38 protein-coding genes (2 of these 38 only partly in view) are annotated in these 57,671 nt (G+C 68.2%); 24 read left to right on the top strand and 14 right to left on the bottom strand.

The window, feature by feature from the left end; translation table 11 throughout:
- From OXU32_07110 to OXU32_07100, 3 genes are all read left to right on the top strand, one after another.
- A protein-coding gene (locus tag OXU32_07110; GenBank protein MDE0073736.1) for an ABC transporter ATP-binding protein crosses the window boundary here: on the top strand, positions 1 to 735 show its 3' portion. It extends 1,023 nt beyond the left edge of the window; 735 of the gene's 1,758 nt are visible here — the last part of the coding sequence; the start codon falls outside the window, past its left edge; the stop codon is at positions 733 to 735.
- Positions 736 to 987: 252 nt separating this feature from the next.
- Positions 988 to 3,927, top strand: coding sequence for a TonB-dependent receptor (locus OXU32_07105; protein ID MDE0073735.1), 2,940 nt, complete (start codon positions 988 to 990; stop codon positions 3,925 to 3,927).
- Between the two features lie 89 nt (positions 3,928 to 4,016).
- A complete protein-coding gene (locus OXU32_07100) occupies positions 4,017 to 5,108 on the top strand; it encodes an amidohydrolase family protein (protein MDE0073734.1) in 1,092 nt (363 codons plus the stop codon).
- Between the two features lie 40 nt (positions 5,109 to 5,148).
- Here the strand turns inward: OXU32_07100 and OXU32_07095 are convergent, their stop codons facing one another.
- The 3 genes from OXU32_07095 to OXU32_07085 all read right to left on the bottom strand — a co-directional run bounded on the left by OXU32_07095 (position 5,149) and on the right by OXU32_07085 (position 7,198).
- Positions 5,149 to 5,943, bottom strand: a complete 795-nt coding sequence (locus tag OXU32_07095; GenBank protein MDE0073733.1) for a tryptophan 2,3-dioxygenase family protein — start codon at positions 5,941 to 5,943, stop codon at positions 5,149 to 5,151.
- Positions 5,940 to 6,158, bottom strand: coding sequence for a hypothetical protein (locus OXU32_07090; GenBank protein ID MDE0073732.1), 219 nt, complete (start codon positions 6,156 to 6,158; stop codon positions 5,940 to 5,942). The genes OXU32_07095 and OXU32_07090 overlap by 4 nt, the downstream gene beginning before the upstream one ends.
- 140 nt (positions 6,159 to 6,298) lie before the next feature.
- On the bottom strand, positions 6,299 to 7,198 hold the full coding sequence (locus OXU32_07085) for a flap endonuclease (GenBank protein MDE0073731.1): 900 nt from the start codon (positions 7,196 to 7,198) through the stop codon (positions 6,299 to 6,301).
- A gap of 223 nt (positions 7,199 to 7,421) precedes the next feature.
- Here OXU32_07085 and OXU32_07080 point away from each other — a divergent pair, with 223 nt between their 5' ends.
- Together OXU32_07080 and OXU32_07075 are read left to right on the top strand one after the other, a co-directional pair.
- Positions 7,422 to 8,756 carry an amidohydrolase family protein gene (locus tag OXU32_07080; GenBank protein ID MDE0073730.1) on the top strand — a complete coding sequence of 445 codons (1,335 nt, stop codon included), beginning with the start codon at positions 7,422 to 7,424 and terminating at the stop codon, positions 8,754 to 8,756.
- An 85-nt stretch (positions 8,757 to 8,841) separates the two neighbouring features.
- Positions 8,842 to 9,963: a serine hydrolase gene (locus OXU32_07075; protein MDE0073729.1), complete on the top strand. Its 1,122-nt coding sequence runs from the start codon at positions 8,842 to 8,844 to the stop codon at positions 9,961 to 9,963.
- 1 nt (position 9,964) lies between these two features.
- Here the strand turns inward: OXU32_07075 and OXU32_07070 are convergent, their stop codons facing one another.
- Complete coding sequence (locus tag OXU32_07070; GenBank protein ID MDE0073728.1) at positions 9,965 to 11,026, bottom strand: PA0069 family radical SAM protein; 1,062 nt, start codon at positions 11,024 to 11,026, stop codon at positions 9,965 to 9,967.
- A gap of 243 nt (positions 11,027 to 11,269) precedes the next feature.
- Here OXU32_07070 and OXU32_07065 point away from each other — a divergent pair, with 243 nt between their 5' ends.
- The 10 genes from OXU32_07065 (at position 11,270) to OXU32_07020 (ending at position 28,795) form a co-directional block, all read left to right on the top strand.
- Positions 11,270 to 12,610 (top strand): amidohydrolase family protein, encoded by a 1,341-nt coding sequence (locus OXU32_07065; protein MDE0073727.1) that lies wholly within the window; start codon positions 11,270 to 11,272, stop codon positions 12,608 to 12,610.
- A 62-nt stretch (positions 12,611 to 12,672) separates the two neighbouring features.
- A complete protein-coding gene (locus tag OXU32_07060) occupies positions 12,673 to 14,100 on the top strand; it encodes an amidohydrolase family protein (protein MDE0073726.1) in 1,428 nt (475 codons plus the stop codon).
- Between the two features lie 60 nt (positions 14,101 to 14,160).
- Entirely contained in the window at positions 14,161 to 15,300 is a 1,140-nt protein-coding gene (locus OXU32_07055; GenBank protein ID MDE0073725.1) for an NAD-dependent epimerase/dehydratase family protein, read from the top strand.
- Positions 15,301 to 15,496: 196 nt separating this feature from the next.
- Positions 15,497 to 16,372 carry a creatininase family protein gene (locus OXU32_07050; protein MDE0073724.1) on the top strand — a complete coding sequence of 292 codons (876 nt, stop codon included), beginning with the start codon at positions 15,497 to 15,499 and terminating at the stop codon, positions 16,370 to 16,372.
- Positions 16,373 to 16,490: 118 nt separating this feature from the next.
- Positions 16,491 to 18,275: a CocE/NonD family hydrolase gene (locus OXU32_07045; GenBank protein MDE0073723.1), complete on the top strand. Its 1,785-nt coding sequence runs from the start codon at positions 16,491 to 16,493 to the stop codon at positions 18,273 to 18,275.
- 170 nt (positions 18,276 to 18,445) lie between these two features.
- The gene (locus OXU32_07040; protein ID MDE0073722.1) at positions 18,446 to 20,926 is read left to right on the top strand and encodes a DUF1592 domain-containing protein; all 2,481 of its coding nucleotides are present in this window, start codon (positions 18,446 to 18,448) and stop codon (positions 20,924 to 20,926) included.
- 66 nt (positions 20,927 to 20,992) lie between these two features.
- Entirely contained in the window at positions 20,993 to 22,435 is a 1,443-nt protein-coding gene (locus tag OXU32_07035) for a DUF1552 domain-containing protein (GenBank protein MDE0073721.1), read from the top strand.
- Between the two features lie 4 nt (positions 22,436 to 22,439).
- Complete coding sequence (locus OXU32_07030) at positions 22,440 to 24,251, top strand: ankyrin repeat domain-containing protein (GenBank protein MDE0073720.1); 1,812 nt, start codon at positions 22,440 to 22,442, stop codon at positions 24,249 to 24,251.
- Positions 24,252 to 24,356: 105 nt separating this feature from the next.
- The gene (locus OXU32_07025) at positions 24,357 to 27,479 is read left to right on the top strand and encodes a TonB-dependent receptor (GenBank protein ID MDE0073719.1); all 3,123 of its coding nucleotides are present in this window, start codon (positions 24,357 to 24,359) and stop codon (positions 27,477 to 27,479) included.
- Between the two features lie 104 nt (positions 27,480 to 27,583).
- Positions 27,584 to 28,795 carry a RagB/SusD family nutrient uptake outer membrane protein gene (locus OXU32_07020; protein ID MDE0073718.1) on the top strand — a complete coding sequence of 404 codons (1,212 nt, stop codon included), beginning with the start codon at positions 27,584 to 27,586 and terminating at the stop codon, positions 28,793 to 28,795.
- A gap of 69 nt (positions 28,796 to 28,864) precedes the next feature.
- Here OXU32_07020 and OXU32_07015 read toward each other — a convergent pair whose 3' ends face one another.
- From OXU32_07015 to OXU32_07005, 3 genes are all read right to left on the bottom strand, one after another.
- On the bottom strand, positions 28,865 to 29,338 hold the full coding sequence (locus OXU32_07015; GenBank protein MDE0073717.1) for a hypothetical protein: 474 nt from the start codon (positions 29,336 to 29,338) through the stop codon (positions 28,865 to 28,867).
- A 12-nt stretch (positions 29,339 to 29,350) separates the two neighbouring features.
- On the bottom strand, positions 29,351 to 29,824 hold the full coding sequence (locus OXU32_07010; GenBank protein ID MDE0073716.1) for a hypothetical protein: 474 nt from the start codon (positions 29,822 to 29,824) through the stop codon (positions 29,351 to 29,353).
- Between the two features lie 182 nt (positions 29,825 to 30,006).
- Positions 30,007 to 30,954 (bottom strand): MBL fold metallo-hydrolase, encoded by a 948-nt coding sequence (locus OXU32_07005; GenBank protein ID MDE0073715.1) that lies wholly within the window; start codon positions 30,952 to 30,954, stop codon positions 30,007 to 30,009.
- Positions 30,955 to 31,179: 225 nt separating this feature from the next.
- Here OXU32_07005 and OXU32_07000 point away from each other — a divergent pair, with 225 nt between their 5' ends.
- The 4 genes from OXU32_07000 (at position 31,180) to feoB (ending at position 36,325) form a co-directional block, all read left to right on the top strand.
- Entirely contained in the window at positions 31,180 to 32,088 is a 909-nt protein-coding gene (locus OXU32_07000) for a formamidopyrimidine-DNA glycosylase (GenBank protein ID MDE0073714.1), read from the top strand.
- A 37-nt stretch (positions 32,089 to 32,125) separates the two neighbouring features.
- Positions 32,126 to 32,929: an AAA family ATPase gene (locus OXU32_06995; protein MDE0073713.1), complete on the top strand. Its 804-nt coding sequence runs from the start codon at positions 32,126 to 32,128 to the stop codon at positions 32,927 to 32,929.
- A gap of 148 nt (positions 32,930 to 33,077) precedes the next feature.
- Positions 33,078 to 34,133 (top strand): FeoA domain-containing protein, encoded by a 1,056-nt coding sequence (locus OXU32_06990; protein ID MDE0073712.1) that lies wholly within the window; start codon positions 33,078 to 33,080, stop codon positions 34,131 to 34,133.
- Positions 34,130 to 36,325, top strand: a complete 2,196-nt coding sequence (gene feoB, locus OXU32_06985) for a ferrous iron transport protein B (protein MDE0073711.1) — start codon at positions 34,130 to 34,132, stop codon at positions 36,323 to 36,325. The genes OXU32_06990 and feoB overlap by 4 nt, the downstream gene beginning before the upstream one ends.
- Before the next feature lie 24 nt (positions 36,326 to 36,349).
- On the opposite strand, the gene xth is transcribed toward feoB, so the two are convergent.
- Positions 36,350 to 37,132 (bottom strand): exodeoxyribonuclease III, encoded by a 783-nt coding sequence (xth, locus tag OXU32_06980; GenBank protein MDE0073710.1) that lies wholly within the window; start codon positions 37,130 to 37,132, stop codon positions 36,350 to 36,352.
- On the bottom strand, positions 37,129 to 37,971 hold the full coding sequence (locus OXU32_06975; GenBank protein MDE0073709.1) for a bifunctional helix-turn-helix domain-containing protein/methylated-DNA--[protein]-cysteine S-methyltransferase: 843 nt from the start codon (positions 37,969 to 37,971) through the stop codon (positions 37,129 to 37,131). The genes xth and OXU32_06975 overlap by 4 nt, the downstream gene beginning before the upstream one ends.
- 241 nt (positions 37,972 to 38,212) lie before the next feature.
- Between OXU32_06975 and OXU32_06970 the strand changes: the two genes are divergently transcribed.
- On the top strand, positions 38,213 to 41,032 hold the full coding sequence (locus tag OXU32_06970; protein MDE0073708.1) for an insulinase family protein: 2,820 nt from the start codon (positions 38,213 to 38,215) through the stop codon (positions 41,030 to 41,032).
- Positions 41,033 to 41,036: 4 nt separating this feature from the next.
- Here OXU32_06970 and OXU32_06965 read toward each other — a convergent pair whose 3' ends face one another.
- The gene (locus OXU32_06965; protein MDE0073707.1) at positions 41,037 to 41,615 is read right to left on the bottom strand and encodes a hypothetical protein; all 579 of its coding nucleotides are present in this window, start codon (positions 41,613 to 41,615) and stop codon (positions 41,037 to 41,039) included.
- A gap of 108 nt (positions 41,616 to 41,723) precedes the next feature.
- Between OXU32_06965 and OXU32_06960 the strand changes: the two genes are divergently transcribed.
- Positions 41,724 to 42,224, top strand: coding sequence for a phosphatase PAP2 family protein (locus OXU32_06960; GenBank protein ID MDE0073706.1), 501 nt, complete (start codon positions 41,724 to 41,726; stop codon positions 42,222 to 42,224).
- Between the two features lie 51 nt (positions 42,225 to 42,275).
- Here the strand turns inward: OXU32_06960 and OXU32_06955 are convergent, their stop codons facing one another.
- The gene (locus OXU32_06955) at positions 42,276 to 44,243 is read right to left on the bottom strand and encodes a response regulator (GenBank protein ID MDE0073705.1); all 1,968 of its coding nucleotides are present in this window, start codon (positions 44,241 to 44,243) and stop codon (positions 42,276 to 42,278) included.
- Between the two features lie 304 nt (positions 44,244 to 44,547).
- On the opposite strand from OXU32_06955, the gene OXU32_06950 reads away from it, so the two are divergent.
- Positions 44,548 to 45,699, top strand: coding sequence for a helix-turn-helix transcriptional regulator (locus OXU32_06950; protein ID MDE0073704.1), 1,152 nt, complete (start codon positions 44,548 to 44,550; stop codon positions 45,697 to 45,699).
- A gap of 89 nt (positions 45,700 to 45,788) precedes the next feature.
- Here the strand turns inward: OXU32_06950 and OXU32_06945 are convergent, their stop codons facing one another.
- Together OXU32_06945 and OXU32_06940 are read right to left on the bottom strand one after the other, a co-directional pair.
- Positions 45,789 to 46,829 carry a transposase gene (locus tag OXU32_06945; GenBank protein MDE0073703.1) on the bottom strand — a complete coding sequence of 347 codons (1,041 nt, stop codon included), beginning with the start codon at positions 46,827 to 46,829 and terminating at the stop codon, positions 45,789 to 45,791.
- A 2-nt stretch (positions 46,830 to 46,831) separates the two neighbouring features.
- Positions 46,832 to 47,368 carry a hypothetical protein gene (locus OXU32_06940; GenBank protein ID MDE0073702.1) on the bottom strand — a complete coding sequence of 179 codons (537 nt, stop codon included), beginning with the start codon at positions 47,366 to 47,368 and terminating at the stop codon, positions 46,832 to 46,834.
- Between the two features lie 414 nt (positions 47,369 to 47,782).
- Here OXU32_06940 and OXU32_06935 point away from each other — a divergent pair, with 414 nt between their 5' ends.
- Together OXU32_06935 and OXU32_06930 are read left to right on the top strand one after the other, a co-directional pair.
- Complete coding sequence (locus OXU32_06935) at positions 47,783 to 52,306, top strand: carboxypeptidase regulatory-like domain-containing protein (protein MDE0073701.1); 4,524 nt, start codon at positions 47,783 to 47,785, stop codon at positions 52,304 to 52,306.
- Between the two features lie 408 nt (positions 52,307 to 52,714).
- Positions 52,715 to 56,854 carry a fibronectin type III domain-containing protein gene (locus OXU32_06930; protein MDE0073700.1) on the top strand — a complete coding sequence of 1,380 codons (4,140 nt, stop codon included), beginning with the start codon at positions 52,715 to 52,717 and terminating at the stop codon, positions 56,852 to 56,854.
- Positions 56,855 to 56,881: 27 nt separating this feature from the next.
- On the opposite strand, the gene OXU32_06925 is transcribed toward OXU32_06930, so the two are convergent.
- Positions 56,882 to 57,671, bottom strand: partial view of a response regulator gene (locus OXU32_06925; GenBank protein MDE0073699.1) — the 3' portion only. It continues 1,541 nt past the right edge of the window; the window shows 790 of its 2,331 coding nt (coding positions 1,542-2,331); its start codon lies off the right edge, out of view; its stop codon occupies positions 56,882 to 56,884.

The following is a 57,671-nucleotide window of genomic DNA, read 5'->3' as shown; positions in this document are numbered from 1 at the left end:
TCCATCCGGGGCCGGCTGCGCTTCGAGGATGTCCACTTCCGGTATGAGGAAGACAAGCCCGTGCTGCGGGGCATCAGCTTCGACGTCGAACCCGGCACCGTGGTGGCGCTGGTGGGCAGTTCGGGATCCGGCAAGTCGACCATGGCCAGCCTGGCCGCTTCCTTCCTGACGCCCGACGAAGGCCGCGTGCTGGTTGACGATGTCGACCTGAGCGAGGTGCGGCTGGCCAGCTACCGCAACCAGTTGGGGCTGGTGCTCCAGGACGACTTCCTCTTCGACGGCACCATCAGCGAAAACCTGCTCTTCGCGCGCCCGGACGCGAGTGGGGATGAGGTGCGGCACGCCGCCGGGCAGGCGTTCGTCACCGAGTTCAGCGACCGCTTCCCGGACGGGCTCGACACCGTGATCGGCGAACGCGGGGTCAAGCTGTCGGGCGGCCAGCGCCAGCGGGTCACCATCGCCCGGGCGATTCTCGCCAACCCGCGTCTCCTTTTTCTCGACGAGGCGACCTCCAGCCTGGACACCGAGAGCGAGGCCCTCATCCAGGCTTCCCTCGCCCAGCTTCTGCGGGGACGCACCACTCTGGTGATCGCGCACCGGCTGTCGACCATTCGGCGCGCCGACCTCATCCTGGTGCTGGAGGAAGGCCGCATCGTCGAGCGTGGCCGACACGAAGATCTCATCTCGCGCCGGGGACGCTACCACGAACTCTACACGGTCCAGGCGAGGATTTGAGAGCGGTATGAGACTTGCGTTTCCGGTGCATTGCCTGAAAACTGATGTTAGCCCCGACGGGTGTCCGAAGCATGTGGCCGGAGGCATTATGTCGCTTCCAGAAGGCGTTTTGTCGTTTTCCCGGGAACCTGTCCGTAACTCCTGGGTGTGCAATCCAAACATCGCGACCCGAAGTTGCCGTCTTGCGGCAGGTCGGAGTCGCTGAGTCGCATTGATTACGTCCCGTTTTCATTCATCAGGAGGGTCTTCCGAATGAGCTTGCCCGCAAGTAACTCGAATCGATTCCTCAAGCTGACCGCGTTCATGCTCCTGTTCGCGGCGCTACCCGCAGCGGCGCACGCCCAGGGCTCCCTCGAGGGCACGGTGCGCGATGCCGCGACCAACCAGGGAGTCGTCGGCGCGCAGGTGTTCATCTCCGCGCTGAACATCGGCAGCCTGACCGACAACGACGGTTCCTTCAGCATCGGCGGCGTTCCCGCCGGGTCGCACATCGTCGAGATCCAGCTGATCGGCTACGCCGCCGAGCGGCAGGAAGTGACCATCACGGCCGGGCAGGCGACGCAACTGGACGTGATCCTGAGCGAGGAGGCCATCACGCTCGGGGGCATCGTCGCCATCGGAACGCGGGCGCGGCCGCGCACGGTGACCGAGTCCGCGGTGCCCATCGACGTGATCCCGAACGCGGAGATCGTCAACCAGGGCGACAACGACTTCGCCAACCTGCTCCGCAACGTGGTGCCGTCGTTCAACGTGAACATCCAGCCCATCAGCGACGCGGCCACTTTCGCCCGTCCGGCGAACCTGCGCGGCCTCGCGCCCGACCACACGCTGATTCTGTTGAACGGCAAGCGGCGCCACCGCACGGCGGTCATCACCTGGTACGGCAACGGCCTCGCCGACGGATCGCAGGGCCCGGACCTCGCGATGATTCCGGGGTTGGCGCTGGAGCAGGCCGAGGTGTTGCGCGACGGCGCGGCGGCCCAGTACGGCTCCGACGCCATCGCGGGGGTGATGAACTTCATCCTCAAGAACGACCGGTCCGGCGGCGCCATCGAGATCAAGACGGGCGGAAACATGATGTCGCGGACCGGGGCGCGCTTCGAGGACGGCACGATCCCCGGCGACGGTGAGATGTACAGCATCGCGGGCAACTTCGGCCTGCCGCTCGGGGAGAACGGCTTCCTCAACCTGACCGGCGAATACGGCAACGCCAATCCCACCGACCGCAGCACGCAGCGCCGGGACGCGGTAGGGTTGGTCGTCCACGAGGGCAACACGAGCGTGCGCACGCCCGCGCAGATCTGGGGCTCCCCCCAGGTCAGCGACGAACTCAAGATCTGGGCGAACACCGGCTACCTGTTCAGCGACGCCCTCTCGTTCTACGGACACGCCAACTACGTGAGCAAGCAGGTTGAGGGCGGGTTCTACTTCCGGAACCCCGGCACCCGCAGCGGCGTGTTCGCCACCTCCGGCTGCCCGCGCTATTTCGGCGACCAGCCATGCGATCCGGAATGGGAGCGGTCCATCCTTCTGGTCGGAGACCTGCTCGAGGCCCAGGGCGGCATGATGGGCGCGGCCGGTTGCCCCAGGGTGCTGGTCGACCCCGCGAGCGGGACCATCAGGGACCGTGAGGCGTTCAACCAGGTCATGGCCAACCCCAACTGCTTCACCTTCCGGAAGATCTTCCCCGGAGGCTTCACGCCTCAGTTCGGCGCCTACGTGCTCGACGGCTCCGCAGTGGCGGGCCTCAGGGGCACCAGCGGGCGCCTGGACTGGGACGGCAGCGTGGCCTGGGGCAAGTCCAACATGGACTTCTACATGTACAACACGGTCAACGCCTCCCTCGGGCCGGACCAGCCCTGCAGCGCCGAGGGCACCTCGGTCGCGGTTCCCGACCAGCCCTGCACGCCGTACTTCAACCCGGGCATCTACGACCAGCAGGAAGTCAACCTGAACTTCGACGTCTCCTACGCGGTGAACGAGCGCGTGAACCTCGCGGGCGGCGCCGAATGGAGGAACGAGCGTTTCGAGATCGTCCCGGGCGACCAGGCTTCCTGGACCGAGGGACCGCTCGCCAGCCAGGGCTTCACTCCGGGGTCGAACGGATTCACCGGCTTCGGTCCGCTGACCGAGGGTGTGTGGAACCGGAGCAACGTGGCGACCTACGGCGACCTGGAGATCCGGGAGCCGGAAGGTGCGTGGACCTTCGGCCTGGCGGCCCGCTACGAGAACTTCTCGGACTTCGGCAGCACGCTGAACGGCAAGATCTCCGCCCGCACCAGGGTCTCTGAGGGCTTCGCCCTTCGCGCTAGCGCGAGCACGGGGTTCCGCGCCCCCACGCCGGGGCAGTCCAACGCGTTCAACATCTCCACGATCTACGACCCGGTCATCATGGACCTGACCAACAACGGCACCATCCCCTCCACCTCCGATCTGGCCGTGGAGTACGGGGGCGAACCGCTGGTGCCGGAGACCTCGGTCAACCTGGCCGTGGGCGCCGTGGTCGAGAGCGGCAACTTCAACATGTCGTTCGACGCCTATCAGATCAGCATGTCCGACCGGCTGACCTTCACGCAGGACTTCAGCCTCAGTCCCATGGACATCGACCGCCTGCTCGCCGAAGGCATCATCCGCCCGGGCGGCGTGCTCGCCAGATTCCGCTTCTTCATCAACGACTTCTCGACGCGCAGCCAGGGCATCGACTGGGTGGCCGCGTACCGGGTGGCGGGCGGCGACGGTTCCGGCACCACCTTCAGCACCGCCTGGAACGTCAACCGCACCACCGTGACCGAGTTCAATCCGCAGACGCTGAGCTCGGGCCGAATCCGCATTCTGGAGGAGGGACTGCCGAATCTGCGCGCCAACGTCTCGGTGAACCACAACTTCGCCAGCGGCATGCGCCTCCTGGTGCGGGCCAGCCACTGGGGCGGCTACTACGATGGCGAGCAGCCCTACTACGAGAGCGACTCCAGCAACACGATCGACTACCCGTCCCGCGTCCTCTTCGACGTGGAGGGGGCCTATTCCCTCAGCGACAACTGGATGCTGACTGTGGGATCCCAGAACGTCCTCAACACGAAGCCTCAGGAATACCCGGGCGCGGCGGACGGCGTCGGCAACCGGTTCGGCCAGTTCACGCCCTTCGGCTTCAACGGGGCCTTCGTCTACACCAAGCTGGGGTACACGTGGTAACGCGCAGCTGATCCGCCATCGGCGGAAGCAGCATCACAAGGCCCCGGAAGGTTGCACGGCGACCTTCCGGGGCCGTTCTTTGGAGAGTGATGTCTCTGTCCAGGCCCATCCCCCGCCTCCTGGCCTTCGCGCTGCCGGTCGCCACCGGCTGCGTTTCGTCTTCGGCGCTCGAGCTGTATCGGACCGGCGAAGCCGCCTGCTACGATCGTTCCGCCGAGCCCCAGACCGCCGTCGTCGATTCCCACCTTCACTTCCGTCCCTTCGGGGGTCCGGAGATCCCCTTCGAGGAACTCGTCGGGTACCTGGAGGAGACGGGCGTGCTGTTCGCCAACGTCTACGGGATCGGCCAGACGCTTCCGGACTTCTCGTCCTGCACCTACTACCTGGACTGTCCCGGCACACCGTTGACTCCGTCGCCGCAAAACGATGTCGCCAACGCCGCCGGGTACCTGGCAAGCCCGTTCGCGCGCGTCCATCTGACGATGTCGATGACGTTCCCCGATCTGGCGCGCCCCGCCACCATCCTCCCTGAAATGCATCGCCTGGAGGAGGAATATCCGGGCGTCTTCTCGTGGATGGGCGAGGTCAACCTGGCGAAGCAGGCCGTGTTCGCGAACGGCCGCGGGGCGGTTCCGCGCGAAGTGCTCGACGACTGGGCGCCGTTCATGGCCGCGCTCCGGGACCGGGACATGCCGCTTGCGATCCACTCCGACCTGGGCAACGACGAAGATCCGACCCTCTATCTTCCGCTGATGGACGAGGCGCTCGCCCTGTATCCGGACAACGACATCGTGTGGGTGCACATGGGCCTGTCGCGGGAGCTGACGCGGATGCCCCCGGCCGAGCACATCGCGATCGTGGAGTCGATGCTGGACCGCCATCCCCGCCTGATGCTCGATATCTCCTGGCGGGTGCTGGACGACGCCTATTTCTCGGATCCCGAGGCGAGGGCACCCTACGTGCGGTTCCTGAACGAGTACTCGGAGCGCGTTCTTCCGGGGACGGACTTTCTGGCTTCCAGGGACAAGGACTTCGAGGTCTACCGCACCGAGCTGGAAGTCACCAGCCGCATCCTGCGCTATCTGGACGACACCGCCTTCCGCAACATCGCGCTCGGCCAGAACTACTTTCGCCTGCTGGGGCTGGACTACACGGCGCCGAGGATATGCGCGGGGGCCTGAGAGAGCCCCGGAACGGCGGCGGCGCCCGGCGGGATTGCCGCTACAGCCGGGCTCGTATCTCCCACAGATCCGGAAACACCGGCTTGTTGAGCGTCGTGGCCAGGTAGCGGGACCCCGCGGATCCGCCGGTTCCAGGCTTATGGCCGATGGTCCGCTGCACCATCTTCATGTGGCGGTAGCGCCATTCCTGCAGCCCCTCGTCCAGGTCCACCAGGCGCTCGCACAACTGGGCGTTGCGCGCGTCCCCGCGATAGATGCGGATCAGGACTTCCTGCATGGCCTCGTCCGTCACCACCGGCCGCGTCACGTCCCGCTCCAGGCTTGTGCCCGGAACCTCGTATCCCTCCGTGGCCAGGTAGCGGAGGAAGCAGTCCCACAACGTGGGCGCGCTCCAGCGGCGCTCGAGATCCAGCCGCGCGCGGCTCCCCGGTTCGAAGCGCTTCATGGCGGCCCTGTGCTTCCAGCCGAGGCAGAACTCGAGAGCGCGGAACTGGTCGGACTGGAAGCCGCTGGCGGTGTCGAGATGGTCGCGGAAGGTCAGGAACTCGACGGGGCTCATGGTCTCGAGGATGTCGAGCTGCGCGACCAGCACCTTGAGGATGGTGAGGATGCGCTTGAGCGTATGCTGAGCCCGTGGCGCGTCTCCGTCTTCGAGCAGGCGACAGCAGTAGTCCATCTCGTGGAGGAGCACCTTGAACCACAGCTCGTAGACCTGGTGGATGACGATGAACAGCATCTCGTCGTGCTCAACGTCGTCCCTCGGCTTCTGGAGCCGGAGCAGCTCATCCAGCCTGAGATAGCGCTCGTAGTTGACGGCTTCGGGGTTGCGGGTCACTCGCTGAGCCTCGGGGGTTCCTCCAGGTAGCCTTCCTCGATGAGGATGGCCTCGATCTCGTGCCAGACGGCGAGCTGGCTGTCGTGGGCGCCGTCATGTTCCAGCGCGACCTCGGAGATCCGCCCTTCCCATTCGTTGACGAGGTAGAGCGCGTCCAGGACCTCGTCGTCCTCTTCCGACTCCGCGGCGCCGTGCGCCTCCAGAACCAGAAGCACGTCCGCGGAGGTGACGTGATAGGCAAAACTCAGGTCGCACCTCCCGCGGATCGTGCCTCCGGCGGGCCCTCGGTTGGCCGCCGTGATCGTGGCCCTCAGCAGACGTTCCTCGGGAAGGACTCCGTGACAGCCCGGTTAATCTAAACCGACGGCCCGGACTCCGCTTCCCCGCGGGAGCGGATCGTCTCGACCCGTTCGGCCAGCCGGGCGTCTCCCAGCGATTCGGCGACGCGCTCGAAGCCGGGGGTCGCTCCGCTCCAGCGGAGTTCATCGAGGTTGCCGAACAGCGAGGCGTCATCCCGCAGGGTGGCCAGATCCCGGAACAGCAACGCGTCCCGCCATCCGGTGCGGAGATTCTCCTGCAGCCTCGGCGCGCCCCGCACGGCGACGCCCCAGGGCAGGCTCCGGAGCGGGATGGCCTCCAGGTGCCCGTAGTGAGCGAGCACCGCGGAGGTCGACTTGGCGCCCCAGCCCGGGATGCCCGGGAACCCGTCCGCGCTGTCGCCCACCAGCGCCAGGTAGTCGGGGATGGAGGCCGGCCGCACCCCGAACTTGTCCACCACCCCGTCTTCGTCGCGCAACGCTCGCTGCCGCCGGTCGAACTGCACGATGCGGGTCCCCGAGACGCACTGGCTGAGGTCCTTGTCGGGCGTGCAGATGAAGACTCGCTCCACCGCCGGGTCCGCGCCCGCCAGCCGGGCCGCCGAGGCAAGCCCGTCGTCGGCTTCCAACTCGACCATCGGCCATACCGCCACCCCCATCGCCGCCAGAGCGCCTTCGAGGGGGTGAAACTGCGCCCAGAGCGCGGGATCGATGCCTGCCGAGCTCTTGTAGCCCGGCCACAGGTCGTTTCGGAACGACTCGATGACGTGATCGGTGGCGACCCCGATGTGCGTGACGCCCGCCTCCAGCATGCCCAGCAGGGAGTGCAGCACGCCAACGAGAGCGCCCACCTCGCGGCCCGCCCGGTCTTCCCGGGACGGGACCGCGTAGAAGTGGCGGAACAGCTCGTAGGTGCCGTCGATGAGGTGGACGTTCACGGGCGGTCGGATGTTCGGGGGCCGGGCGATCGTGAAGGGGAACCATGCGGGCTGGACGGTCCGGTGCGCAATTGCGCGCCCATCGACTACAACCCGGTCCCCGATTGACACGCGATTCCGGGCGCAGCCTTATTGACGAAGGGACTCTGATGCCACAGGGCCCTGGTGTGCGCAGCATCCCCCCGATGTGCGGCATCGCTCGATCAGTAGAGGAGGTATCGACATGCATGCTCCCGCCCCCCGAACCATTCTCGCCGCGTCATGGCTGGCCATCGCCGGCCTTGCCCTGCCGCAGGACATGGACGCCCAGGTGCCGCCGCAGCGCACCACCGCCTTCGTCAATGCGAACGTCGTGCCCATGGACCGCGAGGGCGTGCTCGCCGATCATACGGTCGTCGTCTCCAATGGGCGCATCGTGGACATGGGCCCGTCGGCATCGGTCGACCCGCCCGCCGGCGCCATGGTCATCGACGCCGCCGGAAAGTACCTCATGCCCGGCCTCGCAGAGATGCATGGGCACATGCCGGGCGGCAACATCGAGGAAACGGTGATGTTCCTCTACGTGGCCAACGGCGTCACCACGGTGCGCGGCATGCTGGGACAGGACGGGCATCTGGCATTGCGCGAGCGGGCCAACGCCGGGGAGATCGTCGCGCCGACGCTCTACATGGCCGGCCCGAGCTTCAATGACGGGAGCGTGAACTCCCCCGCGGAGGCGGAGCAGCAGGTACGTCGGCAGAAGCGTGAGGGTTGGGATCTGCTGAAGATCCATCCGGGACCCACGCTCGACGAATACAACGCCATGGCGGTCACTGCCCAGGAGGTGGGGATCCGCTTCGCCGGACATGTGCCGGCAGATGTGGGGCTCGAGCATGCCATCCTCATGGGCCAGGAGACCTTCGACCACCTCGACGGCTACATCGAGTTCCTGGACGCCTTCGAGGGCGAGGTCGATGAGGACCGGCTCGAGTACATCGTGCAGCTGACCCGCGACGCGGGCGCCTGGGTGGTCCCCACCATGGTCCTCTGGGAGGTCGGCATCATCGGCCGGGGCGATGCCGCCGAAATGGCGCGCTACCCTGAGATGCGCTACTGGCCCGGATTCCAGGTGGAGGGTTGGGAGGGCCGACAGCGGGCCGCGGCATCCCGGACCAGCCCCGAGCGGGCGGCGCAGTGGGCCGCGAACCGCAATCGGGTGCTGAAGGCGCTGTCGGACGGGGATGCCGGCATCCTCCTGGGGACCGATTCGCCCCAGATCTTCAGCGTGCCGGGTTTCTCGATCCATCGCGAGCTGAAGGCGATGGCCGACGCGGGGATGTCCGCCTGGGAGATCCTGGTCAGCGGGACCCGCAACGTGGGCGAATACTTCCAGGGTAGGGACTCGTTCGGCACGGTGGCGGTCGGGCGGCGCGCGGATCTTCTGCTGCTGAACGCGAATCCGCTGTCCGACGTGGCCAACGTGGCCGACCGCGCGGGGGTCATGTTCCGTGGCCGCTGGCTGGCCGAAGAGGAAATCCAGAGAAGGTTGGAGGAGATCGCGGATGAGATGGGGAACTGAGCCGAGGGATCGGCGCCGGATGGTGCGCGGAGCCACTGCTTTGTCAGGTCGTCTGTCAATAATGACAATGACTTACGCAACCGTCTTGCTGCTCGCACCATTTCTCGGTGCGAGTCCGGCCTTTGCCCAGAACGTCGACGCCGACGCGTGGAACGCCGCCATCTCCCGCTTCGAACAGAAGATGGAGGCGCAGGTGGCGGCCGACGATGTCGGCGGGGTCAGCGCGGCCGTTGCGAGGGGCAGCGACGTTGTATGGGCCCGGGCCTTCGGTTGGGCCGACCGCGACCGCCGCATCCGGGCCGGGGTGGGCTCCATCTACCGGACGGGCTCCATCTCCAAGACCGTCACCGCCGTGGCGATGATGCGGGCGGTGGAGCGGGGCTTCATCGACCTCGACCAGCCGCTGAGCGAGATCTTTCCGGCGACCGCCCGGTTCCCCGGGGCGATGGCGGGCGCTCCGGCGCCAACCGTGCGTCAGTTCGCAAGCCACACCTCCGGGCTGGTGCGCGAGCCCGATTGGGACATCGCCGCCTCCGGGCCCATCGGAATCTGGCAGGAGCGCGTCGTCGAATCGATTCCGCTGAGCCGCTTTCAGAACGCGCCGGGAGCGGAGTACTCCTATTCCAACATCGGCTACGGCACGCTGGGGCTGGCCGTGGCGAGGGCCGTGGGGCGGCCCTTCATGGAGTTCGTCGAAGAGGACGTCTTTCAGCCGCTGGGCATGACCAGTTCCACCTTCGTCATCGGACCCGAACTCGCGCCCCGGCTGACCGTCGGCTACGTGAACCGGGGCGACGGAAACCCGGACCCGGAGCAGCCGACCCGCGAGCACGCCGGCCGCGGCTACAAGGTGCCCAACGGGGGCGTCTACTCGACCGTCGGCGACCTGGCCCGCTTCATGGGCGCGCTGCAGGGAAGGGCATCGCCCGCGATCCTCTCCGATGAGAGCGTCGCGGAGATGAGCCGGGTTCACACGCCCGAGGACCCCGACGACGGCTATGGCCTCGGCGTGATGATCCGCACCACGGACGGCGGAGCCCGGCTCATCGGTCACTCGGGTTCGGTGGCCGGCTACAACGCCTACATGCTCTTCGAGCCGGAGTCGGGGCTCGGCGTGGTGTTGCTCCGCAACTACAACCAGGGCCAGGCCAGCCTGGGCGCGGCGGGACAGGAACTCCTCGTGGAGCTGCTGGGAGCGCTGCGCTGAGTCAGCCCGCGTCGAACAGGCGCATCTGACCGCCCCGCTCGGGCCTGCGGAACCCGTCGGTCGCCAGCTCGTACGATCGCCGCTTCAGCCCGAGCTTGCGGCAACTGACCCGGAAGAGGTTGCCCAGATGCTCGGCGAAGGGGCCCCTCCCTCGCCCACGCCGCCCGAAACGGGAGTCGTAGAGCCTCCCGCCGTGCGCTTCCCTGAGCCGGCCGAGCACCTTCTTGCGCCGGTCAGGGAAGTGCTGCTCGAGCCATTCGGCGAACAGTTCCTTCACTCCGAGAGGGAGCCGCAGCATCATCACCCCCGCGTGCGAAGCGCCAGCCTCGCGCGCAGCGCCGAGAATCTCCGGAAGCTCGTGGTCGTTCAGTCCCGGGATCAGCGGGGCCACGTTGACCCCCACGGGGACTCCGGCGTCCGCCAGTGCCCGCACCGCCGCCAGCCTGCGGGCGGGAATCGAGGTTCTCGGTTCCATCACCCGGCGGAGATCCTTGCGCAGCGTCGTGATCGACAGCGTAACCATCGCCGTCCCATGCTCCGCCATGCGCGAGAGGATGTCGACGTCCCTCGCCACCAGGTAGTTCTTCGTGACGATCGACACCGGATGCCGGCACTCGAGCAGCACCTCCAGGCAGGCGCGCGTGATTCCCAGCCGGCGCTCCACCGGCTGGTACGGGTCGGTGACGCCGCTGAGCGCGAGCGTCTGAGGCGTCCAGGCGCGCGCGGACAACGCCCTTTTGAGCAGCTCCGCGGCATCGGGCTTGACCATGATCCGGCTCTCGAAGTCGAGCCCCGCGGAGAACCCCAGGTACTCGTGGGTGGGCCTGGCGTAGCAGTAGCTGCACCCGTGCTCGCACCCCCGGTAGGGATTGAGGCTGACCGCAAAGCCCAGGTCCGGACTCGAATTGTGCGAGATGACGCTGCGCGACCGGTCGATGAAGAATCGGGTCTTGCGGGGCTTTTCGCCCTCACCACCGAACTCCGCTTCCGGCTCCAGATGAAGCCGCTCGAAGCGGTTTGGCAGGTCGTGCGAGGCTCCACGGCCTCTGACAGGCAGTCGCATGGGGGTTTGCTCTTCCATCAGGGTCCCGGAGCCGGGAAGTTGTCACGGACTCGGGTGAGGGTTCGGGGAATATTCGGTGTTTATTCGGTAACATGACCGGCCGTAGTCGCGCAAGGGTGGCGCGGAGGCGCGCGCGGGCGGTGTCGCAAGTCCGGCGGCGGCGGTATGCTGGACGCTCGGGCGCCGCACTCGCCCTGAGAGCCACGCCCGCGTTAAGCAGCAAGCAGCGGAGGAGTCGATCCCATGCAGAAACCGCGTCCACCGGGAGCGCTCGCGGCAGGTGCTCTGATCCTTGGCCTCGCTCTTCCGGGCCTCGTTTCGCCCCACCCGGCCAGCGCGCAGGACGGAACGGTGGCCCTGGTGGGCGGGATGCTGCTGGACGGGTACGAGACGCCTCCCATCCATCACGCGGCGGTCGTCATCGAGGGCAACCGGATCGTCGCAGTGGGACCGGCGACGGAGGTCGAGATCCCCACCGGCGCCGAGATCATCAGCACGGAGGGCATGACCATGCTCCCCGGGCTGGTCGACCTGCACGTCCACCTGATGATCCTCGGCCATGGGGAGTACTCCGAGTGGTGGCCCATCCTCGACAAGGCCCGCGAGGAGATGATGGCCATCTCGGCGAAGCAGCTCCTGATGGCGGGGGTCACCACGGCTGTGGATCTTGGCGCGCCGATGGAGATCCTTAACGTGCGGGACGACATCAACGAAGACCGCCTCCCGGGTCCGCGCATGCTGGTCAGCGGCCCCTGGATCACGCGCGCCGGGCGGCAGTGGCCGGACTGGTTCCAGCGTCGCATCGCATCCCCGGCGGAGGCCGCCGAGCAGACGAACGACCTCATCGACGCCGGAGTCGACGTCATCAAGATCTGGGCGGGGATGACCGAAGACGACATGCGGGCGGTCGTAGAGGCCGCACATCGGCGGGGGGTCGAGGTCCACACCCATCTCTATGCGCCGGAGGACATGTGGGCGGCCATCCGGGCCGGCACCGACGTCATCCAGCACGCGGGTTCGGGCGGCAACCCGCCCTACAGCGACGATCTCATCGCCGAGGTGGCGCACCGCGGTATCCCCGTGGTCCAGACCATCGCCCATCGCATCTGGGTCTATCCCGCGACCCTCGAGTTTCCGGAGCGGCTGCAGGATCGCAGGCTGAAGGAGGATCTGCCGCCCGACCTGTACCGGGAGTTCCAGCGTTCCTTCGAGGACTTCCACCGGAATTCGTATTTCCGGACGACTCCCCGCCAGATCCGCAACTCGGAGATTGCGGCGCGGCAGTTCATCGAAGGAGGCGCGGTGATCGCCATGGGCACCGATTCGGGTTCGCCGATGAACTTCCACACGGAGGCCGCGTGGCGGGAGATTTCCGCTCTGGTGGACTCGGGAATGACGCCGCTCGCCGCGATCTCCGCCTCGACCAAGACGGGGGCCGAGGTCATCGGCCGGGGCAGGGATCTGGGCACGATAGAGCCGGGCAAGCTCGCCGACATCATCGTCGTGGAGGGGAATCCGCTCTTCGACATCAACGTCCTCGGCTATGTGCGGATGGTTGTCAAGGACGGCGTGAGGTACAAATGACTGCAGACGTTGCGGAGCGGCCGGCAAATCGCAGGCCGAACAGACTACCGGGGAGGGAGGGCATGAAGCGCACACGACGGCTTGGCAGGGCGACGGCGATCCAGAAGGGCCATCCGCTGGAGCGGCCCGGCGCGACGCGCGCGCGAGCCCGATTCCTCCTGCTCTCGGCGGTTTCCTGGGCCGTGATGGCCTCCGGCCTCGACGCCCAGCGCGTCACCCTCCCCGACACTACCGAGGTGACGGCCATCGTCGCCGGACGCCTCATCGACGGCGTGGACGGAAACGTGCGCGAGAACGTCACCATCCTCGTGCGCGGCACCCGCCTGGAAGCCGTGGGCGCGGACGTCGCCGTGCCCGCGGGCGCGATCCGCATCGACCTCTCCGACCACACCGTGATGCCCGGCTTCATCGACCTGCACACGCACATCACCAGCGACCCCGGGGGCAGCCGGGAGAGTGGCTTACGTCGCTGGCCGGGGCACCTGGCCATCGCCGGCGTCATGAACGCCAGGATCACCCTGGAGGCGGGCTTCACCACCATCCGCAACGTCGGCAGCGACGACTTCGCCGACGTGGCGCTGCGCGATGCCATCAACGCGGGCATGGTGCCGGGCCCGCGCATCTACACGGCCGTGCACTCCCTCGGCATCACGGGCGGACACTGCGACAACAACGGCTATCGTCCGGACATCTTCGAGGAGCCGGGCGTCGAGGAAGGCATCGCCCAAGGGATCGAGCGCGTGCGCGAGGCGGTGAACTACCAGATCAAGTATGGCGCCGACGTCATCAAGTTCTGCGCCACCGGCGGCGTCCTGTCGTTGGGCACCGCAGTCGGCGTGCAGCAATACACCGAGGAAGAGATGGTCGTCCTGGTGCAGACCGCCAACATGGCCGAGCGTACGGTGGCTGCCCACGCTCACGGCCTGGACGGGATCAAGGCCGCCGTTCGCGCCGGCGTCACCTCCATCGAGCACGGGTCCATGCTCGACGACGAAACCGTCCGGCTCATGGCCGAACACGGCACCTACCTGGTGCCCACCATGATGGCCTTCGAAGACGTTCGCCAGCGGGCGCTGGCGGGGACGCTCGGCGGGCTGCCCGGCCTGAAGGCGATCGAGATCTACCCGTATTTCCGCGAATCCATTCAGATGGCGGTGCGGGCGGGCGTGAAGATCGGATTCGGAACCGACGCGGGGGTCTTCCCGCACGGCGAGAACGCGGGGGAGTTCCGCCTGCTGGTGGACGCGGGCATGTCGCCGACGGACGCGATTCTCGCCGCGACCCGCGAGGCGGCGATCGTGTTGAATCGCACGGAGGAACTGGGCAGCGTGGAGGCGGGCAAGGTTGCGGACCTGGTGGCCGTGCGCGGAGATCCGCTGGAGGACATCGATCTGCTGCGGAACATCGACTTCGTCATGAAGGACGGCGTGGTCTACAAGCAGGACGGACGCGGCGCGAGGCGTCCCGCGACGGATGGGGGAGGTTCCTAGAGAGGGGCCCCTTTCCGGCAGCCCGACACAATTCACAATCTGACGAGGAACGGTGAGACCATGACGACCAATCGACGCGACTTCCTCCGGATGTCGGCCCTGGCCGGCAGCGGACTGGGCCTCGGGCTCGGATACCCGGCCTCGCTGAACGGGCATGGGCTCGAAGCGGTCCAGCTGCCGCGCAGGGCTTCCCGCATCCTCCTTCTCGGAGGCACGGGGTTCATCGGCCCCTGGCAGGTGAACCGCATCCTGTCGCAGGGCCACGAGCTCACTCTGTTCAACCGCGGCCGCAGCCAGCCGCGCATGTTCCAGGACCAGTTCGCCGGGCTGGAAAACCTGATCGGCGACCGCGACGGCGACCTTTCGTCCCTGGAGGGCAACCGCACCTGGGACGTCGTCATCGACAACTCCGGCTACACGCCCGACCAGGTTCGCGCCACCGCCCGCCTGCTGGTGGACCGGACGGATCAGTATCTCTTCATCTCCACGCAGGCCGCCTACATGTCGCGGGTGGAGATCGGCATCGACGAGGATGCCCCGGTGGGCCAGGCGGACCTGCCGATGGAGGAATGGGAAGGCTACGGGCCGATGAAGGCGCTGGCGGAACAGGAGCTGCAGTCCGCCTTCGGGGATCGCTGCACCATCGTTCGCCCCGGCCTGGTGGCCGGCCCCGGAGACCGCAGCGACCGCTTCACCTACTGGTGCGCGCGCATGGACCGGGGCGGGGAAGTGCTCGCCCCCAACACCCCCATGGATCCCGTCCAGTACATCGACGTGCGCGACCTGGCCGAGTTCATGGTCCATCTTCTGGAACAGGAGACGAGAGGCGTCTACAACGTGATCGGACCGGAGGGCGACCTGCACATGGAGGAGTTCCTCTACGGGATCAAGGCGGTGACGTCGACGCCCTCGAACCTCACGTTCGTGACCCTCGACTTCCTGCGGGAGCAGGGAGTGCAGCCCTGGAGCGACCTGCCGGTCTGGCAGCCGCCCGTGGGACCGACCGCGGGCTTCGCGCGCATGAGCCGCGCCCGCGGCATGGCTGCCGGCCTGCGCTATCGGCCGCTCGCGGTCACCGCGGCCGAAACGCTCGAGTGGTGGAAGCAGCTTCCCGAGGAGGACCGGACGCCCATGCGCTCGGGCCTCGCCCCCGAGCGAGAAGCCGAGGTGCTCGCGGCCTGGCGCCGGAGGTCCGGCTAGCGGGCGCGCGCAGAGCTCTCGCGATGCCTCGATGGGCCCGCCGCCGGTCTGCGCACTCGCGCGAAAGAAGCTACCGGCCGCGAGAGCGTGCGGCCAGCCGGGAATTGCTTGCGTGGCATCGGGCCGTCGGTTACGGTGCCGATGCATGCGCCCCGGTCACGCCCTGACCGCAGTCCTGCAAATCCCGGAGGCATCGATGACCCGGTTTGTGAAGCTGTTCGCCCTCGGTCTGCTCCTTCTCCCGAACGTGGTCGGCGCGCAGCAGGCGCCTCGCCCCGGGAGCGGCGGAAACCCGATCGATCCCGACGCCCCGCGTCCGATCGACGCGCTGGAGTCGGTGTGGATCGAGGAACTCACCTTCATGGAGGTCCGCGACGCGATCCGCTCCGGAAAGACCACCGTCATCGTGCCCACGGGAGGGGTTGAGGAGAACGGCCCCTACCTGGCCGGCGGCAAGCACAACTACATCCTGCAGCAAACCGCCGAGGCGGTTGCGCGCAAGCTGGGCAACGCGCTGATCGCCCCGATCATCAAGTACGTGCCCGAGGGCGAGATCGATCTGGAACCCGGCACCATCCGCTATCCGGGCACCATCGGGGTCAGGGTCGAGACCTTCAAGGCCGTGCTCACCGACGTCTCGACCGCCCTGCGGGCCAACGGGTTCGAACACATCGTCCTCATCGGCGACAGCGGAGGCAACCAGCAGCCGCAGGTGGAGGTCGCGGAGGAGCTCTCGGCCAAGTGGACCGATGGCAAGACCGGCATCCACCACATCCCCGAGTACTACAACTGGGTGGACCGCCAGCAATGGCTGCGCGAAAGGGGCATCAACGAGGTGATGCAGGACCCCGGCCTGCACGACGAGTTCAGCGCCACCTCGATCATGATGCTCACCGACCCCACCACCGTTCGCATGGAGCAGCGCATCCGCGCGGGACATTTCTCCATCAACGGCGTCGACCTGGCCCCCATACCCCGCACCCTGGCCCTCGGAAGCGAGCTCGTGGACTGGATCGCCGATCTCACCGTGGCCGCCATCCACGAGGCGACCGGGGAGACGGACGGAAGCTGATGTCCGCCGGCTCGGCCTCGGCCGGACCGGTACCCACAGACACGCGTTCGCAGATCCCCTCGGACATGCGTTCGCAAGCCAGGCGGAAGGGAATACCACCCCTCTAAAGGAGATCTTCATGGAGTCGCGCACCGCCACCCGAATCTTCGCAGCCGGCATCGTCCTGATGCTCTCCGTGTACGCGCCGCCGCTGGAGGCGCAGGAGCTCCACTCGGGTGAATTCCGGGCGGGCGAGACCGCGATCGTCCAGCACAACCTCATGGTGCCCATGCGGGACGGCACGCTCCTGTCGACGGACGTATACCGGCCGGCCGCGCCGGGCCGCTATCCGGCGCTGCTGATCCGCGACCCCTACGTCAACGGCTCCGACGCCGCCTCGTGGGAGATGGGCTTGCGCTGGGCGGAGCGGGGATACGTGTACGTCCACCAGAACGTGCGCGGCCGCTTCGACTCCGAGGGGAGCTGGTATCCCTATCTGGCCGAAGCCAACGACAGCCACGACACGCAGAACTGGATCGGCCGGCAGGAGTGGTCGGACGGGCAGGTGGGCACCCACGGTAACTCCTACCTCGCCACCACGCAGTGGAAGGGCGCGGAGTTCCGGTCGCCCTACCTGAAGGCGATGGCCCCGCGGGTGACCCCGTTCAACTACTACTTCGACACCGCCTATCCGGGCGGGGCGCTCGCGCTGGGCTCGCGCATCGGCTGGGCCTCGGGGATGGGCGGTCGCACCGGCCAGGCGGGCAACCCCGACTGGGACCAGGTGCTCTGGACCATGCCGCTGCTGGAGATGGGCGCGGCGACGGGGCAGGACAATCCCTGGTGGCGCGACTTCGTGATGCACCCGACCTACGACGCCTACTGGGAAGTGCTCGATTCCGAAGCCCGGCTGGAGGAATTCGCGGCAGCCTCGCTCAATATCGGCGGATGGTACGACGTCTTCCTGGACGGCACCCTGGTCAGCTACACGGGCATGGTCGAGAAGGGACGCACCGAGTACGCGCGCGAGAACCAGAAGCTGCTCATCGGCCCCTGGCCCCACGCCAGCGTCCCCAACTTCGTCTATGACGGCATCGATTTCGGGCCGGACGCCACCGTGGACTTCGACAGCCTGCACGTGAAGTGGTTCGACGCCCTGCTCAAGGGGGTCGACAACGGCTATCTGGATGAACCGCCCGTGCGGATCTTCATCATGGGCGAAAACGTCTGGCGCTCCGAGAACGAGTGGCCCATCGCCCGCACGCAGTACACGAACTACTACTTCCACAGCGGCGGCGGTGCGAACGGCTCAGCAGGCGACGGCACCCTGACCACGGAGATGCCGGGAGCGTCCGATCCGGTCGACGAGTTCGTGTTCGACCCCATGAACCCGGTTCCGACGCGCGGCGGCAACCTCATGTTCGGGCCCACGCCTCCCGGGCCCTTCGACCGGGCGGACATCGCGGAGCGCGACGACATCCTGGTGTTCACCACGCCGCCCCTCGAGGAGGCGGTGGAGGTCACGGGTCCGATCACGGCCACCGTCTACGCGTCGAGTTCCGCGACCGACACCGACTTCACGGCGATGCTGGTCGACGTCCATCCGGACGGAAAGGAAATCAACATCGCGGACGGCATCCTGCGCGCGCGGTATCACGGCAACCCGGACTTCACGGACTTCGAGCTGCTGGAGCCTGGGACCGTGTACGAGTTCAACATCGACCTGTGGGCCAGCAGCAACCTCTTCAGGGAAGGCCACCGGATCCGGGTCGAGATCTCGAGCAGCAACTTCCCGAAGTACGACCGCAATCCGAACACCGGCGGCCCGGTCCACCTGGAAACGGAGGTCCAGACCGCCAATCAGACGGTCTACCATAACGCCCGGTATCCGTCGCACATCACGCTGCCGGTCATTCCCCGGTAGGGGTCCGGCGCAGCTGGCGCCGCGGAACGGGATTTGCTGCTGAGGCCGGTTCACCGCGCTTGCGAGCACGAAGACCCGGGGCGTAGGTTGAACCGGTGCTATGTCCGGGCCCCGTGTGTCCCGGCGGCGCCAGTGCGTCCCCGCGCAGCGGCCTGCAGGCGGAGGTGTTTGTGAGAGTTCTCCTTCCGGGGATTTCACTCCTGGGTCTGGCCCTCTTCATGGGTCATGAGGGGGCGCGCGCGCCGACGTTTGCAGGGGAACCCGAGGATCCCGCTCAAGCCCTCGTGACGAGCCACCTTCCGGATGCCTCACGGGGTCCGGGCGCGCATCCCGGCACGCCCCCGTCCGAAGCGCTCAACGCCGTCGTTCGTCAGTACTGCTTCGTCTGCCACAACGACGCCATGATGACCGGCAACATGACGGTCCAGAGCTTCGACGTGACCAACGCCTGGGAGGACTGGGAGACGGCCGAGCGCATGATCGCGAAGCTGCGCACGGGGATGATGCCTCCGCCCGGAATACCCCGTCCCGGCGGGGACACGCTGCTCACGCTCGTCGAGACGCTCGAGCAGACGATCGACGATTACGCGGCCGCCAATCCCAACCCGGGCAACCGCAGCTTCCAGCGGCTCAACCGCGCGGAGTACGAGCAGGCCATCCAGGATCTCTTCGGCATCACCGTCGACGCCAGCCAGTGGCTTCCCCCGGATCTCTATCTCGGGAACTTCGACCACATGGCGGTCTCGCAGCCGCTGTCGCCCACGCTCCTCAACTCGTACCTGAACGCCGCCAACGACGTCAGCCGCCTGGTGCTGGGCCATCCCGGCGCGACCTCGGACTCGAAGACCTACCTCGTCTCGACCTACCAGTCCCAGCACGAGTGGGACCATGTGGAGGGCGCGCCCTACGGCACCCGCGGCGGCATCGTGATCGATCACCATTTCCCCGCCGACGGCGAGTACGTCTTCGAGATGTCGTTCTGGGCAGGGGACCATGAGCGCTTCGCCGAAATGGACATCTCCATCGACGGGGAGCGGGTCGCCCTGGTTCCGGTGGAAGAGTTGCGCCGGGACGCGGACTTCGGGCCGAACTGGAACCAGTTCACCGACCCCATCTTCGTCAGCGCGGGCCAGCGTCGGGTCGCGGCGGCGTTCATCAGGAAGCAGGACGGGCCCTACGCCGACCTGCAGGAGCCCTTCGGCTGGTCCAACGCCGGCGTCCGCTTCCGCATCGGGACGGGGTTCGTCGTCCTCACCCACCTGAGAGACCTGAGCATCCGCGGGCCCCTGGACCCCCAGGGCGTATCCGAGACCCCGAGCCGGCAGCGGGTCTTCACCTGTCGGCCGACGTCGGTCGAGGCCGAACGGTCCTGCGCCCGGGAGATCGCCACGCGGCTTGCCCGCCAGGCCTATCGCCGGCCGCTAACCGACTCCGACCTCGCGGGGCTGATGTCGTTCTACGACGTGGGGGCCGCCGAGGGAGGATTCGAAACCGGCGTGCGCACCGTCCTGGAGGCGATCCTGGCAAGCCCGCACTTCGTGTTCCGGATCGAGGAAGCCCCGGAGAACGAGCTCGATGCCGGCGGCAGCTACCGGATCACCGACCTCGCCCTCGCCTCCAGGCTGTCGTATTTCCTCTGGGGAACGCAGCCGGACGACGAACTGGTTTCGCTCGCGAGCCGTGAGCGGCTCTCGGATCCGGGCGTCCTGGAGCAGCAGGTCCGCCGCCTGCTGGCCGACCCGCGCTCCGAGAGCCTCGCCACCCGTTTCGCCACGCAGTGGCTCAGGCTTCAGGATCTCGAAAGGGTGCAGCCGGACGCCTTCTGGTTCCCCCACTTCAACGAGCAGCTCAAGGCCGCCATGCGGCGCGAGACCGAGTTGTTCTTCGATCATCTGGTCCGCGAGGACCGGAGCCTGCTGGAGCTCTACGGTGCCGACTACAGCTTCATGAACCAGCGCCTGGCGGAGCACTACGGCATCCGGGGCGTGGTCGGGGAGAACTTCCGCCGCGTGAACTATCCCGAGGGAATGCTGCGCCAGGGGCTGCTGGGGCACGGCAGCGTGCTGATGTCCACCTCGATGGGTACGCGGACCTCTCCGGTCTTGCGCGGCAAGTGGGTGATGGAGGTGCTGCTGGACGCGCCGCCCCCGCCGCCTCCCCCCGACGTGCCCGCTCTGGAAGAGACCGAGGACGAAGGGGAGGGCCGGCTGCTCACCACGCGCGAGCGCCTGGAGATCCATCGGCGGAACCCGGTGTGCGCCGCCTGCCATCAGTTCATGGATCCCATCGGGGTGGCGCTGGAGAACTTCGGCGTCACCGGGGAATGGCGGATACGCGAGAGCGGATCCCCTCTCGACGCCCGGGGCCAGCTCTACGACGGCACCGATCTCACCAACTCGGTGCAGCTCGCGGACGCGCTCCTGGAGCGCCCGATCCCGCTGGTGCGCACCTTCACCATGAACCTGCTGGCGTACGCCCTCGGGCGTCGCGTCGAGTACTACGACGGGCCGACCATACGCGCCATCGCGCGCGAGGCGGAGAGCAACGACTACAGAATCTCATCCTTCGTCCTCGGCGTCGTGAAGAGCGATGCCTTCCGCAGCAGGCAGGACATCGGGGCTGCGGCCGCGGACGGGGTCGAGGGCGGATAGACGACGAGACAACATGCCGCGGGGCCCCGGCCCCGGGGCGCCACGATGAATAGAGGGAGCACGACGATGACGACCAGCTTCATCACGGGCGCGCACATTCCCCGCCGCACCTTCGTTCGCGGGATGGGGGCCACGGTGGCGCTGCCCCTCCTGGACGCGATGATGCCGGCCGGACCCGGCCGCTGGGGACGCGCTGCGGCCGCGCTCGAGGACCGCACCCGCCTGGTGTGCATCGAGGAGGTGCACGGGGTGCCGGGATGCAGCGAGTGGGGCGCGAGCCAGCATCTGTTTGCACCCGAGACGATCGGGCGAAACTTCCGCATGACGGATGCGAACGTGCTCAAGCCGCTCGAACGCTTTCAGGACTACCTCACCATCATCAGCAACACCGACGTGCGCATGGCCGAAGCCTACGAGCCCAACGAGATCGGCGGCGACCACTTCCGGTCGACGGCGGTCTTCCTGACCCAGTGCCACCCCAAGCAGACGCAGGGTTCCGACATCTACGTCGGCGTCTCCCTCGACCAGTTGCAGGCGCGCCGGTTCGGGCAGGACACCGCGCTCCCGTCGCTGCAGCTCTGCATCGAGAACCTGGGGCAGGGCGGCGGCTGCTGGTACAACTACCACTGCGCGTACACGGACGCGATAAGCTGGGCGTCGCCGACCGAGCCGCTGCCCATGATCCGCGATCCGCGCGCCGCGTTCGATCTTCTTTTCGGCGCCGGCGGAAGCAACGAGGAGCGCGCGGTCCGAAGGCGCACCAACCAGAGCATCCTCGACTGGATCGTGGACGAGGTGGCGACGCTCCGGGCCCGGGTGGGCACCGAGGACCGGAACCGGCTGGACCGGTATCTGGACAACGTGCGCGAGGTGGAGCGCCGCATTCAGAAGGTGGAGGAGTTCAACTCGAGCGGCGAGCAGCGGGAACTGCCGGAGGCCCCGGCGGGCGTGCCCGACTCCTTCGCCGAGCACATGGAGCTGATGTTCGACCTGCAGGTGCTGGCCTTCCAGACCGACATGACGCGGGTCGTGTCCTTCAAGATGGGCCGCGACGCCTCGAACCGGATCCACCCGGAGAGCGGCACCACCACGCCGTTCCATCCGGCTTCCCACCACGGCAACAGCGAAGAGGCCATTCTGGACTTCAACCAGATCGCGCAGTACCGCATGAGCCCCCTGCCGTACTTCCTTGAGAAGCTGCAGGCGAGCATGGACGGAGACGCGAACCTGCTGGAGAAGTCGGTAATCGTGTGGGGTTCGCCGATGGCCGACGGCAACGTCCACAACCACCGCCGCTGCCCGCTCATCCTGCTGGGCCACGGCAACGGCCTGCTCGAGGGCAACGTCCACCTGAAGGCCCCCGACGGCACCCCCATGGCCAACGTCTTCCTCAGCCTGCTGCACCGGCTGGGGCACGAGGACATGGACAGCTTCGGCGACAGCACGGGCGAGTTCGCGCTGGGGTATCCCGGCGGCGCTCTGGCCGCGGCGCAGTCATCGAGCCGATAGGGGCGTGCTCGTGAACCCCATCGCCCCCTTGGCGATCATCGCCCTGCTGTTGGCCGGTCCGGCCGCGAGGGGTCCCGTAGCCGATGCGGCCATGCGCGGCGACCTGGAGGCCGTTCGCGCGCTGCTGGAGCAGGGGGCCGATGCCAACGAGGCCCAGGGCGACGGAATGACGGCGCTCCACTGGGCCGCGCGCCAGGGCGACATCGAGATGGCGCGGCTGCTCGTCACCGCGGGAGCCAACGTCGAGGCGGGAACCCGGATCGGGCGCTATACCCCCCTCCACTTGGCGAGCCGCGCCGGAGGCGCCGGGGTGGTGGAGGCGCTGCTCGCGGCGGGCGCCGACGTGCACGCCAGGACCACCAACAGCGGAGTGACCGCGCTCCATCTGGCCGCCGAGTCGGGGAGTTCGGAGGCGATACGGCTGCTGGCCGATGCCGGCGCCGACCTGGACGCCCGCGAACGGGAGTGGAAGCAGACCCCGCTCGTCTTCGCGGCCGCCCGGAACCGCGCGCAGGCCATCCGCACCCTTCTCGAGCTGGGAGCGGATGTTTCGCTGTCCGAGTCGGTGGTCGAGGATGTCGATCGGCGGGCGACCGTGGATGTCGCCGCGCAGCACAGGCTGTATGAGGTGCTGGCCCAGTTCCGCCCGGACTGGCTGGAGAACGATCCGCGCGCGGACCCCTGGGGACCGGTCGACGAGGGCGAACGCCCGACGCCCGGCCAGGTGGCGGTGGCCATCGAAGCCGCGCGCGAAGTGCAGCGCAGGGGCGATGTGCTCATCCTTGACGGCGAGGTGCAGGGCATCTCGCCGATATCGACCAATCCCCCTCCGGGCCAGCCGGCCCTGGTGGGCAGGTGGGGCGGGCTCACCCCGCTTCTGCACGCGGCACGCGCCGGACACATGGAGGCCGTGGACGCGCTTCTGGACGGGGGCGCCGACATCGACCAGACCAGCGGAGACGGAACCAGCCCGCTGCTGATCGCCATGCTGAACGGGCGCTTCGACCTGGGGCTCCATCTCCTCGAGCGCGGAGCCGATCCCAACGTCGCCAGCGACCCGGGCGCGACGCCCCTGTATGCCGTGATCAACGTGCAGTGGGCCGGCACCTCCTTCTATCCCCAGCCGCGCGCCCACGAGGCCCAGGCGGCCGACTACCTCCACGTGATGGAAGAGTTGCTGCTCGCGGGAGCGGATCCGAACGCGCGGCTCAGCAGAGACCTGTGGTGGGCCCACCAGCGTCTCGTCAGCGCGAACCTGGAGGGAACCACGCCCTTCTTCCGCGCCGCGCTCGGCGTCGACGTCTCCGCGATGAAGCTGCTGGTGGCCTACGGGGCGGACCCGGGCATCGCCAGCCGAAAGCCGGCGGGCGCGGAGATTGCTCCGGTGGCTGCGGACTACTCGGCTGCCGTGGACGAGAGCGGCATACCGCCGGTTCCCCCGGGAGGCGCCGCCATGTATCCCATCCACGCTGCGACGGGCGTGGGCTACGACCAGCGCGCCGCGAACGAACACCGGTACGTGCCGGGCGGATGGCTCCCGGCCGTCAGGTATCTCGTCGAAGAGCTGGGCGCCGACGTGAACGCGCGGGATCTGGACGCCCGCACGCCGCTCCACAACGCCGCTTCACGCGGTGACAACGAAGTCATCCTCTACCTGATCGAGCGCGGCGCCGACGTGCATGCGGTGACGCGAGTCGGCCAGACGACCGTCGACATGGCCAACAGTCCGAGCTACAATGTCCGCCCGTTTCCGGCGACGATCGCTCTGCTCGAGCGCCTGGGCGCCATCAACAACCAAAACTGCGCCATGTGTTAGTTCGGCGGCCGAGGGCTGTACGCCCGAGGCCCCACAGACCCAGCGAATCCAGGGCGGATTCCCGGGAGCAGGATCGGTGCCGTCCCCCAAGCAGGAGGTGGAAGCATGAAAATCCTTCGTAAGGTCTTCACCTTAACCGGCGCGCTCTGCGCCATGGCCATGATTGCCGCTCCGCTGTCCGCCCAGACCGGTACCGTCACCGGCTCGGTCCAGGAAGTGGGCACCGGGCTGCCGCTGGCAGGCGCGCAGGTGAGCATCGCCGCCGAGGGCGTGGGCAACGTCACCAACGCCAACGGCCGTTTCGTGCTGCTGGGCATTCCGGCCGGCAACCACGTTCTGGAGATCCGCTACATCGGTTACGGCACCGAGACCCAGGACATCACCGTGGTCGCGGACCAGACCGTGAACGTCGATGTCCAGATGGAGTCGGAGGCGATCGCCCTGGACGAGGTGATCGTGACCGGCACCGGAGTCGTCACCGAACGGCGGCGGCTGGGCCAGACCGTCGAGACGCTGGGTGCCGAAACCATCAATACCGCGCCCGTATCCAACATCACCGAGGCGCTCTCGGGCCGTGTCGCCGGGATGGTGCCCGGGATCGCACCCAACGTGGGGACCTCGAGCCAGATCCTCCTGCGCGGAGCGGTCAGCCTCACCCAGCGGAGCGCCCCGCTCATCTACGTCGACGGAGTTCGCATCGACTCCAACTACAGCAAGGTGGGCGGCGCCCGCCAGGCCACCTCGCTCGACCGGCTGAACCCTAACGACATCGAACGCATCGAGATCATCAAGGGCGCGGCGGCCGCGACCCTCTACGGCACCGAGGCCTCGAGCGGGGTGATCCAGATCATCACCAAGCGCGGGAGCGCCGGCGATCCGGTGTGGACCTTCGGGACCGGCTTCGACGGCACGAGGATTCCGGAAGCCCGCCTGAAGGGAGTCTGGGGCTACAACTTCGACACCAAGCAGTTGCAGACCCTCGGCAAGCCCGTCCTCGACTACCTCGGCGGCTGGGGCTCGGTCATGGACTTCAACGCGGACGTGCGGGGCGGGACCTCCACCGTGCAGTATTTCGCCTCCGGCCGTCTCCGCGACGAGGTCGGGCAGATGGGCCGCGAGTACCGCGACTTCCAAGGAACCATGGACGCCAACCTGCGCGCCAACCTCACGGTGCAGGCCACCGAGAGGCTCGGCATTCGCGTGGACATGAACACGGTCTTCAGCGACCGGCGCCAGCCCGGGCAGAACGGGCTCAACTGGGGGAGCGGATACCTCTGGGGCTTCTTCCTGGCGACGCCCAGGAATCCGGCGCCGCGCTTCCCCTACGGCGGACGCTACGGCGTCAACGCTTACGAGATCGCGTGGCCGCCGCCCCATGGGTACAACGGCCCGCTCTCTCCGAGCGAGCACTTCCTGCCGCTGGACAGCGACCCCATCGCCAGCGTGACGTCCAACCAGGACGAGCAGCGCGTGACGCTCAGCGGGGCCTTGACCTACGACTGGGGCAACGGCATTCGCTCAGAGCTGATCATGGGCCGCGACCGGATGACCGAGGAGTACATCGAGCACGTCAACAAGGGCCTCAACATCTATCACGAGCAGGGCGAGCGGCTGGTGCGCACCTCCGAGCGCACGGCTACGACGCTGGACTTCAAGACGTCCTGGAGCCGCGATTTCAGCGAGAACCTGACCTCCACCCTGCTGGTGGGGGGCCAGAGCTTCTGGGAGGAAGAGTGGTTCAGGACGCTCGGGGTTCGGGACTTTCCGCTGCGCCAGCTCGCGACCCTGCCGGCCGGATCGCAGCTCCTGCCGCCGAACGAGACCTTCCAGGAGGTCATCAACGCCGGCGTGTACGCCCAGGAGGAAGTCGGGCTGTGGAACCGTCTCTTCCTGAACGCCGGTCTGCGCGTGGACGGCAACTCGGCCTTCGGTGAGAACTTCGCCTTCCAGGTGTACCCCAAGGGCGGTGCGTCCTGGGTCGTGTCGGAGCATGACTTCTGGCCGTTCCAGAGCTGGGACCAGTTCCGGGTGCGGGCGGCGCTGGGGGCGGCGGGGCTGCAGCCCGGCGCGTTCGACGCCACCCAGACGTGGGTGCCCGGCATCGGCGTGGACAACCTCTCCATCGTGAGAACCGGCAACCCCGGAAACCCGGACCTGAAGCCCGAGCGCACCCTGGAGTGGGAATTCGGGACCGAGTTCGGCTTCCTCGATGGTCGGGTGGGGCTGGACGTGGTGTACTACAACGCGACCACCAGCGACGCGCTCCTGCCCGTGCCGTCCGCGGCCTCGACCGGATTCCTCCAGCCGGTGATTTCCAACGTCGGCAAGATCCGCAACCAGGGGTTCGAGTCTTCGCTGGACGTGACCTGGGTCCGGCGTCCCAGCCTGAGATGGTCGACCACCTTCCAGGTGGCGCTGAACGACTCCGAGATCCTCGACATGGGCGGCGTGCCCCCCTACCGGGTTCACATCCAGGGCGGCACCAGCGCCGGCCGGTACTATCCCACGATGAAGGAAGGGTTCACGCCCGGCGCGTGGATCGCTCCGGTGCCCGATCCCAGCAACCCCTACACCGTAGCGGTGCCCATCGAGCAGCTCACGAGGCTGAACCAGATCACGCCCAACAAGCTCAAGAATGCCGCGGGCGGCGATTCGCTGGAATACGTGGGGCGCCCCATCCCGCTCTGGACGGGAAGCTTCCTCACGTCGCTCGACCTCCCCGGGGGCTTGAGCGTCAACGCCACCTTCACCGGGGCGTACGACTATCACATGTTCTCGGAGGTGTCGGTCATTCAGGATGCCTTTACCCGGAATTCACCGCGCGTGGCCGAATTCGAGGCCATCCTGGACGATCCGAACACCTCGGTGGCGGAACGCCAGCGGGTCGCGGAGAACTTCGGCAACCAGCATCCCTCGATGATCTCCAGCTACCTCTTCAGGGCCGATTTCCTGCGCTTCGCCGACCTCTCCTTCAACTACAACGTCCCGGAGAGCTTCGTGACTTCGCTCGCGGGCATGAATTCCCTGGTGGTCAGGCTGTCGGCGACCAACCTGTTCCTCTGGAACAAGTGCCCCGTGGACGTCTGCATGTCTGATCCCCTGACCCCCTATCACGGAATTCCCGATGCCCGGGCCGGTGGACCCTATAACGCATTCGGCATGAACTCCGACTACGGTCAGCCGCCGAGCCCCAGACGCTACGGCATTCGCTTCCAGGCGACGTTCTAGGATGCGGGTGTGCGATGGGTATCGAATCGATCGCCAATGGCGATGAGCGGATTTCTGAAGCAAGGGAGATAGTCATGCGGATGCGCATATTGAGATTGGGAGCATTGTCATTCACCGTACTGATCGTAGCGGGATGTGGTGACCTGTTCAGCGTCGACAACCCGGGAAGCCTCACGCTTGCCGACCTGGAGGACCCGAACCTGGTTCCGGCGCTGGCCGCCACGCCCGAGGGCGTGGTCTGCGACGCATATGACGGCACGGTCGCGGCCAACGCCCTGCAGTCCGACGATGTAACGTTCATATCGAGCTTCACATTCACCGAACTCCACATGTGGGGTCACATGGAGGGGTTCAACACGACCCAGAACGCGGTCTGGAACTCTCTGTCGTCCGCCCGATGGATCGCAGAGGAGGCCATCAGGAGGTTGCAGGAGTCGAACCCGGCGGACACAACCATCGTGCGCGGCATCTTCTGGGAAGCCTTCGCGCGCATCACTCTGGCCGATCACTTCAAGGAGGTGCCCTTCAACGGCGAGGCGCCGCTGGCGCCCGATGTCGTGCTCGAGCAGACGCTTTCCGCGCTCGACCAGGTGGCGCAGACGAGCAACCCGGACCTGCGGGCGGCGGCCCTCGCCACCAAGGCCCGGGTCCACAGGTCGCTCTTCTTCGAGCGCGGCAGAGACATGTCCCAGGTGGCGGCCGCCATGCAGGCGGCCGAGGCGGCGCTCGCGGTCAAGCCCGACTTCTACTTCGCGTGCCGCTACCAGCAACCGGGCTCGCTGAACAGCCTCAACACGTACCACCAGTCGATCACGGGCGTGATCATCGATCCGCGCAACGTGGCGATCGAGGACCCGGTGACCGGCATGGTGGATCCACGCGTGGGGACGCGCGTCGGTCCGCCCGAGCTCCGTGCGCCGCCGCCCCATACGGGCGACGTGCACCGGTTCTTCAAGTATCAGGGGCTCGACGCGGATCTTCCCGTCAGCCGCTGGCAGGAGGCGCGGCTGATTCTGGCGGAGGGCCACCTGCTGGCAGGCAACTACCAGGAGGCGGTCAACCAGATCAACATGGTGCGCGCCAACTGGGATCTGCCGCCGTTCATGAGCATGGACATTGGCGAAGTCCACCAACAGATCATTTACGAGCGCAGACTCGAGTTCATGATCGAAGGGCGGCGGCTCCAGGACCACCGCTACTACGACATCAAGCCGTGGCAGTGGGACGAGGTGACGAAACAGCTGGGGACGAACCGGCGCTGGCCCGTCTCCTCCGAGGAGATCGCCGGCAACCCCCACTACCAGGGCGGTAGCTGATAACACCGCCGACCCCCGGCGCACCCGCGAGCGGCAGCAGCCGTTCAGGGTGCGCCGGGGGTCGCGTATCTAGGGGAAGCGCAGCCGTACGAAGGGTTCCTGGGGGCCGTCCGTCGGGGGCGTGGTGGGTGCGCCTTCGCTGCCCCGGACGATGTTGACGATCGCCCAGACGATCGCCGACCCCGCGACCGCGACGACGCCACCCACGAGAAACCCCGTGCGCGTGCGGTCGACCTCCCGCACGTCGATGCCGACGACGTTGCCGGGATCCACGACCAGGCGCTGGCGCAGGCCCGGGTCGATGCGCGCGCCTGTGGGCGCGAGCACGGTGGACACCAGCACTTCGGGCTCCCACTGGAGCAGTTCTCCGGTGACCTCGGCGGCACCCGCCCCCGTCATCTCCTCGAGCTGCGCGGCGCCCTCCTCGGAGAGGCGCAGGCGGACGTCGGTGCCGGGAGGGACCGTCCCCAGCTGGGCCGGCACCCATCGGGCGCAGCCGGATACCGTCAACAGAAGAGCCAGAATCAGACCGGCGCGTGTCATGTTGGCCTCCGGTCAGGGAATGCGAATGCGCACGAAAGGCTCGCTGGGCGCGTCAGGGGTGGGATTGGTTGCCGCCGTGCCGCCGCCGGCCAGCTGCGACACCACCCACACGATGGCCGAACCTGCCACCACGGCGACGCCTCCGACGAAGAGTCCGGTGCGTGTGCGGTCCAGTTCCCTGACATCCACCCCGAGGATGTCCTCCTGGTCCACCACGAAGCGCTGGCGCAGGCTGCTGCTGTTCGCACCGGCTCCGGCGGCCTGCAGCGCGGCCGAGACCATCACTTCGTTGTCCCACTGCAGCAGCTGTCCGGAGACGTCGGACCGGCGGGTCCCGGTCAATTCCTCCAACTGCGCGGCACCTTCATCCGATAGCCGCAGCCGAACGTCGGTGCCTAACGGAACGTCGCCGACCCGGGCCGGAACCCATCGGGCGCAGCCCGAGACCAGGATCACGAGCGCCATCAACACACTCGAACGTAGCATTCTCCGACTCCGGTCAGATCCATGACTGCATGATCGCGAGCTGCCCGCCGCGCGCGGCCGGCAACCCGCCCAAGTTATTCCGGTGCCGGAATTCAGGGCAACCGCGTCTCGCGCATGCGCCGCTGCGACGACGATTCATGCCAGACCCGTGCCACCGGCAGGAGATCGTCCATGGGTGACACTCAGTACACGTCCAGATCCGCCGCCGACGCCACGCGCCCGGTGTACCCCGCCTCGCGCACCTCGCGGATGAGGTCGTCGTCGGTGGCGGAGCGGTAGAGCTGGTGGTAGAGCACCAGCAGCCCGGGACGGGCCTCCATCGCCAGCGCGGCCACCTCGGCGGTCGAGGTGTGCGCCGCCGCGTGGTAGATCTGGTTCCGGTGCCGGTCGTAGAAGTCCCGCGAGTACACCTCGTGGACGAGTACGTCGCAGCCGTTGCAGGCCTCGACGAGAGACGGGCTCGGACGGGCGTCCCCCGAGATGACGATGGTGCGGTCCGGGGTGACGAAGCGGTATCCGAAGGAGACGGGCCAACTGGTGTGCTGGACGGGAATGGCGTCCACGCGCACGGTCCCGTCGTCGTAGACCGTTCCCGCCTCGATCTCCCGCGTCAGGGCGCGGTAGTTGTGGGCAGTGCGGCCCTCGAGGCCGAAGAGGCGCATGTGGACGTCCTCGACCCATGCCTCCTCGATGTTCGTGGTCATGCGCAGCGTACCGGGTGGTCCGTAGACTTCGACGGGCATGTTTCGGCCGTTCTGCCAGGGGGTGAACATCAGGTCCGGGAGCCCGACCGTGTGATCGCTGTGCAGGTGCGTGATGAAGACCCGCTTGAGGTTCGATGGCGCCAGGGCGGCGATGCCGTTCCGGGCCGCCGCGGCCGCCCGCCGCACGACCCCCGCCCCCGCGTCCACCAGGTAGGACTCCTCCCCGACCACCACCGCAACCGAAGGCCCGAACCGATCCGGGTCGGCGATGGGCGTTCCGGTTCCGAGAATCACAAGCCGGGTCGCGGGTTCCTGGGCGCGAACGGCGGTTGAACCCGGGAGGATGGCGGCCGCGGGCAGAGACGCCAGCAACGGCGCGGCCAGGAGGGCCCGGAGGGGCGCGGGTATGCGCAGATAACGGTTCATGGTGGGTCGCCCGCCTGCGTGGAAGGGTTGGACGGGATGGTGCCCGTCGCCGCTCGGACCGGGCTCGCGGGCCGGGTGCCGGCAGCGCGCGCCGACCATGACGGTAGCCGGTGACGCGTCCCGGCAACAGCAGCGACGGCTCCGGGTCCGTTCCCGGGGGCGAGCGCAGAATCGACGCGGCGCCTCCCACTGGCGCCCCGCCGTCCACAGCCTCGATCTTTCGGCATGCCCGAACTTCCGGAAGTCTGCCTGTACGTGAACGCGCTCGACGCCCGCATCACCGGGCAGCCGATCGAGCGCGTCCGACTGCGCTCGCCGTCGCTGCTCAAGACCTTCGATCCCCCGGTCTCGGAGCTCGTGGGCAAACACGTGCGCTCCATCGGGCGCATCGGCAAGCGCATCGCGCTGCACCTGGACGACGACCTGCACGCCGTCATCCACCTCATGATCGCGGGGCGCTTCCAGTGGCGGGATGCCGGCGCGCCCCTGCCCGGGAAGCGCGCGGCGGGGGCCCTGGACTTCCCCAACGGCACCCTGATTCTGACCGAGGCCAGCACGAAGAAGAGGATGTCGATGTGGGTGGTGCGCGGGGACGAGGCCCTGCTGCGGCTCGACCCCGGGGGCGTCGAACCCCTGGAGGTCGACTTCCCCGGGTTTCAGGCGGCGCTCGTGCGCGAGAACCGGACCCTCAAGCGGGCGCTCACCGATCCCAGGATCCTGAGCGGCATCGGCAACGCGCACTCCGACGAGATTCTGCTCGCGGCGGGCCTCTCGCCGGTGCGCCTTACGCGCCGGCTGTCGACCGGGGAACTCCGCCGCCTGTACGAGGCCACCCGGACCTCTCTGCGCGCATGGACCGAGCGTCTGCAGGCCGAGGCGGGCGGGAGCTTCCCGAAAAAGGTCACCGCGTTCCATCCTGCGATGGCCGCCCACGGGAAGTTCGGCAAGCCCTGTCCCCGGTGCGGCACCCCGATTCAGCGCATCGTCTACGCCAGCCGCGAGACGAACTATTGCCCGGAATGTCAGACGGGGGGCAGGCTCTTGGCCGACCGGGCGCTGTCCAGGCTCCTGCGTCGGGACTGGCCGCGCACGCTGGAGGAGCTCGAGGCGATACGGACGCCGGACACCGCATGAGGAGGGGCGCAGGGATGTCGGAACGGGACATCGCGGGGTGTTAGAGCGCATTCATTTCCCGGACGTCGATGGGCGGGCGGATGAATTCCCGTTCAATATCCCGGCCCTGCAGGGCCTCGAGGCCCTGGACGTCGCGACTTCCGTAACGCTCCTGGTGGGAGAGAACGGCTCGGGCAAGTCGACCGTGCTCGAGGCTCTCGCGGCGGCGACCGGGCTGCCCACCGTCGGGAGCAGGAGTGTGGACCGGGACCCCACGCTGGCGCCGCAGCGCCGCCTGGCGAAGATGCTCAGGCTCGCGTGGAGCAAGCGCACGCACCGCGGCTTCTTTTTGCGCGCCGAAGACTTCTTCGGTTTCGCGCGCCACATGGCCCGGCTGAGGATCGAGTTTCAGCGGGAGCTCGCCGAGGTCGACGAGCGATTCCGCGAGCACTCCCCGCTGGCGCGGACACTCGCGCGCGGTCCCGCCGCGGGCTCCATTGCGGCCATCGAGCGCAAGTATGGGGCGGACCTGGACGCCAACTCCCATGGCGAAGGCTTTCTGAAGCTCTTTCGCGAGCGCTTCGTCCCCGGAGGGCTCTATCTGCTGGACGAACCCGAGGCCGCGCTCTCTCCCCAGAGCCAGCTCGGCTTCATGGCCATGATGCGCGACATGATCGACCAGGATTCGCAGTTTCTGATCGCCACCCATTCGCCCATCCTGATGGCCGTTCCCGGGGCCAGGATCTACGACTTCGACGGGCGGCCCGTTCGCGAAGTGACGTTCGAGGAGATCGAGGCCGTGAACCTGACCCGCGATTTCCTCAATGCTCCAGAACGCTTCCTGCGCCATCTCTGGAGCTGATCGCGCCGACCCGCGCGCCTCCCGCATGCTTCGGTGTCCCGAAGGTGCGGCTTGATATTTAGGCACGCCTAACTTATTCATTAGGCAAGCCTACAAATCGTCAACGGCCGCCTCCCGCTTGCCGGTCTCCCGGCTGGGTTACCCGGATATGATCGATCCCGGATTCGCGCTTCTCGTCTTCGCCGTGGCGGTGGTGTTTGCCGCTGTCCTGCTGTGGCCGCGCAGGGGGCTTCTGGCGCGGGTCATGGGCGCCGCCCGCATGACGGAGCGGGTGCGAATCGAAGACGCGCTCAAGCACCTCTTCAACTGCGAGTACCTGGCCCTTCCTTCCACGCTCGAGAGCCTCGCGGGAGGACTCGGGATGCGCCGCGGCCGCGCAGGGCGCCTGGTCGCCCGCCTGTGCGAACTGGGGCTCGCGGAAGCGCGCGGCACGGCCGTCTCGCTGACGGGGGCGGGCCGGTCCTACGCCCTCCGGGTGGTGCGAACCCACCGGCTGTGGGAGCGCTACCTGGCAGACCGCACGGGCGTGGCGGAGGCCGACTGGCACGCGCAGGCGGAGGTGCGGGAGCACCGCATGTCGGAGGCGGAAACGGATGCCCTGGCGGCGCGCCTGGGTCATCCCCGCTTCGACCCTCACGGCGATCCCATTCCGACCGCCCGGGGCGAAGTGCCGCCGCGCACAGGGGTCGCCCTGACACAGCTGCGCGCGGGAGCGGGCGCCCGCATCGTCCATCTGGAGGACGAGCCGCGCGAGATCTACCTGGGATTGCTGGTGGAGGGGCTCTCCCCGGGCATGGAGATCCGGGTCGTGGATGTCTCGCCGACGGGGGTCAGGTTTCTCCTTTGGGGCAGGGAGCACCTTCTCGATCCGGTAGCTGCGGCGAGCGTAACCGTGGAGCCGGCGGAGGACATGGTGGTGCCGTCCGAACCGCCCAGGACGCTCGCCGGGCTGGCGCTGGGCGAGACCGGCGTCGTGGACCGCATTGCGCCCGCCTGCCAGGGTCCTGCGCGGCGCCGTCTGCTGGACCTGGGCGTCGTTCCCGGCACGCCCGTGCGCGCGACCTTGCGCGGGGCGGGCGGCGACCCCACCGCCTACCAGATCCGGGGCGCGACCATCGCGCTCAGGAGGGAGCAGGCGTCCCGAGTGGAGCTCGCGCCCGGGGCTGAAGAGGCGGCCCGGGGCCACAAGGCGGGATCCCCATGATCGCCCGCGCGCGCCGCCGGAGGGGGTGTGGAACGGACCACGAGCCCCGCCTGGTGAAGCTGGGCATCCATCCCGGCCGGTGGGACTACCTGGTCGCCCTGGCCGGCAACCCCAATACCGGCAAGAGCACCGTGTTCAACGCGCTCACCGGGCTCCGCCAGCACACCGGCAACTGGCCGGGAAAGACGGTCGTGCGTTCGGAGGGCGCCTTCCTGCACGACGAACACCGGGTGAAGGTGGTCGACCTCCCGGGGACCTACTCCCTGCAGGCCGGCAGCACCGACGAAGAAGTGGCGCGGGACTTCATCCTGTTCGGCCGCCCCGACGTGACCGTGGTCGTGGTGGACGCGACCCGCCTCGAACGCAACCTCAACCTGGCCCTCCAGATCCTCGAGATCACTTCCCGGGTGGTGGTGTGCCTGAACCTGGTCGACGAGGCGCGCCGGCACGGCATCGCGGTGGACGAGAAGAAGCTGGCGCGCGAACTGGGCGTGCCCGTGGTCGCCACGGTGGCGCGGCGGGGGGAGGGCATCGACGAGCTGATGCGCGCGGTGCACGACATGGCGACCGGCGATCCGGCCGCGTCGCCCTTGCGGGCCGCCACCCATACACCCGAGGTGGAGCAGGCGGTCTCCGCTCTCGCGCCCACCATCGAGACGGCCTTCCCCGGACTCCCCAACGCCCGCTGGGTGGCGCTCCGCCTGCTCAACGCGGACGAGCGCGTGCAGGAGGCGCTGCGTACCGGCGACATCGGCGGCACGGGCACGAAAGGGGCCGCGCGCGAGGAGGTCCTGGAGCTGGCGTCCCAGTTGCGCTGGGAGCTCCCGACGGACTTCCACGACTCCCTGGTGACCGCCTTCTACCGGGAATCGGAACGCATTGCCCGGGCCGCGGAAGTCCGGGGGCTGCGCCGCATGGGCCTCGACCTGGACCGCACACTCGACCGCGCCCTCACCAGCCGCTGGACCGGATTCCCGGTCATGCTGCTCATCCTCACGGTGGTGTTCTGGCTCACCATCGCAGGGGCCAACGTCCCCTCCTCGCTGCTCGCCACCCTGCTCGTCGACCAGGTCCACCCCTGGCTGGCCGGAGCGGGCTCCGCGCTCTCCATGCCCTGGTGGCTGTCGGGGTTCCTCTTCGACGGAGTGTACCTTGCCACCGCATGGGTGGTGAGCGTCATGCTCCCGCCCATGGCGATCTTCTTTCCGCTCTTCACGCTGCTGGAGGACTTCGGCTACCTGCCGCGCGTGGCCTTCAACCTCGACGGGCTCTTCCGCCGGGTGGGCGCCCACGGCAAGCAGGCGCTCACCATGAGCATGGGTTTCGGCTGCAACGCAGCGGGCGTGGTGGCCGCGCGCATCATCGACAGCCCGCGCGAGCGCCTCCTCGCCATCGTCACCAACAACTTCTCGCTCTGCAACGGCCGCTGGCCCACGCAGATCCTGATCGCGACCATCTTCATCGGCGCCGTCGCGCCCGCGCACCTGGCCGGCCTGGTCTCGGCGACGGCCGTTGTCGGAGTCGCCGTGCTGGGCATCCTCTTCATGTTCGCAACCTCCTGGCTGCTCTCGAAGACCCTGCTGCGCGGCGAAGCCTCCACCTTCAGCCTGGAGCTTCCTCCCTACCGGCCCCCGCGCATCCTGCAGACGCTCTACACCTCGCTCATCGACCGGACCCTGATCGTGCTCTGGCGCGCGGTCGTATTCGCCATGCCCGCCGGGGCGGTGATCTGGCTCACGTCCAACATCGTCGTGGGCGACGCGAGCCTGGCCGAACACTTCGTCACCTGGTCGAATCCGCTGGGGGTGCTGCTGGGGCTCAACGGGGTGATCCTGCTGGCCTACCTGGTGGCGATTCCCGCCAACGAGATCGTCATCCCGACGATCCTGATGCTCACCGTGATGACCGCGGGCATCGCCGGCGCCGGAGAGGGCGCGGGGGTCATGTTCGAGCTGAGTTCGGCGACGGACGTGGGAACCCTGCTGGCGGCAGGCGGATGGACGCTGCTCACCGGCGTCTGTCTCATGCTCTTCAGCCTGCTGCACAATCCCTGCTCCACCACCCTGTACACCATCTACAAGGAGACCGGGAGCGTGAAGTGGACCACGGTCTCGGCCCTGGCCCCGCTGGGGATCGGCTTCGTGGTGTGCTTCCTGGTGGCCCAGGCCTGGAGGCTGGTGGCGGGCGCCTGACCGAGGCTCCGGCCAACCCCTCCCTCAGACGTCGAATTCCGCAACCACGGGGGCGTGGTCCGAGGGTTTCTCCGAGAAGGGCCCCTTCTTGCGGGCCTCCCGGTCCACAAAGGCGCCGATCGAGCGCGAGGCGAGGTTTTCAGTGGCGTAGATGTGGTCGATGCGCAGGCCGTTGTTGCGCGGGAAGGCGAGCCTCTGGTACGCCCACCAGGTGTAGATCGACCCCTCGGGATTATGCCGTTCGAACACATCGTGCAGCCCCCAATCGCGGATGCGCTCGAGGGCGCCTCGTGCCGCGTAGTGGCACAGGACGCTGTCCTTCCAGTCCTCCAGCTGGTTCACGTCGCGGTCCCGCGGCGCAACGTTGAAGTCGCCGGCCAGCACCAGCGCCTCGGAGGGGGAGGCGGTCTGCTCCAGATGCTCCCGCAGCCGTCGCAGCCAGTCCAGCTTGTAGCCGTACTTGTCCGTGCCCACGCGCGCGCCGTTGGGGACGTACGCCGAGAGCACCCGGACGCCGTTCACCGTGGCCGCCACCAGCCGCGCCTGCGGGTCGCGGTCGGCGGGCCCCATGCCCACCTCGATGTCGCGCGCCGGGGCGCGGCTCAGGATCGCCACGCCGTTGTAGGTGCGCTGCCCGTACACCGCGGCGTGGTAGCCCAGCTCCTCGACCGCGTCCAGCGGGAACGCTGCGTCCGCCACCTTCAGCTCCTGGAGGCACAGGACGTCGGGCCGATGCAGGCGCAGCCAGGTCAGCACGCGCTCGCGGCGGGCGTTGATGGAATTGACGTTCCAGGTCACGATCTTCATCGGAGACGAACATAACGCCGGCTCGCCTCCCACCCCAGCATGCAGCGCTTGCGCGAGCGGCCTCCGCCATAGTTCCCGGACTCCCCGGTGGCGCGAATCACGCGATGGCAGGGGATGAGGAAGCAGATCGGGTTGCTGCCCACCGCGTTGCCCGCCGCGCGCGCGGCCCGCGCGCTGCAGACCTCGTCGGCGAGGCGTCCGTAGGTCGTGACCGCGCCGGTGGGAATGCGCAGGAGGGCGCGCCACACGGCGAGCTGGAAGTTGGTCCCGCGCACATGCACCGTCAGCGGGCCGGCGTCCGGATCGAACGGCGCCGAAAAGATGGTCTCCGCGATCGAGCCGGCCCGCGAGTCATCGACTTCCAGCAGGGCCCCGCCCCAGGTACGGCGGAGCCCCCGCTTTTCGGCCTCCACATCCCGGGCGCCTGCGAACGAGAGCCGGCACACGCCCCGGCCCGTCCACGCCACGAAGACGGGCCCGAACGGGGAATCTCCCGTCCCGAAGCCGATCCGCAGCCCGGCGCCCCGGCTCCGGTACTCGCCGGGCGTCGCCGCCTCCACCGCCACGAAGTGATCGTGCAGCCTTCCCGGGCCGGACAAGCCGCTCCCATACGCCGCCGAGAGCACCGATTGGGCGTTGTCGAGCAGCTTCCTGGCGTGCCGCACGGTCAGGAACTCCAGAAAGCGCTTCGGCGTGACCCCGGCCCACCGGGAGAACAGCCGATGCAGATGACTCGGGCTGAGCCCGACGTGCGCCGCCACCTCCGCCAGGTCCGGCTGGCGCGCGCGATGGCCGTCGAGGTAGCGGATGGCGGACTCGATGCGGTCGTAGTCGGTCATGTTCACCTGTTGCTCCGGCAGGGGTGGCTGGGCCGCGCGTTCGCCGTAAGCTGGCGGATCGGTCCCTCGAAATCGACCCGATCCTTGCCACGAGGCCTGCTTGAAGCGAGTCGGAGTCCGAACGTTGCCGGAGTAGTGCGGATCACGCGATGATTATCGTTGCACGCGTGTCCGTGCGGAGTCGGGAACTGCCGGTGGCGGCGTTCCCGGTGACGTCCCTCGCCAACGCACGAGAATGACCATGAACGCCCCCGCATTCATCCACGGACTGCTCATCACGGCCGGCACGCTTCTCGCCCCGTCGCTCCTGGCGGCACAGGCGCCGGCACCCGACAGCCCGCTCCCGGCCGATCCCGCGGTCACGGTGGGCGAACTCGCGAACGGACTTCGCTACTACGTGCGCGAGAACGCCACGCCCGAGAACCGCGCCGAGTTTCGCCTGGTCGTGAACGCCGGCTCAATCCTGGAGGACGAAGACCAGCTCGGTCTGGCCCACTTCACCGAGCACATGGCCTTCAACGGCACCGAGAGCTTCGAGAAGCAGGAACTGGTCGACTACCTGGAATCGATCGGGATGCAGTTCGGCCCCCACATCAACGCCTATACCAGCTTCGACGAGACGGTCTACATGCTGCGCGTCCCCATGGACGATCCGGAAGTGCTGGAGACGGCATTCCAGATCCTCCAGGACTGGGCGCGCGGCGTGGTCTTCGACCCGGAGGAAGTGGACCGGGAGCGCGGGGTGGTGATCGAGGAGTGGCGGCTCGGGCGGGGGGCGCAGGCCCGCATGTTCGACGCCCAGCTCCCCATTCTCTTCGAGGGCTCCCTCTATGCCGACCGCCTGCCCATCGGGAAGACGGAGGTGCTGGAGACGGCTCCCGCGTCGGTGCTCGAGCGGTTCTACCGTGACTGGTACCGGCCCGACCTCATGGCGGTGGTGGCCGTGGGGGACTTCGACGCGGAGGCCATCGAGGGCATGATCCGCGGCGGGTTCGAGGGCCTTGCGCCGCCCGCGAATCCCCGCCCTCGCGAGACGCCGGAGGTGCCCTTCGACCACCCGCCGCGGGTGGCCATCGCGACCGACGTCGAGGCGCTGCAGTCGCAGGTGTCGGTGCTGTACAAGAGGCCGGTAGCCGCCAGGGGCACCGTGGCCGCGTTCCGCCGCGGCATCACCGAGAACCTGTACGAGGGCATGATGGCGGCGCGCCTCGAGGAGCTGACGCAGCAGGCCGACCCGCCCTTCCTCATCGCCTTCCCGGCCGGCGGCAGCTTCGTGCGCGTGCTGGACATGTACCAGCTCCTCGCACTGGTGCCGGACGGCGGGCTCGAGCGCGGACTGGACGCGCTGCTCACGGAGGCCGAGCGCGTCCGCCGCCACGGCTTCACCGCGACGGAGTTCGAACGGCGCAAGGCCGAGGTCACGCGCGCCTTCGAGCGCCGTTTCGCGGAGCGCGAGAACCAGGAGTCCGCCAGTCTGGCGGGCCGCTACGTCCAGGCGTTTCTGACCGGCGCCGCCTTCACCAGCCCCGAGGACGAGCTGGAGCTGGTGAACGCGCTCCTGCCCGCGATCACGCTGGAGGAGGTCAACGGCCTGGCCGAGGAGTGGCTGCAGGAGCGGGGACGCGTGGTCATGGCCAATGCGCCCGAGAAGCCGGACCTGGAGGTGCCTGCGGAAGAGGCCATCCAGGGCGTGTTCGCATCCGTCGTGAGCCGGGAAATCGAGCCGTACGAGGACACGGCGGTCGACGCGCCGCTGGTAGCCGCGATTCCCGATGGTTCCCCGGTGGTCGACGAGGAAGTGGTGGAGCAGGTGGGGGTGACCGTGTGGACCCTCGAGAACGGCGTGCGCGTGGTCCTCAAGCCCACCGACTTCCGGGACGACGAGATCCTCTTTGCGGCCACCAGCCCCGGGGGCAGCTCGCTGGTTCCCGACGAGGAGTTCGCGGGCATCCGCATGGCTTCGGCGGTGGTGGTGGAGGGCGGCGTCGGCGAATTCGACAAGCTTGCCCTGGACAAGAAGCTGGCGGGCCTGGACGTGCGCGTGTCGGCGAGCGTGGGCGCGTTGACCGAGGGCATCGGCGGCAGCGCTTCGCCGCGCGACGTCGAGACCGCCTTCCAGCTCATCTACCAGCGCTTCATGGCCCCGAGGAAGGACGAAACCGCGTTCGCAGCCTACAAGACGCTGCTGTCCGGCATCTTCGCCAACCGGGGGGCCAGTCCCGCCGCGGCGCTCGGCGACACCGTGTCGCTGATCCTGACGCAGGGGCATCCCAGGGCGCTCCCGCCGGACGACGAGATGATCGAGCGCCTGGATCTGGACGCCTCCTTCGCCTTCTATCAGGATCGATTCGCCGACGCCAGCGACTTCGTCTTCTTCTTCGTGGGCGCGTTCGACCCGGACGAGATGCGGCCGCTGGTGGAGACCTGGCTGGGCGGACTCCCGAGCCTGGGAAGAGTGGAGACGTGGCGGGACGTAGGGATAGATCCTCCCGAGGGCGTGATCGAGAGGGAGGTGCGCAAGGGACTCGAGCCCCAGAGCCAGACCCGGATCGTCTTCGCGGGTGACGCCGAGTTCTCGCGCGAGGAGGAGATGGCGCTCGCCGCGCTCGCGGATGTGCTGGACATCCGCCTTCGCGAGCTGCTGCGCGAGGATCTGGGCGGAACCTACGGAGTGGGCGTAAGCAGTTTCCTGTCGACCCGCCCGGACGAGGAATATTCGGTGCGCATCAGCTTCGGTTCGGCGCCGGAACGGGCAGAGGAGCTGGCGGCCGTGGTCTTCGAGGAGATCGACCGCATTCAGCTGGAAGGGCCCGATGCCGAGACCGTGGAGAAGGTGCGCGAGACCCAGCGCCGCAACAGGGAGACCCGACTGGAGCAGAACCGTTACTGGCTGGGCCGCCTCCAGCGCCTGCACCAGCTCGGCGTGGACTACGGCTACGCGACCTCCTACGAGTTCATCGAGGGATGGACCGCGGACCACGTGCAAGAGGCCGCGCTCCGGTACCTGCGTGACGACCGATTCGTGAAGGTCGTGCTGTACCCGGAGAACCCCGTGCCCTGAGGCTCTACCCGGCGAGCAGGGTCAGCGCGACCGCGGTCACCAGGGCCACCGTCACGTTGTCGTCCACCGGGATGGGCGCCCGCTCCGCCGCCGCCGCCACCAGGCCGACGGCAACCGCGGGCCCCGATCCGGTGAACGGCAGCACGCACGCCGTCGCGACCGCCCAGAATACGGCGGACCCGAGCAGCGATGGCTGTCCCGGCGCCGCGCGGCCCCAGAGCTGGCCACACACGCTGGCGCACGGATCGGCCAGCGCGACCACCAGGATGCTGGGGATCCAGACCCGGCTCGGAAACACCAGCATCACCGCGGCGGCGCCGATCACGTACCAGGTCGACGACGCCCACTTGCCGGACTCCCGCGGCGAGGCGAGGTGGCGGAAGACCCGGAAGAACTTGCGGTTGAGGTCCGGTCGCCGGAGGCGCAGGACATCCGTCCCGACTGCCACCGCGATGATCGCGCCAAGACCCACCGAGAGCGCCAGCGGCGGCAGGAAGTCCAGCCAGATGAGCCCCACCAGCCCCAGGCCGCAGCCGGCGTGCACGACGCGCCGCCACGGCTGCAGGCCGCGCGTCTGCTCCACCAGTTTCTCCAGGGCCGGGTCCATGGTCCGGAAACTAAACCCCCTTGCCGGCCGTTCGCTTCTTCGTAAGATGGAAGGCGCCGCGCACACCTCGCCAGGAATCCGATCATGATGGCAGCGCTGAGAGCCTACGACGAGCGCATGCTGGATGTCATCACGGCTCGCCGGAAACGGTGGCTGGACATCTTCATGCGCGGCGTCACGCATGCGGGCGACTGGCCGTCGATGGTGGGCATCACGCTGATCCTCAGCTTCGGATTCCCGTCCGGACTGCGCCGGGTGGGGCTCGAATGCATGGCCGTGCTTACGGTGTCGCACCTGGCGGTGCAATTGATGAAGCGCACCATCAATCGGGCGAGGCCGAAGCTGCGTCCGACGGGGCTGTTCGTCCTGAAACCCCCCGACCGCTTCAGCTTCCCCTCGGGCCACGCCACCGCCGGGCTGGCGGTCGCCATCCCGCTCTACGTCGCGCTCCCCGCGCTGGCGGCCTTCACGGTTCTCGGCCTGGGGCTGGCCATCGGCGTGTCGCGCGCCTACCTGGGCGTGCACTATCCGGGCGACGTGCTCATGGGCTGGGTGACGGCGGTCGTCACCGCGCTGATCGTTTGACGGCAGCCTGCCGGTCCAGCGTGGCAGCCGCCCGACCCGAGTCGGCTTCGCCTAGGCGGGCCCCCTGGGGCGGTCGCCCGGTGCCGGCATCCGGTAGCCCACTCTTCGCTCGTTGATGATGTAAGCCGGCCGAGCCCCGTCCTCGCCCAGTTTCTCGCGCAGCCTCCTCACGACGGCGTGCACCAGCCTCGGGTTGGCGGAGCCCCGATAGCGGGTGCCCCAGGCGAGGCGCAGGAGCGCGCGGTAGGTCAGCACTCGTCCGGGGTTGGTCGAGAGCACGCGCAGCAGCTCGTACTCGGTGGCTGTCAGCTCCAGCGGCTCGCCGCCGAAGGTCACCCGGCGCGCATCATAGTCGATGGCCAGCTCTCGCAGCACGAAGGATGCGGGCTCGGCGCGCCTGCGCAACGCCGCCCGGATCCTCGCCGTCAATTCCGTCGCCGAGAACGGCTTGACGATGTAGTCGGCGGCCCCGGCTTCGAAAGCCTTCGCGATCGTTTCGTCCCGCGCGTAGGCGGAGATGAAGATGACCGGCAGATCGGCCAGGTCCGGAACCTGTTCCATCAGCTTGATGCCGTCGGTCCCGGGAAACATCAGATCGAGCAGGACCAGGTGCGGCCGCTCCGCGCGAATGATGCTCGACAGTTCCCGCGGCTCGCCCGTCTCGAGCACGGCGTACCCTGCCGTGGTGAGCGCATCGCGGACGAAGAACAGCGCCTGCGGGTCGTCGTCCACCACCAGGATGCGCGTCGGCTTCCCGCCTCGATGGGAGCGTTGCCGCGCGTAGGATTCCGGCGCCGTCACGTCGCCGCCGGCCTCCTCGGCGATGGGGACGGTGAACGTGAACCGGGCGCCCCGGTCCTCGCCTCCGCTCTCCGCCCGGATGCGCCCTCCGTGCGCCTCCACCAGCCCATTGCAGATGGCGAGCCCCAGGCCCGTCGCCACACCCCGCCTTCCGTCGCCCGCACCGGCCCGCCGGGAGAACAATCGCGCGAGCCGTTCGGGCGGGATGCCCTTGCCATAGTCCGAGACCGAGATCGCGACGTGCACGCCGTCCCGCCGGGCGCTCACCTCTATCGGGGACGATGCCTGAGAGTGTTTTGCCGCATTGGAGAGGAGGTTGCCCAGGACCTGCACGATGCGCTTCCGGTCCACCAGCACGCTCGGCAGGTCCGGAGGAACGTCGACGCGCACGCCCTGCTGGCCGCCGGCGCCCAGGAACGTGTTCCTCGCCCGGTCGATCAGCGCTCCGACGTCCGAGGCTTCGGGCGAGATTGACAGGGTGCCCGTCGCGATCCGCCCCGCATCGAGCAGATCGCCCATGAGGACGCTCATGTTGTCGGCCTGCTCGTCGATGATCCGGAAGAACTGCAGCATCTCGGCGGAAGAGAAGCGCGTGGACGCCCCGAGCACCGTGGTTGACGAGCCCTTGATGGCGGCCAGCGGCGCGCGCAACTCGTGCGTCACGATCCCCAGGAACTTCGTGCGCGCACGCTGCTCCTCGCGGAAGGTGCGGGCATTGGCGATCGCCGTCGCTGCCTGCGACGCCAGCAGCACGAGAACCTCCTCGTCCTCGCGGGTGAACTCGCGGTCTCCGTCCTTTCCGACGAGAAAGACACTGCCGGCGTAGATGCCCCGATGACGGATCGGCGTGGCCTGCAGCGTCCGGGATGCAATGGCGACGGGCAGGAAACCGCACGACCGGAGCCAGGTCGGCAGATCCCCGATCCGCACCGCATCCGGAAGATCGCGGAAACGCTCGAAGACCCGGAGCGCATCTTCCCATTCCTCGAGCTGCCGCAACTGCTCCCGCGTCAGCCCGGAGGCGACCCAGGATTCGGGTTCGCCCGCATCGTCGACGGTGGCGATCAGGCCATGGCGGGCACCGGTCAGGGCTCGGGCGCTGTCGACGACTTCCTGCAGGACGGTTGCAAGGTCCAGGCTCGCATTGATGCGCAGGATCGCGTTGCAGAGTTGCGAAACGCGCTCCTCGATTCCCAGCGCGTCCGGGTGGCCTGTCACCGGCCCACCCCCCCGGAGCTCGTCCGTCGTCCTGTCCCCGGATACAACCGGTGCGTCACCAAAACATCGCAAACCCGACTCAAAATGTCATCCAATCCTCATATAAGAACTAGTCCGGACGTGTCCGCATTTCGTAATATCACTTAAATATCACTAATCGACCTCAGAATATGACTGACAAATCACATGTTATCGGCTACCTTGAATGACGGGCTTGCGGTAAGCATGGGGGCGCTGTGTCCAGGCTATGGCTCCATTTGGCTACCGGAGGCGCGTGTTCGGGTGACGCGGCGAGGCAGGTACCATGAACCCACCGGATCTGTTCGAGCGCGTCGTGGTGTCGCTGCAGGAGGCGGCGCTCGGCAAGGCGCGCTGGTCGGAGGCGGCGTTGCTGATCAACGAGATCAGCGGGACGAGGGGTGGCGCCCTGGCGTTTGCCGACGGCCGCGCCCAGGCTGATGCACACTTCCTGTTCATGCAGCTGTGCCACGACGGCGAACGCCGCGAGGACCTCGAGAGGGAGTACTTCAGGGAGTATTGGGAACGCGACGAGAGCATTCCCCGCATCGGCCGTCTGGCGGACGGAGTGCTGGTGCCCACCGCCGAACTGTACACGGACCGGGAGAAGAAGAAGTCGCCGGCGTACACCGAGGCGAGGCGCAGGACCGGGATGCAGAACGGCCTCAACGTGCGGTTGGATGGACCGGGCGGATCGAACATCGTCCTGAGTCTCGCGGACTCCCGGGAACCGGGAGGCTGGAGTTCGGCTCAGCTGGCCGTGGTCCGGCGCCTGCTCCCGCACGTGCGGCAGTTCGTGCGAGTTCGCAAGACGCTGACCGATGCCGGAGCGCTGGGACGCTCGCTCTTCGCGTTGCTCGACGAGAGCCGCTGCAGCGTCATCCAGCTCGACCGGAACGCGCGAATCATTGCGGCGAACGACCGGGCCTGCCGCTTGCTGCGAGAGACAAGAGAACTGTCGGACCGGGAAGGGTTCCTGAGCGCCACTACGCCTCGCGACAACGGCGAGTTGCAGCAATTGCTGGCTCAGGCGCTGCCGCGGCTCGGCGGCCCGGGATCGTCCGGGTCAATGACCATCAGGCGTTCGTCATCCCGCACCAACCTGGTCGTGCACGTCACCCCCGTGGCGGTGCGCCAGCGGGACTTCCGCGCCGGGCACGTCGCCGCGCTCGTCCTGGTCGTCGACCCGGAACGTCGGCCCAGCATCGACGTCCGCCTTGTGCAAGCCGCGCTCGACCTGACCCCGGCCGAGAGCCGGCTGGCGGTCATGGTGGCCGCCGGGCAACACGCACGTGACATAGCCGCGCGCACGGGACGCAGCGAAGGCACGGTGCGCTGGCACATACAGAACATCTTCCGCAAACAGGGCATCTCGGGTCAGGCGGATCTTGTGCGGCGGGTGTTGTCGCTGGAGGGCTTTCCGGACTTCAGCCCCTGACCCCGGACCCGGGCAGGCGTCGTGGCGATCGTGTTCCAGCCTTGCATGTCCCTCGCACCCCGCTGATTCGTTCCGGCCTTCGCAGACGACTACAGAGCTTTCGGCCTTCGCGTCCGCGATTCGCGTTTCATTGACCGGCTTCCCGGTCTCCGCGCGCGTCGGGGTTTGCCGATCCCCGGTTTCGGCGGGCCTCGCCGTACCTTCAGTTGGCGGCCGTGCCACTCCGCCTTGTATTCGAGCTGGCGCAGCAGTTCGCTGCTCGCGCCCTCCACTTCAATCTCGCGGGCGTCGAGCACGACCCCGGTGGTGGTCTTGTGCTGCAGATCGCCCCGGCGATTCCTCACCTTGCGCGCCTGGTTGCGCACGAGAGCAAGGGCGCGCTTGCGGCCTTCGGACCCGAACTCGCATCGCTCCAGTCGCCGCTCGAGCCTCGCCAGGCGGCGTCGCGCGTTCCTGAGCGTCCTGCTCTCGCGGACCACGTGGACGGAGCCGCCGTCGGCCGACACCGTGATCTCGTTGCCCTTCTGGCGCACCGCCGCCTTGTCCGTCCTCGGTTCCACCCGAGTGAGCGGCGCGCACTCGAACAGGCACGAGAGCATCCAGCGGTTCCCCGCATCCAGCCACGCCCGCCCGGAGAGCAGACCACGCGTCTTGCGTCCGCGTGGCCCGGAGAGCCTCTTCCCGGGCAGTTTCCCGCCCTTCCAGCGCACCCAGCCGAACTTGGGCAACCGCACCCGGTTGTGCTCGAAACGAATGCCCTGGTTGCTCAGGTAGATGCCGGGCTCCCGGCCAAACCTCTTGATCTGGGGGAAGCCGCCCTGCCCGCGTCTGCCGGGTTTGCTGAACCAGTTGCGAAAGGCCTGGTCGAGATCGCTGGCGACGCGGTAGATCGCGCTGGCGGGGGATCCCCGGTGTTCCGGTTTCCGCTGCCACTCGCGCGCGAAAGCGCGCATCTCGCTCAACGGCAGGCGCCGTCCGGTCTCCCAGTACCTGAGCTGGGAGGCTGCGAGCAGGGCGTTCGCGAGTTCGCGCAGACCGTTCCTGCAACTGAGCAGAGCCGCATCCTGGGTGGGGCTCGGGTAGAGCCTGCAGCGCCAGCCGACGTAGCGCCGGGCAGCCGATGCGTCCACGGTCACGTCGCCCGTGGGTCGGGTGCCGGCGCGGAAACCGGATCGTGCGGCCCCGATCCGTTGACGGAGCGGGGCTCCCACACGGAATCGACCCACTCATCGAATCGCTCGACGACCCGTTCCGGATCCCTGGCCGCCGCCGCGAGCGTGCATCCGGCCATCCGCGCGACGTTGATTTCCAGCGTGCGGCGCCGCAGCCCCACCTGGTCGGCGATCGCCTCCCAGCCGGCCCCGGCGCGAGCGCGAACGGCCCAGAGCAGGACAGCCCAGTTCATGAACTCCTTCAGGCGGCACCGGAGCGGCGGGTCCTCTCTCCAGTACTGGCGCAGTGTCGACGCCGCCAGGTTGACCTGGCCCGCCAGCCGGTGAACTGAACTCGCCGGCACGAACCTCGTGGCGGCAGCGTCGTCGTGCAGGCCGCAAACATGGCTGATCGCCTCCCTGACGGACGGTCTGAAGGACGGGTCGGAGAGCAGCCTCAAGCCGAGACCGTGCATCGGATCCCGGCTCGGCCTCCCGGAACTCTCAGGAACTTTCACGAGGCGCCTCTCCTTGCCCGTTTGCGTTCGACTATCGCAATATGGCAGGAACACCGTTCCGTCGCGCCTTTCAGGAAAAAGGGTATCGCCCCTATATTCATACAGGGTATCGTACCTGCTGAGTTGAAGGTTGCGCGCCTCCTGGTCCGAAGCACTGTGGACATGGCCGCCCGAGATAATCATCGTTTTATTCGTATATATTACGGCGCTTTTTTCGTATCAGAAAACAGTGGTCGTCTTCGATAATTCGAGGATTTCGCGACTGACCATTTGCCCAGGAGCGGAGTGATAGTCCGTAACTGGTTGTCAAATATGAAAGTTCCCAAACTGGCACCACCTTTGCCTATCCGAGGGCACGCGACTCTGTCCAGCCACTTCAGGCCGGTACTCCATTCCCACCACTCAGGAGGTTCCATGAACCGACTCAAACTCCTTGCCACAGCAACGCTGATGGCCCTGACCTTCACCGCCTGCGACGAGGGCACTCCGCCGCCTGTGGAGCCGCCCCCGCCGCCGACTCCCGTGGGAACGATCTCCGGGACGGTGACGATCGAAGGGACGGCCGCCAGCGGCATCACCGCCACTCTGTCGTCGGGTGCGACCACGACGACGGGGTCGGGTGGCAGCTTCGCCTTCTCGGGCGTCGAGGCCGGGACCTACACGGTCACCATCAGCGGCTTCCCCGAGGACGCGACGTTCGCCCAGGTGACGCAGTCCGCGACCATCGCGAGCGATGGTCAGAACGTGCAACTCAACTTCGCCGGTGAGTACATCCGCTCCTCGGCGGTGGTCGGCAACGTGGTTGCGGCCGACGCGATGATGAGCGGCGGCGACGGCCAGCCCGAAACGCTGGTCGGCGTAACGGTCACGCTCGGCGGCGAGCACGCCATGGGCGAGACGATGGAGACCGCCGAGGACGGCGGCTTCGCCTTCACCGGGCTCCGCGCGGGCACCTACACGGTCACGATCAGCGACTTCCCGGAGGATGTCTCCTTCGAGACGGTGAGCGTCGAGGTCGAGGTCGAGGTGGGCGAGGTCGGCAGCGCCGACTTCACGGGCCACTTCATCCGCACCTCCGCGGTCGAGGGCCAGGTGGTCATCGAAGGCGAGGGCCTTGCCGGGGTGACGGTCACCCTGTCGGGCGGCCCGGCCGACGAGAGCTACACCGCGATGACCGACGCCGACGGCATGTACCGGTTCGAGGAACTGCGTCCCGGCGACTACACGGTCAGCATCTCCGACTTCGACACCCGCGACTACGAGTTCGCCGCCACGTCGCAGGACGTGAGCGTGGATCTCGACGAGACGGGAACGGTGTCGTTCACGGGCGTCCTGCTCCGCACCTCCGGCATCAGCGGCCGGGTGAGCGTCGAGGGCATGGGCCTCGGCGACATCGCGGTCACGCTGTCGGGCGCGGCCGACGCGAGCACGACCACCGACGCGGGCGGCCAGTACGCCTTCGCGGGTCTGGCGGCGGGCGACTACACGGTCTCGATCGCGGTCGACGACCCCGCCTACGTGTTCGACTCGATGAGCATGGACCGGACGGTCGGCGACGACGAGTCGGCGATCGTGAACTTCGAGGGCGCGCACGCGCGCACCGCGAGCGTCTCGGGGATGGTGTTCCTCGACGAGGCGACGAAGAACAACATGTACGACGAGGGCGAGCATCCGCTGGCGCACGCCGGCATTCCGGTTGCACTGGTGGGCCCGGGCGTCAACGAGCAGCGGCTGGGCGCGACCGACGCGACCGGCGCGTTCTCGTTCACGGAGCTGCAGGCCGGCCCGTACCAGCTCGTCGTGCTCATCAACGCCACGGTCGCGGCAGCGCTCGCGGCCAACGACGTGGCGTACGGCGGAGCCGGGGAAGGCTACGCGATCGCGCTCGGCGTCGGCGAGGCCGCAGCGCAGAACATCCCGTTCGACATCACGCACACGACCGTGAACTTCACGGTGTCGCTGAAGCACGGCGACGACATGGGTGCGGCAGTTCCCGGCGCCACGGTCACGCTCTACTCGGGTGACAACAAGGTCGGCAGCGGCGACACCGGCGACGACGGCTCGGTGATGATCAAGGTCGCGCGTGCCGGCACCAGCGGGAACATGGTGATGGCAGGCGTCGCCGCAGACGGCTACGACGTGGCCGACGGCATGACCGAAGTGTCCTGGGATCCGCAGATGTTCGGGACCGCGGCCGGGAACTCCAACGACATCGTCAACCTGAACGTCGACGCGACCGTGAGCGGCGCCACGATCACCACCGACTATGGTGGCGGCGAAGCGCTCGCCGGGTGGGCGATCGGCGTCATGCACGGCGAAGACGCGGTCGAAGGCGCGCCCGAGATGCTGGACGACGACGGCAACGCGGCGCTCATGACCACCGTGGCCAAGGACGACCTGCCCGCGACCTTCGCCTTCGCGGTCGCCGACGACCAGGACGACAGGATGGACGGCGGCGAGAGCTACGAGGGCAGCGCGGTGGAGTACACGCATACCGGTCTCGCGCTGGCGGGCACGATGGACGCCGGCACGATCGAGGTTGCCTACTCGACCCAGACCCTCAAGGTCTACGTGCACCACGAGCGCGACCAGGTGATGGGCTACACCGGCAACCTCCTGGGCGGCGACGTGAGAGACGAGGGCATGGTCTCCGTCGGCATCCGCTACGTCGACGACAGCGGACGCTCCCGTGCGTTCACCTCGGCGGACAAGGTCAAGAGCAACAGCAGCGGTGGCGTGCACACCTTCACCAACGTGCCGGCCGACAAGAACGTCATCGTCCAGGCGAGCAAGACCGACGCCGCCTCGAGCATCAAGCTCCTCGAGCCCGATGAGCTCGCGGCATACACGGGCATGGATGTCAACGGCATCACGGGCGGCGCCTTCGGTGCGATGGGCGGTTTCAACCACACGGTCGAGCTCTGCCCGCTACAGGCCACCACGCCTCAGGACCACGGCGAGTGCGCATCGTTCGCCTACGTGACCACCCACACCGTGAGCGGGCTGGTGTGGAAGATGGGTGTCTCCAAGAGCGGTGACGACTTCGAAGAGAAGGATCCTGTGTTCGTACCCGGTCAGACGGTCAGCCTGTCACCGGTCGAAGGCAAGAACCTCGCGGGGGAGGAAGAGTCCTTCACCACCACGGAGAAGGACGATCGCAAGGACAAGACCAAGGGCGCCGACCCGACCCACGCATTCAGCTTCAGCGGTGTCGCCTCGGGCGCCTACGAACTCAACGTTCCGGACGGATGGCGCGCGAAGATGGGCGACAAGGGCGCCACCGCCGACGTCGGCGACGCGCTCAGCCCGCTCGATGGCCCGGTCTCGCTCGACGTCACGCCGGCGACGGCTACCGTCTACGGCCGTGTCGACGGTGGTGACGGCTTCCCGCTCGAAGGCGTAACCGTGGACGTGAACGGACGGACGGCCATGACCGACGCCAGCGGCCGCTACATCGTGGACGGTGTCAGCGCGGTGCGGGGCAAGGTCTTCGTTTCGGCCGCCAAGGAGGGGCAGAACGCCACCAAGCCGGACTCCACCGGCGTCGAATTCGGCGCGAACACGGTGAGCAGGTTCGACATCGACCTGTCGGCCGTGGGGCAGACCGCCTCGATCAGCGGCACGGTCAGGGCGTCCGGCACCGCCGCACCGGTTGCCGGTGCAGAGGTCACGGTGACCGGCTCGAAGGTGACCAACCTCGACAAGAACGGTAAGCTCCTGACGGACGCCGAAGGCAGCTACACGGCGATCGTCGAGGCTGTCGAACTGGGCGGAACGGTCTCGGTGTCCGTCTCCAAGAAGGGCATGAGCTTCGCGCCTGCGTCGATCGGTGGTCTTCCCGCGCACGCCAATTCGGCCATCTCGGGAATCGACTTCACCGGCTTCGTGCACGCCACGATCACCGGTGTAGTGGTTGCTCCGGGCGGTGGCCCGTTGAGCGGCGTGGCGCTTTCGGCGACGTCGACGACCGACACCACCCTGGTCGTGCACGACACCACGGGTGTGACTGGCCGGTTCTCGCTCAGCGTGCCGTACGGCGGCTACACCGTCGCGGCGTCGTTGGACAACCACGTCTTCGGCGACCCCTCGGCGTCGTCGACCGGCTGGACGGTGCCCACGGCTCCGGGCCAGACCGTGGACATTGGCCGCATCCAGGCGATGACGGCGATGGCCAGAAACGTCAGTGCGATGCGCGAGACGGATACGACGACGGTGGCGGGAGTCTCGACCTACAACGGCACCGTAACGGTGAGGTGGATCGACAGCGCTGACGATGTGCCCGTCGGGTACAGCGACGCCGTCTACAGCCTCGAGACCAACACCGGCACTGACGGTGCCTGGGAGGCCGCTGATGGCGGCGCGCTCGCCGGCGGAGATACGACCGGACTCGGCAGATTCACTGCCGGCGCCGACGACGACGGCGAGTTCATGGTTCGGGTCGTAGCCACGGCTCAGAACGACACCGACGTGGATCCGCAGCACACCGATCCCCTGGTGCTCAACTCCGGTCCGTTTACGCTTGCGGCGGTCGATCCGTCAGTCAGCGGTGTCGCGGCTGCACTTGATGTGACTGCCGATACCACCGTTGCCGACACGTTCACCGTCACCTGGGACGCGACGACGAACGACCGTTCGGAGTTCCGGATCACCGTCCAGCTGGCTCCGGCCTCGCTGAATGGGCAGACGTTCTGGTTCGTCGCTGAGGGCGGCGCTCCCGCCGCGCTTACCAGCTCTACCAGGGAGTGGGAATTGGAGATCGCCGGTGGAACTGCGCCCGCGGGCAACGTTGCGTGGGACGTTGCGGTCACGGGCGGTGCGGCAGACGTCCCCATCACCGCGGCCGAACTCAGGGCAGCCACCATGGTCCGAGTCGAGTCGAGACAAGGCGCGACCGGCGATTGGATGAGCGTCGCAGCCTCTGTCACCGGTGGAAGCTAGCAACCTTCAACACCATCAGCCTGGCTGACTCGCCACCAGCCAGGCTGATGGTCGTGGGACGGTTCACCCCCCGTCCGGGACTTCCCGGGCGGGGGGTGACGCTCGTTCAAGTCACTATTCCACCGCGCGTTATCCACCTGACGCGGAGACGATACGATGATCCCGAACCAGCCTGGCCTACCTGTCCGCGCCTTTCTGGCCGCCGTAGTGATCTGCGGGTTCCTGAATCCCTCAACGGGCGTGCGCGCCGAGGAGCCGTCTCCGGACGGTTGGACAGAGGTGGTCCGGCCGGTCGCGGCGAGCGCCCGGGGGGCGACGGCCGCCCGGCCCACGATCACGACTCTCAGCTGGACATGGATTGGACCGGCACAGGAAACTGCCAGGCTTGATATCGGTTTCTCGGAACCCGTGAACGGCTTCACGATCGAGGACATCCAAATCACATGCCCGCACTCGACTACGACGTGCGTCACGGTGGCTACCCTGGTCGACGTGGGCACGAATTCCCGGTCCTTTTCCGCCAGACTGGAGATGCCGGAAGACTATGACGGCCTTGTGACCGTCCACATCCCTGCCGACAGGGTACACAACAACTCGAACCCGCCGGAGGGGAATCTCCCGTCGACTACGATCGTCGAGCCCGTGGACACGAAGGCCCCTGGTAGGGTCCCCACTGCTACGAGGATCAACGGCGACCGAGTCTTCATCGTCTTCGACGAAGACCTTGACAGGCGCTTCGTTCCGGCAGTCAAGGACTTCGCGGTTGGCTTCACCAGGAGAGGTGCGTTCGACCGCAAAACCGTAGTCGAGGTCGAGATGTCCACGCGCGAAGTGGTCCTGTACCTGGACAGCCCGGTCGAGGCGGGCGACGTGGTTGAGGTGATCTATTTCGACACCGGCCCGAACGCGATCCGGGACCTGGTCGGCAATCGAGCATCGGGCTTCCAATTGCCGGGGTGTCCTCCATCGAGATTCGATGAATGCGTGAGAAACGTCACCGGAAGCACGCCCACCGGGCTTCCCGGCGCGCCCCGCAACCTCACGGCGGTGGCCGACGGCGCCGACGCGATCGACCTGGACTGGGATCCGCCGAGCTCGGAGGGCGGCGCCAGGATCACGGGGTACCTCATCGAGTGGTCGGAGGACGGCCGCGACCCCTGGTCGACTCTGGTGCGCAGTCGGGACACGGCAACCGTCTACCGCGATGAAGACGTCTCGGCGGGCGAGACGCGCCACTACAGGGTGTCGGCGGTCAACTTCAACGGGGAGGGATCCCCCTCCAACGTCGCCAGCGCCACCACGGAGCATGTCCTGCCGGACGCTCCCGGGCGATTGACGGCGCGGGCCCGCGGGACGTCCGAAATCGTGCTGAACTGGAGCGTCCCCACCTCCAGTGGCTCGTCCCGGATCACCGGCTACTGGATCCAGGTGTGCTCGAGCACCAGCGCGACAGGTTGCCTACCGGCGTCTCCCTCGGGCACCGGCGGGTGGATCACACTCGTGGCCGACACCGAATCACGGGCCACCTCATACACCCACCGCGACCTCAGGCCCGGCATAACCCGTCACTACCGCGTCGCGGCCAGAAATCGGGCGGGTTGGAGCGAGTGGTCGAACATCGCTCAGGCGACCATCGAACCGGTCGTTCCGGGCGCACCCACGGAGCTCACGGTGACCCCTTCGCCCCTGGCAGGAAGCACCCAGCTCGACCTCACCTGGTTGGCTCCGTTCGACGACGGCGGAAGCGCGATCACCGGCTATCTGATCGAGTGGTCCGCCACCCGCGTCGGCCCGTGGCTCCCGCTCGTAACCGACACCGAATCACTGGTCAGGTCATACACCGACAGAGGTCTTGGCCCAAACATCACCCGGTTCTATCGCGTATCCGCGATCAACAGCAAGGGGCCGGGCCGTCCCTCCAACGTGGCCCAGGGCACCACCAATGCAGGGCCGCCCGGTCCCCCGCAGAACGTGCGCGCGCGCAGCACCGGGCCGCACAGCATTCTCCTCGCCTGGGACCGGCCCGAAAGCGACCGGGGAGCGCGCGTCACCGGCTATGCCATCCAGAGGATCGGACCCGACGACAACGACTGGATCACCCACCGTGCCAACACGGGGACGACGGCGACCACATTCACGGACAAGGGACTGGAGCCGGTGACCCGGTACCAGTACCGGGTGGCGGCCATCAACCGCGTGGGCCCGGGGGAGTTCGCGCCGCTGCCCTCGGAGCTTCCGGCATCGGCCATTACGCACGCCGACCTTGCCGGGGCCCCGACCGGGCTGACGGCACGGGCGGTGGGCACGGCCCGCATCGACCTGTCGTGGAACGCGCCCCGCTACACCGGCGGTGTGTCGATCATCGGCTACCGCATCGAGACCTCCGACGACGGGGGCGCGACCTGGAATCTCCTCCGCCGCAACACCAACTCGACGGCGACGACGTTCTCCGACGTGAATCTCCGGCCCGCCACCACGCGGCACTACCGGGTGGCGGCGGTCAACCTCGCGGGGCCGGGGTCGTGGTCGAACACGGCGCGGGCGACCACTGACGCGACCCTGCCGTCGGTGCCGCGACGTCTCAGCGCCGAGGCGGTCGGCACCTCGCAGATCACCCTCTCCTGGCAGGCGCCCTCGGACGACGGGGGCGCGCGCATCACCGGCTACCGCATCGAGGTGTCGGCCGACGGAGGCAGGAGCTGGGAGGACCTGGTGGGCAACACGCGCACCACGGCCACCGTCTACACACACAGCGGGCTGGAGCCGGCCTCGACACGCCACTACCGCGTCTCGGCGGTCAACCGGATCGGTGTGGGCGATGCGTCGCGGGTCGCGGGCTCCACCACCGACGCCACCGTGCCCGACGCGCCCACCGGGCTGGCTGCCAATGACGTCACGCCCACGCAGATCGACCTGTTCTGGATCGCGCCCGCCTACAACGGCGGCGCGCGCATCACCGGCTACCGCATCGAGGTGTCGGAGGACGCCGCCGTGTGGGCGGACCTGGTGACCAACACGGAGTCAACGGTCACCGCCTTCTCCCATACCGGCCTGCTGCCAGGGAGCACGCGCCACTACCGCGTCTCGGCGATCAACCGGGCAGGTACCGGCGCGGCGTCGGCGAACGCCTCGGCGGCCACGGACGACCCCGTGCAGCGCGCGGGACGACTCAACACGCGCGTCCTGCCGCACGTGGCGGCCGCGATGACGTCGAGCACCGTCTCGGCGATCGCAGGCCGCGTCGACGCCGTGGCCAGGGGGATGGGCATGGAGCGGCGCGTCGAGACGAACGGGCTGTCGTCCATGGCCGCGAGCCTGTCCGCGCCGGGTGGCGGCGGGATCGGGCTCGCACAGGGCGACCAGGCCGGCTTGGCCGCCCTCTTCGGCGGCACCTCCTTTACGATGCCCTTCCGCGCCTCCGACGCGCAGCCGCAGTCCGCCACGGGTACGCAGCTGGCAAGCTGGGGCGCGGGCGAGTACCACTACCTCGGCGAGCCCGGCGCGAGCGGCGTCGACTGGAAGGGCAACATGGTGAGCGCCCACGTCGGCGTGGACCTGCGCGTGGGGCCGGACATCCTGGCGGGTGTCGCGGGCTCGTATTCCTCGGGCTCCTTCGACTTTACCGACAGGACGGGCGCGCGCCCGGTGACCGGCACCTACGGCACCACGATGGCCAGCGTGCATCCCTACGTGGCGTGGTTCTCCGACGCGCCCGGCACCTCGGTGTGGGGCTCGGCCGGGTTCGGCCGGGGCGACGTGGAGGTCGATGACGTGCGTGAAGGACTCCGCACCAGTCCGGCCAGCATGTTGACCGGGGCGGGAGGCACCAGCTACCAACTGCTCACGAGGGGCTCGGGCGGCGTCCGCCTCAAGGCCGAGGGCTGGGCCGGCCAGGTCATGGTCGACGGCACCGAGCAGATCGAAGAAGTCACGCTGAGCATGCAGCGCGGCAAGCTCGCCCTGGAGCTGACGCAGGCCTTCCGCGCCAGTGAGGGCCAGGAGATGGCGTTCGTGCTCGAGGGCGGGATGCGCTACGACAACGGCGACGGCGTGAACGGTGCCAGCGCGGAAGTCGGCGGCGGTCTGCGCTACACCAACTCAGGTTTCGGGCTGACCGCGGAGGGCCGCGGCCGGTTCGTGATCTCGGCGCGCGACGGCTACGAGGAATGGGGCCTGGGTGGCACGCTGATGTTCGATCCGGCGGCCCGGGGCGAGGGGCTCTCGATCCGGGTGGCGCCGTCGTACGGCGACCAGACGAGCGGGGTGAACCAGCTCTGGGAGCGCGGGGTGTACGACGCGGTGGGCGGCCACGATCTGGGCATGAGTCCCAACGTGGACGGTGAGGTGGCCTACGGCCTCGCCGACTTCCACGGCACGCCCTACGGCGGCTTCCACCTGGCCGAGAGCGGCATGCGCGCCTTCTCGAGCGGCGTGCGCTACGACCTGGGCGCGGATGTCGGGCTGCGGCTCGAAGGCACGCGGCGCGAGAGCGGGCTCGGCGGAGCGCAGCACACGGTGGGCGTCCGGGGGAGGATCCGGTTCCGGTAGGGGGGAGGATGCGCGCTGACCCCCACCTCATCGGCCGCCGCTCCCCGGCTCGGGCATGCGGTAGCCGACGCGGCGCTCGGTGAGGATGTAGGCGGGGCTGGCCGCGTTGTCGCAGAGCTTGTCGCGGAGCTTCTTGACGTACGTGCGCACCGGTCCCGGGTTGCTCGCGCCACGCTTGCCCCACACCGTGCGAAGCAGCCGCTCATAGGTCAACACGCGTCCGGCGTTCTGCGAGAGCACGCGCAGCAGGTCGTACTCGGTGGCGGTCAGTTCGACCTTGCGGCCCGCCAAGGTCACCCGGCGCTGGTCGTAGCGTATACGGAGTTCGCCGAGTGCGAACGCCTCGGGCCGGGCTCGCCGCCTGAGCGCCGCGCGAATTCGCGCCACGAGCTCGGTCGGCGAGAACGGCTTGACGATGTAGTCGGCCGCCCCGATTTCGAGCGCCCTCGCGACGGTCTCGTCGTTGCCGTAGCCCGAGATGAAGATCACCGGCAGTTCGACGAGTTCGGGGATCCGCCTCATGAGCTCGATGCCGTCCGTGCCCGGAAGGACCAGGTCGAGGAGGACGAGGTCGGGCCGTTCGGCCTCGATCAGGCGCTCCAGCTCCTGCGGATCGCCTGTCGCCAGCGCGGTCCAGCCCGCCGAGGCGAGCGCGTCGCGAACGAAGCGCAGCATCAGCGGATCATCGTCGAGCACGAGCACGCGCGTGCGTTCGCGGCCGCCGACGGACGGCCGGTCCAAACCGCCCGCGTCGGTCGCCGCGGCCTCGGCCGCGGCGGCCGGGAGCGTGAACGTGAAGCGCGCGCCGAGGCCCGGC

Source organism: Gammaproteobacteria bacterium, from assembly GCA_028819075.1.
In the GTDB taxonomy this organism is placed as follows: domain Bacteria; phylum Gemmatimonadota; class Gemmatimonadetes; order Longimicrobiales; family Gaopeijiaceae; genus BD2-11.
Note: the sequence above shows the minus strand (reverse complement) of the source record. Positions and strands in the feature narration are given on the sequence as shown.

Coding starts and splice junctions, on each gene's coding strand:
- OXU32_07105 (MDE0073735.1), top strand. CDS start 988: ATGAGCTTGCCCGCAAGTAACTCGAATCGATTCCTCAAGCTGACCGCG.
- OXU32_07100 (MDE0073734.1), top strand. CDS start 4,017: ATGTCTCTGTCCAGGCCCATCCCCCGCCTCCTGGCCTTCGCGCTGCCG.
- OXU32_07080 (MDE0073730.1), top strand. CDS start 7,422: ATGCATGCTCCCGCCCCCCGAACCATTCTCGCCGCGTCATGGCTGGCC.
- OXU32_07070 (MDE0073728.1), bottom strand. CDS start 11,026: ATGCGACTGCCTGTCAGAGGCCGTGGAGCCTCGCACGACCTGCCAAAC.
- OXU32_07065 (MDE0073727.1), top strand. CDS start 11,270: ATGCAGAAACCGCGTCCACCGGGAGCGCTCGCGGCAGGTGCTCTGATC.
- OXU32_07060 (MDE0073726.1), top strand. CDS start 12,673: ATGAAGCGCACACGACGGCTTGGCAGGGCGACGGCGATCCAGAAGGGC.
- OXU32_07055 (MDE0073725.1), top strand. CDS start 14,161: ATGACGACCAATCGACGCGACTTCCTCCGGATGTCGGCCCTGGCCGGC.
- OXU32_07050 (MDE0073724.1), top strand. CDS start 15,497: ATGACCCGGTTTGTGAAGCTGTTCGCCCTCGGTCTGCTCCTTCTCCCG.
- OXU32_07045 (MDE0073723.1), top strand. CDS start 16,491: ATGGAGTCGCGCACCGCCACCCGAATCTTCGCAGCCGGCATCGTCCTG.
- OXU32_07035 (MDE0073721.1), top strand. CDS start 20,993: ATGACGACCAGCTTCATCACGGGCGCGCACATTCCCCGCCGCACCTTC.
- OXU32_07025 (MDE0073719.1), top strand. CDS start 24,357: ATGAAAATCCTTCGTAAGGTCTTCACCTTAACCGGCGCGCTCTGCGCC.
- OXU32_07015 (MDE0073717.1), bottom strand. CDS start 29,338: ATGACACGCGCCGGTCTGATTCTGGCTCTTCTGTTGACGGTATCCGGC.
- OXU32_07010 (MDE0073716.1), bottom strand. CDS start 29,824: ATGCTACGTTCGAGTGTGTTGATGGCGCTCGTGATCCTGGTCTCGGGC.
- OXU32_07005 (MDE0073715.1), bottom strand. CDS start 30,954: ATGAACCGTTATCTGCGCATACCCGCGCCCCTCCGGGCCCTCCTGGCC.
- OXU32_07000 (MDE0073714.1), top strand. CDS start 31,180: ATGCCCGAACTTCCGGAAGTCTGCCTGTACGTGAACGCGCTCGACGCC.
- OXU32_06990 (MDE0073712.1), top strand. CDS start 33,078: ATGATCGATCCCGGATTCGCGCTTCTCGTCTTCGCCGTGGCGGTGGTG.
- feoB (MDE0073711.1), top strand. CDS start 34,130: ATGATCGCCCGCGCGCGCCGCCGGAGGGGGTGTGGAACGGACCACGAG.
- xth (MDE0073710.1), bottom strand. CDS start 37,132: ATGAAGATCGTGACCTGGAACGTCAATTCCATCAACGCCCGCCGCGAG.
- OXU32_06975 (MDE0073709.1), bottom strand. CDS start 37,971: ATGACCGACTACGACCGCATCGAGTCCGCCATCCGCTACCTCGACGGC.
- OXU32_06970 (MDE0073708.1), top strand. CDS start 38,213: ATGAACGCCCCCGCATTCATCCACGGACTGCTCATCACGGCCGGCACG.
- OXU32_06960 (MDE0073706.1), top strand. CDS start 41,724: ATGATGGCAGCGCTGAGAGCCTACGACGAGCGCATGCTGGATGTCATC.
- OXU32_06950 (MDE0073704.1), top strand. CDS start 44,548: ATGAACCCACCGGATCTGTTCGAGCGCGTCGTGGTGTCGCTGCAGGAG.
- OXU32_06935 (MDE0073701.1), top strand. CDS start 47,783: ATGAACCGACTCAAACTCCTTGCCACAGCAACGCTGATGGCCCTGACC.